Source organism: Methylobacterium sp. GXS13 (genome assembly GCF_001455965.1).
Lineage (GTDB): Bacteria > Pseudomonadota > Alphaproteobacteria > Rhizobiales > Beijerinckiaceae > Methylobacterium.
Genome location: NZ_LKKO01000044.1, coordinates 1 through 49,328 on the forward strand (window position 1 = coordinate 1; position 49,328 = coordinate 49,328).

Consider the following 49,328-nt stretch of genomic DNA (forward strand, 5'->3'; position numbering starts at 1 on the left):
AGGCAGAGCCTCACCCGGGTGCTGAAGGATCTGATCGGGCAGGGCTCCGCCCCCCAGAAGACCGGCCCGCGCGACCGGCGCCAGCGGCTGCTGTTCTGCCCCCCCGCCGGCGCGGAGCTGGCCGCCGACCTCACCCGGGTCCAGGCCCGCCGCCTGGCCCGGGCGCTCGCCGCGCCGGACGCGCTGGGCTCCCCGGAGGACTTTCTGATGGCGATGATCGAGCCGGAGGACCGGGCGGCGGTGCGGCGCCTGATGGCCCGGCGCGGCTCCGCCCGGGGTGGCGGCGCGTGACGCCCGCCCCCCGTGCCGAACTGCCCGACACGGCGCCGCACGTCCTCGTCGTCGACGACGACCGCCGCCTGCGCGAGCTGCTCGCCCGCTACCTGACCGACCAGGGATTTCGCGTCACCGTGGCGGCGAGCGCCGCCGAGGCCCGGGCCCGGGCCCAGAGCGTCGTGTTCGACGCGATGGTGCTCGACGTGATGATGCCCGGCGAGAACGGCTTCGACTATGCCCGCAGCGTCCGCGAGACCTCCCGGGTGCCGATCCTGATGCTCACCGCCCGGTCCAACCCCAACGACCGGGTGATGGGGCTTGAGATCGGGGCGGACGATTACCTGCCCAAGCCGTTCGAGCCCCGGGAGCTGACACTGCGGCTCAACAACATCATCAAGCGCGGCGTCCCTACGCGCGAGGCGGCGGCCGAGACGGTGACCTTCGGGCCGTTCGCGTTCCGCATCGATCGGGGCGAGCTGCGCCGGGACGACGTTCTGATCCGCATCACCGACCGCGAGCGCGAGATCCTGACGATCCTGGCCGCGGCCGGGGGCGCCAATGTCGAGCGCGAGCAACTCGCCGGCCCTGGGGGCGCCGCGGCGGAGCGCACGGTGGACGTGCAGATCAACCGCCTGCGCCGCAAGACCGAGGTCGATCCGGCCAACCCGGTGTTCCTGCAGACCGTGCGGGGCGTCGGCTACCGGCTCGCCGTGGATTGAGCCCGGACCGTCACACCGGGCGCGGCTCGCCCGGCTTCAGCTTGAGCCCCTTGGACACCCGGGTCGAGAGGCTGCCCACGACCGCGACCACCGCCGGCTCTTCGGCCAGCGCACGGATCGCCTCGATGGCCGCCTCGGCATTGGGCTTCATCACGGCATAGACCAGAGGCGCGGATTTGGCCGACCGACCGCGGCCGCCGGATCGCTCCGCGGTTACGGAAACCAGGAAGGTGGTGTAGCGGCTCCGCGTGCGTCCAGGCATGGCTCAGCATGTGGCATGTCGGCTAATTATCACCAATGCCGGCAGCCGCAGCCCAGCCCGGACACAGGTTCGTGAGACACGGCACAAGGCGAATTGCGTGCCGCGGGAGGCCGACCGCCCTGCCCTGCTTGCCGGCACCCGAAGCAGGTTTCGCAGAATTGCGCTGCGGCTTTGTGTCGGAATTCCCTGTCCTATCGAAGGCTCCCGCGCCGCCGGTGCGATCAGCCCAGGGTAAGGTCGAGGCCTGGCAGGGACAGGCCGGAGATCCGGGTGGTCCAGACCTGCCCGGCGGCGACCGGCAGGGCGTCGGTCAGCGTTCCGGTGGAGACGATCTCACCGGCGGCGAGCGGTGGGCTGCCGGGATCTTTAGCCAGCACATCGATCAGGTGCCGGAGGGCTGCAAGAGGGCCGCCGCCGAGCACGTTGCGGGCGCTGCCGCGATCGGCGACCGCGCCGTCCCGCAGGAGCGCGATGGAGAAGCCCGCCAGCCCGTCGATCCAGACTGGTGCTGCATCCCGGGTGATCGGTACCCGCGCGCCGTGCACCAGCAAGCCGTGCAGCCCGAAGGCCGCCACGGTGTCGGGGGCGGCGAAGCGCCAGCCGGGGAACAGCGACTGCACGATCTCGAACCCTTGCGCCACCCAGTCGAGGCAACCGAGTAGGGCCGCGTCGTCCATGCCGGGCTCGGGGGCCCGGGCCAGCCCGAACACGATCTCCGGCTCGATCCGCGGCTCGACCAAGGCGGCAAGCGGGATCGGGCCGGTGAGGGCGGCGCGCTCAAGCAGGGTGGTGTCGTAGACATGGCCCCAGATCGGCGCGTGGACGCCGTAGGTTTCCCAGAGCGTCGTGTTGGTGAAGCCGATCTTGCGGCCCACCGGCCGCTCGCCCCGCGCCAGACGCAGGTGCCGGACCTCGGCGGCCACCCGGTAGGCGGCGGGCAGATCCAGGCCGGCATCCCAGCCGGTCAGGGGCGCGATCTGGCGGCGATGCTCGTGTGCCGCCAGGATGGTGCGGGCATGGGTGGCGGCGGGGACGGGATCGCGCATCCCCGCTCTGTAGCATGGCGGTCGGGGCCGATGCTGTCGGGCTTTCGAATCCGGAGCGTCCGTATCCGAGAGCCGAGAACCAGTTTTCGGGACGAGGCCCTACCAAACCAGCCGCTCGATCACCGCATCCGGATGCACGGCCTGGCGTCCGAGCCATTCGGCGACGTCGCCGAGACGGTGGTGCTCGGCCGAGACGCCGAGCTCCTCCGCGTGGATGCCGCGGGCCACCAGCAGGCTGGCGATGCCGAAGCCGCGGGCACCGGCGATGTCCGTGCGGATCGCATCGCCGATCGCCATCACCCGGGCCGGATCCACCGGCGCGCCGGTGAGCTCGGCCCCCTTGGCGAGCGCAGCTTCGTAGACCGGGCGGTGCGGCTTGCCGGCATAGATCACGGTGCCGCCGAGCTCGGCATAGGCCGCCGCCAGCAGGCCGGCGCAGGGGATCAGCCGGTTGCCGCTCTCGACCACGAGGTCGGGATTGGCGCAGATCATGGTCAGGCCCCGGGCGGCGAGGCGCGTCAGTTCGTTCCGGTAATCGTCGGCGGTCTCGCTGCGGTCGTCGAACAGGCCGGTGCAGACCATGAGGTCGGCCTCCTCCTCCGCGACGAGGCTGAGGTCGAGATCCTTGAAGATGCCGAGGTCGCGCTCCGGCCCGAGATGCCGGATCCGGGCGCCCGGGCGCCCGGCGATCAGCTCCCGGGTGAGGTCCCCCGAGGTCAGGATCGCGTCGTAGGCTTCGCGCGGCACCCCGAACCGGTCGAGGATGCGGCCGACCCCGTCCCCGGGCCGCGGGGCGTTCGAGACCAGGACCACCCGGCGCGGCCGCGGCCCCGGCAGGCCGCGGAACCGGATCAGCGCCTCGCCGGCCGGGACATGGGCCTTCTGGCCGTCATGCAGCACGCCCCAGACGTCGCAGAGGAGGAGGTCGTAGCGCTCCGCCACCTGCGCGAGGCCGTCGAGGGTCGGGATCGGTGCGGTCATGGAGGGGTCCGGTCACGGTTTCAAAAGGTCCGGGACCTTTTGCGGGTGCAGGGCCGTGCCCTGCAAGCCTCGAGGCCGAGCCCGACCCCAATCGTGGTTTTACCGCGGCCCGAGCCGATGCTCGGCGAAGAAGTCGAGCATCGCGCGCGAGGCGTCGGGGCCGTCGGCATCGGTGTAGCTGCCCTCGGGGCGGCCGCCCGACCAGGCGTGGCCGGCGCCGCGCACCCGCCAATCCTCGACCACGACCCGGCCGGTCCCGTCCCGATAGCGGGTGCGGGTGAAGGGGTGGCCACGGTCTTCGAAGGTCTCGGATTGCGCCGTCAGGCCGGCGACGTTGGCCTGGGCCAGAACCTGATCGGCATTGCGCACACTGACGGTGCCGTCGTCATCGCCGTGGAACACGATGGTGGGGATGCGCCGCCCGGCCGGGGAGGCGCCGAACGGCGCCGCGGTACCGAGGCCCGGGGCGCCGACCTGCATGGCCATCAGCGCCGAGCCGAGATCGCGGGCGCAGCCGGCGGCAAGGCCCGAATGCACGCCCACGGCGGCGTAGAGGTCCGGATAGGCCCGGGCGATGTTCAGGGCCGCGGCGCCCCCCGCCGACATGCCGGCAATGTAGACCTGAGCCGGGTCGATCGGGTGGGCCGCCATCACGGCTCGGGTGAGGCCCGCGATGATCGCCGCTTCGCCGGATTCCCGGCGCTGGTCACGCGGCTCGTACCAGTTCCAGCAGCGCTGGACATGGGCCTGCCGGCTCTGGGCCGGGTAGACAACGAAGAACCCTTCGCGCTCGGCCAGCACGTTCATGCCGGTGCCGGCGGCGAAATCGTCCGGGTTCTGCATGCAGCCGTGCAGCATCACGATCAGCGGCGCCGGCTCGACCGAATCACCCGGGATAAACAGTTTGTAGTCGCGGCTGCCGGCCGGCTCGGCGTGGCTGAGGGCAACGAAGCGGCTCTCGGCCGGCGGCTTCCGGGCCACGGGCGACCGCGCGGGTCCGCGGCGCGGCTGGCCGAGCCCCTTCAGCACGGGCGCGAGCCCGCGCACGACCTTGACGACCGCTTTGCGCACCCGCACCGCGGGCTCGGCGCGCGTCTCGCCCCGGGTCTTATGGGGGGCTTCTCGCCGGGCATCCTGAGGAGCCTCTTCGCGGTGGGTCGAGGGCTGGGGCGCCGGCGTCTGAGGTTCCGAGGGCGGTGCGGGCGCGTAGCCGCCGAGGCTGCGCTGGATCAGGGCGGTCGCCTCGTCCAGGCGGCCGAGGCTGGTCAGACGGGTGATTTCGATCATATCGGCGAAGGGGGAGCCGGCGGCCCGGTCGCGCGCGCCGTCCTGCAGTGCCTTCAGCTTGCTGAAGGGGTCCATGTTGGGTGCGCGCTTGGTCACATCAGCGTCCGTGCCGCGGCCGGGATAGCGCGACGATCAGCATATGGTGCGATGCAATAGAGGCCGATGTGCGATGCGGCAAGACCGGTCAGGCCGGGTCGTCGGCACCGATATACTCGGCCCAGATCGGTGCCGCCCCGAGGCTCGCTCGGAAGCTGTCGTGACGGGTCCTCTCCTCATCCGTAAGGCGGCTTCGATACGGCCGGGGGGCCGCCGGAGCGGCCTGGACGACAGCCTGGACCGCCGGGCCGGCCTGTGCGTCCAAGAGTCCAAGACTGGTCTGCTTCCCGCCGAGCAGCTCGACATAGACCTCGGCCAGGATCTGCGCGTCGAGGAGCGCCCCGTGCTTGGTGCGCCGGCTGGTGTCGATCCCGTAGCGGTTGCACAGGGCATCGAGGTTGTTGGCCGCGCCCGGGTGCTTGCGCCGGGCCATCGGCAGGGTGTCGACCACGTCGTCCAGCTGGATCGGCGGCGGCGCGTTGGCCCCGAGCCGGGCGTATTCCATGTTGAGGAAGCCGACATCGAACGGCGCGTTGTGGATCACGAGGCGCCCGTCGGCCAGGAAGGCCAACAGCTCGCCCACGATCTCGGCAAAGAGCGGCTTGTCGGACAGGAAGGCGTCCGACAGCCCGTGGACGTTGAACGCACCCTCGGAGACCGCCCGCTGCGGGTTGCAGTAGCGGTGGAAGGTCCGGCCCGTGGGGATGTGGTTGAGGAGCTCGACCGCACCGATCTCGATCAGCCGGTCGCCGTTCCGCGCCTCCGTGCCGGTGGTCTCCGTGTCGAGGACGATCTCGCGCAGCATGTTTTGTGACTCAGAGGGTCAGGATGCCTCGCCCGATCGGACCGGGCTCCGGGGGCGGATGACCGCTTTCGGGAGACTCTGTCTCCCGAAAGATTGAGACTTCCTTGGCTGCCGGCTGATCGGCGCCGGTCTCTCACGCCGCCAGGGCCAGCCGCCCCTCGCTCTCGTCGGCCTCCGCCGCCATGAACTGGGCCCGGGCGAGCTCGGCGAAGCGGCCGTTCTCGGCGACCAGCGCGTCGAACGTACCGGCCTCGACGATCCGGCCCTCGTGGAAGACCAGGATCCGGTCGGCATTGCGGATCGTGGCGAGCCGGTGGGCGATCACGAAGGTGGTGCGCCCCTCCATCACGGCCTCCAGGGCGCCCTGGAGTCTGCGCTCGGTGGCCGCGTCCAGCGCCGAGGTCGCCTCGTCGAGGATCAGGATCGGCGGGTTCTTCAGCAGCGCCCGGGCGATCGAGAGCCGCTGACGCTCGCCGCCGGAGAGTGAGCGGCCACGCTCGCCGATCACCGTGTCGAGCCCCGCGGGCTGGCGCGCCATGAAGGCGCCGGCCTGGGCCCGCTCCAGGGCGTCGAGCATCTCGGCATCGGTGGCGTCGGGACGGCCGACCTGCAGGTTCTCGCGGATCGAGCGGGCGAACAGCATCGGCTCCTGGAAGACCACGCCGATATTGTGGCGCAGGGACGAGAGGCCGATGTCGCGCACGTCGATATCGTCGATCCGGATTGACCCGGAAGCCGGATCGAAGCTGCGGTGCAGGAGGCCGAGCGTCGTCGACTTGCCCGAGCCGGTGGTGCCGACCAGCGCCACGGTCTCGCCGGGCCGCGCCGAGAACGAGACGCCGTCGAGCGCCTTGCGCTGTCCGTCATACGAGAAGGCGACGTCGTGGAAGGTGACCTCGCCTTCGAAGCGGGCGACCTGCCGGGCATGCGGGCGGTCGGCCACCGCCGGCACGGTGTCGTAGATCTCGAAGAACTCGGCGATCTTGGGGGCCTGCTGGAACAGTCCGTTAACGAAACCGACCACATGATCGAGCCGCGCCACGAAGGCGGTGGCCAGGCTCATGAAGGCCACGACCTCGCCCACCGTGGTGGTGCCGGCCTGGTACAGCCAGATGCCGGTGACGAAGATCGCCGTCATGGTGATGGTGGCGGAGGCCCGGGTCGCCACGTTGGCGAGGGCCCACCAGGACAGGACCGGGATCTGCGCGGCGAGCAGGTTCGTGATGATGCCGCGCATTGCATCCTTCTCGGCCTTGGCGCGGGTGAAGGACTGGATCACCGCGACGTTGCCGAGCGCATCGGAGGCGTGGGCGGCAAGGCCGGAATTGAATTCCTCGACCTGGCCCTGGAGCGTCTCGGTCCGGCGCATCACGAAGGTGGTGAGCGCCGTGAAGGCCAGCATCAGGACGACCAGGATCGAGCCGAGCTGCCAGTTGATGAACAGGGTCATCGGCAGGAGCACAACCAGCGACACCAGGGCGACGAGGTGGTCCCGGAAGAAGCCGAGCCACAGCCAGGCCATGCCGTTCGTGCCCTCCAGCATCGCCTTCAGTACCCGGCCGGAATGGTTGGCCGAGTGGAAGGCGAGCGGCAGGTCGAGCACGTGCTCGAAGTAGCTCGCCATCGAGGACAGGCGGTTGCGGTGGGCCAGCCGGTCGGCGTGGAGCGCGATGAACACGCCCGCCGCGATGGTGAAGAACCCGAACGCGACCCAGGCTGCCAGCAGGGGCAGCATGCTGGCCATGGCGTTGCCGCCGCGCTGGAGGTGGGTCAGCTGATCGATGATTCGGCCCATGAGCAGCGGTTCGGCGAAGGCCGCGATCGCCAGCACGACGTTGGTGACTGCCAGACCGATGGCCAGCCGCCGTTCCGCCTTCAGGAAACCTAGGACCCGCCCGTACAGACGAACCATCGCCACAGCTCCGACACCCCCGGCGCGGCCCGTGTGTCCGGGTCTCGCGCCAACTCTTAAGGTCCGGGCGGCGGGCGGATATCGCTGATTCCGCCGCCAAACCCCTCACACGACACGGCTTATGCCCGGGCCCGCCTGAACGGGCGATGACGGCCCTATACAGGGTCGAAGTCATCACCTTTACGGCTCGTTCAGCAAGATTTCCTAGCGCTGTGAATGACCCGGCCGCAAGCGATCAGGGGAACCGATCGTTTACGTGTCTGGTCCGGGCGCCGCGGCAGGGATCTCGCAGCCGCACTCGGCCTCCTCGCGAGCCACGGCCGGTTCGTGACCTTCGCCGGCCGGATGGCGCTCCTGATGAACTTCTTCGTGATGGTCGCGGCCTATTCGACGCAGGGCCAGAAAACGATGCAGGTGGTCGCCGGCTCGATGCGCGACGCCTTCGGGGTGGACAAGGAATCGGAGTTCGCCGGCCTCCTCGAATCCGAAGGTTTGCCGGCCGCCGGCCACGTTATATCCCTGCGCACCCTCCCGCCCGAGAAGGCCGCCGACCGGACCACACCGCCTCGGCGCGACCAGAGCAGCGCGTTCGGCCTGACCGAGACCGGCGAGCCGGACCATGTCGGCCTCGCGGTGGCCTCCTTGCGGCAGGCGCTGCCGGACATCGCCGAACTGTCGAAGAGCGTGGTGATCGTCCGGTCCGACCAGGACCTCGACCTGTCGATCGTCGACCAGGACGGGCGCTCGCTGGTCCCGGACGGCTCGACCGGCCCGAACGAGCGCACCCGGCGCCTGCTGGAGACGCTCGCCCCGACCCTGCGCCAGATGCCGAACCGCATCGCCGTCACGGGTTTCGCCGCCACCGACGACCGGTTCGCCTCGGTGTCCGGCAGGGCCGACACCGAGGCGATGTTCCCCGACAACCCGTATCTGGCGGCCAACCGGCGGGTGACGGTGACGCTGCTGAAGGAGGCGTCTCCGGTGCCGAACGTGAAGGGGCTTCCGTAGAGGACGCGCCTACTTGGCGGTGAGCAGCGCCCAGTAAACCTTGTACTTCGAGCCCGGCGCATAGGCCGTGGCGATCCCCATCCGGGTCGCCTCGGGCGCGAGCATCGTGGCGTCGTGCGGGGCGCTCTCGCGCCAGCCGGAGAACGCCTCCGCCAGGGTGTGGTAGCCGGCTGACAGGTTGGCGTTCACGTCGGCGAACCCGAGCCGCCCCACTGCAGCCTTCACGGTCTGCGCCTTGCTCGGCCGGTCGGCGAGCGCCATGGCGGCGGCCTCGGCCTCCGCCAGCCGCTGCAACTCGGGATCGACCGTGAGGGGCCCGGCGCCGCGGTTGCGACGATAGGACGAGATCATGTCCCGGGCGGCGTCGGTGTCGACATGGGCGGCCTGGCTGGCCAGCGGCAGGTAGATGCTCGGCAGCGCCGTCGTGGTCGGCGCCTCGGCGCCGCAGGCACCCAGCAGGGCCAACGCCGGAACGCAGACCGCCGCCCCAAAGCCTCGTCTCAGGTTGCGTCCGCCCACGTTCGAAGATCCATGCTTGCGCATCCGGCTCGGACGCCCGGGCCATATAGGGAGCGCCGGGCGATCGTGCATCCGTTCCCGATGAAGCCGGGCGCCTGCCCTCAGCCCCCGGCGCTCCGGAGGCCGCGGTCACGCTGCGGCTGGGCCGGTGATGCCCCGGTCTCGTTGGAATCCTGGAGGGGCTTGGACTCCCGGGGTTCGGGCGCCTGTGCCGCCTGGCCGAACCGGCTCGCGATCTCGCCCATCGCGCTCTGCATCGCCTCGAAACCCTGCACCGTCACGATGCTGGCGCCGGGGCCGAGCGGCGGGATGAAGCCCGCCCCCGACAGGGTGGCGAACACCGCGTAGTTCAGGTCGGTCTGAACCTTCTGGCCCAGGCTGACGTCGACGATCCAGACCAGCAGCTCGAATTCCAGGAACGGGTCGCCGATCTTCTTGAACACCACCCGGGGGGCGGGGTCCTTCAGCACGTCGGCATGACCTTGCGCGCAGCCGACGATCATCTCGGCGGCCCGCACCGGGTCCTGGTTACGCAGCACGCTGACCGTGATGCTGACCCGGCCCGAGCGGTCGCCGCGCACCCGGTTCTTGACCACCCCGGAGATCAGGTTCGAGTTCGGCACGATCACGGACGACCGGTCGAAGGTCTGGATCTCGGTGGAGCGCACCGAGATGCGCTTCACGATGCCTTCCGAATCGCCGATCACCACCTGGTCGCCGACCCGGATCGGCCGCTCCCACAGGAGCAGCAGGCCGGAGACGAAGTTGTTGACGATCGACTGCAGACCGAACCCGATACCGACCGACAGGGCGCCGGCCACGATGGTCAGCTTCTCCAGGCTGAGGCCGAGATACGAGAAGGCGAGGGCCAGCGAGAGCAGGAAGCCGAAATAGCCCGCGATCGTGGTGATCGAGTTGCGCAGGCCGGCGTCCAAGTCGGTGGCTGGCAGGTAGGTCAGTTCCAGCCAGCGCTGCACCGCCCGGGTGACGAACACGCCGAGCACCAGGATCCCGATGCCGAACGCGATGCTCGACAGCGAGATCGTCACGTCCCCAACCTTGAAGCCGAAGAAGGCCTGCCGGATCGACGAGACGATATCGGTGGAATCGAGCCCCCAGGGCGCCAGCACGAGCAGCGCCGCCACCAGGATCAGGATCACCCGGGCGGCCCCGGTCGCCAGGACCGATATCTGGGTCAGCGAGCGCTTGCGCAGGCCGGTATTGGCCTGGAGCGCGGTGGCCAGCCGGGTCTCGTCGCAGAGCGCGCGGCCGATGAAGGTGTCGACGCTCTGGACCAGCAGGTAGAGCAGCACCAGGACGCTCGCGGTCCAGATCAGCTGATCGATCAGGAAGGCCGCGAACGCGACGTAACCGACGAGCGCCCCGACCCCGATCAGCGCCACCGCGGCCCAGCCGAGCAGCCGGGCCGGGCCGCCGATGCCCGTGGTGGTCTTGGTCGGCACATAGGGGCCGAAGCAGGCTTCCTCCTCCTGCTCGGTATCGGCGAACCGGTGGAGGCCGACCGCCAGGATCAGCGCCGTGGCGACAGCCCCGAGGCCGCGGGTCGCGATCGAGATCGGCAGGGCCGCCGAGATCCCGGAATTCAGCGCCTCCACGGATTTCACCACGGTCAGCACCGTGGCGATGCCGACCGCAAGCCGGGTCAGCCGGGTCGCGGCCGCATCGCCGACCGGGGCCGGGCGCCAGGCGGGCTTGTCGGGGCTGAGCAGCCCGTCGCACAGGGCCTCTACGAAGGCGATGAAGGCCAATCCGCCCAGGATCGCGGCGGCCACCGGCATCAGCCGGGAGGGCAGCAGGTTGGTGGCGTCGAGCGCGTAGTAGACCGCGTAGGAGCCGGCCACCGCCGGTACGGTGCCGAGCAGGATCACCCGCCAGGCGGCCAGCAGGGTGGCGCGCCGCGACGGTTCCGTGGCGGAGGCATCCCGCCGGGCGGCCCGGGGGGCGATGTTGCGCCGCCCGAAATACAGCGCGATCGAGATCCCGAAGGCGAGTCCGAGGAACAGCAGGTTGCCGATGCTGCCGTTGCGGGAGAACAGCAGCCCGATATCCGACAGGGCGCTCTGCAGCGAGCGCGTGTCCCGCGGCACATCGGCCATGACCTTGGCCCAGAGGCCGGGGCCGACCAGGGGCTGCGAGCGCTGGAACAGGTCGCGGGTGAACGATTCGCGCCGGCGGTTCGAGACGCGGTCGATGATCTGATCGCCCTGCACCAGCAGGGAGCGGGCGAGCCGCTGGGTCTCGTCGATGCGGGTCACCGCGGCCTCGCGCTCGACGCGCTGCTCGGCGACGTCCGCGCTCTCCTGGGTGTCCTTCGGCTTGGGGCCGAGCTGCGTCAGCCGCTCCCGCGCCGCCTCGAGCGGCGTGTCGAGCCGGGTGATCAGCGCGCGGATCTCCTCGGTGACGGTCCCGGCACTGTCGCGAATCGGCGACAGATCCGCGACGGTCAAATCGGGATGCCCCAGCTGCTTCTCACGCGCCTCAAGTTCGGCCTTGGCGGTGTCGAGCTGGGCTCGGACCGCCTTGAGCTGCTCGGACATCTCGGGCTTGGGCGCCGCGGGCTGGGGCGCCGCGGGCTGGGGCGCCGCGGGCTGGGGCGCCGCGGGCTTGGCCTCGACCGGCTTGGCGTCAGGCGCCTTCGCGTCGGCGGGCTTGGCGTCGGCCGGCTTGGTTCCCGGGTGCTGCCCGGCCGGGGTCTCGCCCTGAGCCCTGGCCGCAGGTGGCGCGACGGCCGGGATCGCCAGCATCAGCGCGGCCACGAGGGCCAGCACGGGCCGATGCGGCGCGGCGTTGAGCTTCCGGGAGCGCACCAGCGTGCGGATCATAAGCTACCTCTCGTCGGGCGCGCCGGGCGCGCAAGCGGTGCCCGGCATCGGCGGACCGGCGGCATCGGGAACCGCGCGGGCCTTCTCGAGCGCTCGCCGCCGAAGGCGACACCGGATCGGCGTCGGCGAGCGCGTCGAATCGAAGCCTGAGGGGCGAGCGGGATGGCAAGGCGATCGAGCTCGCCTCTCGAGGCCGGGCGCTGTGGGCTTCCAATAGGGCGAAACCGTGCCCCTGCCCACCCTCGGGCGGATCGCCGGGGCCAAGGCCCGCTGTGGGTGCGTCCCCGGGACCCGGCGGGAAAAGCTTCACAAGGGTGTCACGGTGGGATTAGATGAACATCAGATGGACAGGGCCTTTTCGTCGTCACGCGAAAGGGTTCGGCCGGCTCTGATGCCGGTCCGGCCCGGCCGCGTTCCGGTTGCTACCGCACCGACTGGCGTCACCGCGCGCCGGCCCGCCGCCCTGTTGCTCCTTCCGCCTCTCCCGCTGAGCCGACGCCCCGTCCGCCGGCCCGTCCTGCACCGGCTTCTGGCCGCGTCGGACGGGCCGGCGGGGCGCCGGCGCGTTCCCGCGCGTTACACGCGTCAGAGATAGTCTGAAGAGTCGCGCCGATGATGGATCTCCAAACCCTCGTCCTGAACGCGGATTATCGGCCGCTCTCCTACAATCCGCTCTCTCTCTGGTCGTGGAAGGACGCCTTCACGGCCCTGTTCCTCGACCGCGTCACCCTGGTGGCGAGCTACGATGTCGAGGCGCGCTCGCCGTCCCGGGCCCTGCGGGTGCCGAGCGTGGTGGCGCTGAAGAACTACGTCACGCTGGCCCGCAGCCCGGCCTTCACCCGCTACAACATCTACCTGCGCGACGGTTTCAGCTGCCAGTATTGCGGGCTGCGGCTACCCTCGGGCGGCCTGACCTTCGACCACGTGGTGCCGCGCTCCCGGGGCGGCCTGTCGAGTTGGGAGAACGTCGTGGCGGCCTGCTCGCCCTGCAACCTGCGCAAGGCCAACCGTACGCCGCAGGAGGCGGACATGCCGCTGGCGACCGAGCCGCGCCGGCCGACCCGCTACGAGCTGCACCATCGGCAACCCGAGTTCGACCACCGCCAGTATCACCACACCTGGCTCGACTACCTGTACTGGGACAGCGAACTGGAGAGCTGAGCGCGCGCCCGATCGCGCGATCTCTGCCGCTCGACGCTCGGTGCGCGGTGCCGAAACACCGCAGGCCTTCAGCCGGTCGCCCGACCCGGGAGGCCTATGTGGAGGCCGCGCCCCATCCCCGCCGGAAGAGGGGAGGATTGGCATATCGGCCGGGCTCGATCGGGCTTGGACGCTACGACCGCGTCAGGAACATCCCGGTGAGCAGCAGTGCGAAGGCTGCCAGGCCAAACTGCCCTTCCTTGCGGTGCGTGGGATCGAGGAAATGGGCCGCGGCGCCGGCCGCGCAGCAGGCGACGCCGAGGCCGATCGTCAGAGATGACATCGCAATCCCTCCTCATCGCGCGTCGCCCTCGACGCTGCGAAACAGTCCCGGTCCCGGGGCCTGCCGGACGCCGTTGTCCGCTCAGGATGTTTTGTATTTGAATGCTTGCACGCCTGACGAAAGCTGACAAGTCGCAGGCGACGTCTCATGAATCGCGGTTGTTTCGGTGAGATGTATCGGAACGGTCGACATATCGGTCGTGATGTCTGAAGAGATGAAGTAAATGCCGTATTCAGTGCGACGGCTCGCCATGCGCCGAATCCTCGGCGGTAGCGCACCCCAAAAAGAAAGCCGCCTCCCCGCATCGATGCCGTGATCCCGCACCCGGATGCGTTGACCGTCCCGGCCACGCCCGCGTAATCACCTGCATGCTTACCACCTCATCCGACAGGTTCGACGTCGTGGTCGGCGGCGGCGGCCATGCCGGCGTCGAGGCGGCCGCGGCGGCTGCGCGCTGCGGCGCCCGCACGGCCCTGGTCACCCACGACCCCGCCACGATCGGGGCGATGTCGTGCAATCCCGCCATCGGGGGGCTCGGCAAGGGCCATCTCGTGCGCGAGGTCGATGCCCTGGACGGGTTGATGGGCCGGGTCGCCGACGCGGCCGGCATCCAGTTCCGGCTGCTCAACCGCCGCAAAGGGCCGGCCGTGCGCGGTCCCCGCACCCAGGCCGACCGCAAGCTCTACGCCGCCGCCATGCAGACGGCCATCGCCGAGACCGCGGGCCTCACGGTGGTGGCGGGCGCCTGCGAGGATCTGGTCCTCGACTCGGAGGGCCGGCTCTCCGGCCTCGTGCTGGCGGATGGGCGGACGATCGCCTGCGCCGCCGTGGTGCTCACCACCGGCACCTTCCTGCGCGGTCTGATCCATATCGGCGAGCGCCAGATCCCGGCCGGCCGGGTCGACGAGGCGCCGGCGATCGGGCTGGCTCAGACCCTCGACCGGCTCGGCCTGCGGCTCGGCCGGCTCAAGACCGGCACCCCGCCCCGCCTCGACGGCCGGACCATCGACTGGTCGGGCCTGGAGATGCAGGAGGCTGATGCCGAGCCGGTGCCGTTCTCGACGCTGACCCAAAAGATCACCACGCCGCAGATCCGCTGCGGCATCACCCGGACCAATCAGGCGGTCCACGACCTGATCCGGGCCAACCTGCATCGCTCGCCGATGTATTCCGGTGGCATCGCCAGCCGGGGACCGCGCTACTGCCCGTCGATCGAGGACAAGGTGGTCCGCTTCGGCGACCGGGAAGGTCACCAGATCTTCCTCGAGCCGGAGGGGCTGGACGATCCGACGATCTATCCGAACGGCATTTCCACGGCCCTGCCGGAGGAGGTCCAGCGCGAGATCATCCGGTTGATCCCGGGGCTCGAACGCGCCACGATCCTGCGGCCGGGCTACGCCATCGAGTACGATTACGTCGACCCGCGCGAGCTCGATGCCGGGCTTCAGGTGAAGCGCCTGCCCGGCCTGTTCCTGGCCGGCCAGATCAACGGCACCACCGGTTACGAGGAGGCGGCGGGCCAGGGGCTGGTCGCCGGGCTCAACGCTGCCCGGTGCGCCGGCGGCGGCGACGTCGCGACCTTCGATCGGGCCGAATCCTATCTTGGGGTGATGATCGACGACCTCGTGACCCACGGGGTCAGCGAGCCGTACCGGATGTTCACCTCTCGGTCCGAGTACCGCCTGTCCCTGCGGGTTGACAATGCCGACGAGCGGCTGACGCCGCGGGGAATCGCACTGGGCTGCGTCGGCCGGCACCGGGCCGATCATTTTTCGGTCTCGCAGACGGAGCTTCGAGAAGCGCGCAGCCTGCTCGATTCTCTGAGCCTCACGCCGAATCAGGCGGCCCTGCAGGGCATCGGCTTGAACCGCGACGGCATCCGCCGCAGCGCGTTCCAGCTGCTGGCCTATCCCGAGATCAGCTGGGGACAGCTCGCGGCGATCTGGCCAGAGCTCGCCGAGACGTCGCCGCGCGTCGCCGACCGGTTGAAGACCGACGCGACCTATGCGGTCTATCTGGACCGGCAGAATGCCGACATCGCCGCCTTCCGCCGCGACGAAGCCGTGCGTCTGCCAGCTAGCCTCGACTATGCCGGGATCAGCGGCCTCTCGAACGAGATGCGGGTGAAGCTCGAGACCGTCCGGCCGGGCACCCTCGGCCAAGCGGCGCGGATCGAGGGCGTGACCCCGGCCGCCCTCACCCTCCTGGCCGCCCATGCGCGGCGGGCCGCACCTGCTGCCGACCGCCGCGCCCCATGAGCGATCCGGACCGCGCCCGCGTTCTCGCCGCCTCCGGTGTTTCACGTGAAACAGCTGCGCTGCTCGACCTTTACGTCGCCCAGCTCCGGCGCTGGCAGCCGATCAAGAACCTCGTCGGATCGGCGACCTTGGCCGAGGTCTGGAGCCGCCATATCGATGACGCGCTTCAACTCCTCGACCTCGTCCCCGAGGCCCGGACCTGGCTCGATCTCGGATCCGGTGCCGGCATCCCGGGCCTGATCCTCGCCATCGCGGGTCGCGACCGCGGCATCCAAGTCGATCTGGTCGAGAGCAACGCCCGCAAATGCGCCTTCCTCACCGAGACCGTCCGCCTCACCGGCGCGCCGGCCCGAGTGCGCAACGCCCGGATCGAGGCGGTGATCGGTGATTATCAGGGCGTCGACATCGTCTGCGCCCGCGCGCTCGCGCCCATGACGCAGCTCCTAGCCTGGACGGAGCCGCTGTTGAAAACGGGCACCACCGGACTGTTTCCGAAGGGCCGGGACGTGCAAGCTGAATTGACCCAGGCGGCTGCGCAGTGGAGAGTCGTTAACGACCTCGTGCCGAGCCGGACTGATTCCGAAGCCCGGATCGTGCGCGTCACTGCCCTCGCCGCCCCGAGCCATCGATGACCGAAGCGATCCTCGGCGATTCCGCCGACCGGTCCGTGGATCCGTCCAGCGATCCCGTCTTGCCCCCCGCCGAAAGACCGTCCGTGAGACATCCCCTGCGGATCCTGGCGCTCGCCAACCAGAAGGGCGGCGTCGGCAAGACCACTACGGCGATCAACCTCGGCACGGCCCTGGCGGCGATCGGCGAGGACGTGCTGGTCCTGGACCTCGATCCACAGGGCAACGCCTCCACGGGGCTGGGCATCGACCGGGCCCGGCGCCAGGTCTCGACCTACGACGTCATGACAGGCGAGGCGACGCTGGCCGAGGCGGTGATCCCCACGGCGGTGCCGCGGCTGTCGATCGCACCCTCCACCATGGACCTCCTCGGCCTGGAGATGGAGCTGGCGACCCTGCCCGACCGGGCCCACCGGCTGCGCGGCGTGCTCAAGGATATCGGCCAGGCTCAGGGCCTGAACCGTATCAGCTACGTGCTGATCGATTGCCCGCCCTCGCTCAACCTGCTGACCATCAACGCGCTGGCCGCCGCCGACGCGGTGCTGGTGCCGCTACAATGCGAGTTCTTCGCCCTGGAGGGTTTGAGCCAGCTGCTGCGCACGGTCGAGCAGGTTCGGGGCGCCCTGAACCCGAAGCTCACCATCCAGGGCATCGTCCTGACGATGTTCGACCCGCGCAACAACCTCTCCGCCCAGGTGGTGGCGGATGTACGCGGTTTCATGGGCGACAAGGTCTACGAGACCGTGATCCCCCGCAACGTCCGCATCTCCGAGGCGCCGTCCCACGGCAAGCCGGCTTTGCTCTACGATTTGAAATGTGCCGGCAGCCAGGCGTATCTGCGCCTCGCCTCCGAGGTGATCCAGCGCGAAGGCCGGGTGCCGGCGGCGGCCTGATTGTGTGATCCCGAAAGATCGGGGATCGAGTGCGGAGCGTGACACGGGTGACAAGGATGGCGGAGGAGGGGGCACGACCCCGTCTCGGGCGCGGGCTCGCGGCGCTGATCGGTGATTTCGGCGATGTCGGGCAGGCGGCCAAGGCCGAGGGCAAGATCGAGCCGCAGCGCAAGGTCCCGGTGGAGTTCCTGCGCCCGAACCCGCGCAACCCCCGCCGCAGCTTCGGCGAGGCGGAACTCGCGGAGCTGGCGACCTCGATCACCCAGCGCGGCATCATCCAGCCGATCGTGGTGCGGCCGCTGGCCGACGTGCCGGGCGCGTTCGATGTCGAGGCCGGCGAGCGGCGCTGGCGGGCCTCCCAGAAGGCCGGGCTCGACGAAGTGCCGGTGGTGATCGTCGAGATCGACGATCGGGCCTCGCTGGAATTCGCCATCCTGGAGAACGTCCAGCGGGCTGATCTCAATCCGATCGAGGAGGCATCCGGCTACGAGCGCCTGATGCAGGACTTCGCCTACACTCAGAAGGAACTGGCCGAGATCCTGGGCAAGAGCCGCAGCCATCTCGCCAACACGCTGCGGCTGCTCAATCTGCCACCCTCCGTGCAGGACCGGGTCACCGCCGGGGAGCTCACCGCCGGCCATGCCCGCGCGCTCCTGGCGGTTCGCGACCCGGAGGCCCTGGCCCGCCGGGTCGTGGCCGAGGGCCTGTCGGTGCGCGAGGTCGAGGCCGTGGCGGCTGCCGAGGCGGCGGAGGCTGCTGCCCCCGACACACCCCGCCCCGGTCGCCCGCGCCTCTCCGCCGAGCGCCCTGCCCCGGTGCGTGAGCTGGAATTGCGGATCCGCCGGGCCCTGGGGGTCGCTGTGGTCTACAAGCCCAAGGACGAGACCTCGGGCGAGATCCGCATCCGCTACGAGACGCAGGACGAGCTCGAGGGGCTACTCAACCGGTTCAAGGTCTCGGAGCCGGATCAGGGCTGAGGAAGCTTTTCATGGGCTCCCAGCGCTTCAGCGGCCTCTGAGATCCCTCCTTCGATCAGGGTTGTCGCAACCATAGAATGAACCCCCTTGTCATTCCGGGGCCGCGCAGCGGAACCCGGAATCCAGATCCGCCGACGCTGCCAGACCTTGATCTTTCGGCGGCTATGGATCCCGGGTTCCGCTGCGCAGCCCCGGGATGACAAGGGGGGTGATCGAGCGCTGACGACAATTCCCAACCGTGAGGCCAATCAAATCCCCTCTGTGAGGAGGGGAACGCACGCCAGTGCGGGCCTACGCATCCTATCGAGCCAGCATCACCCCTAACGCCGCCGCCGGGCGCCCGCCTCGGCCACCCGCAGCAGTGCCGCGGAGGCCAGGGCGTGCGCCAACTCGGGCTCGGCCCGTCGGCAGGCCAGGATCGCGTCCTGAAGGGCTTTTGCGGCCTGCCGCAAGGTTCCGGCAGGCCACGTGCCAAGCTGCCCCTCGATGCTGGCCTTGCGCTTGAAGTGCAGCCCCCGCCACGAGGCCCCCCTCAGGGCCGGGGTCTTGTCCGGATTGTCCAGGCGGGTCGCCAGCAGGGTCAGGGCGTGACGCAGGGCCGAGCCGAGCACCACGCCGGGATCGAGGCCCTCGTGCCGGAAGCGCCGATAATCGCGTTCAACCGCCTCTCGGCGGCCGTCGAAGGCGGCGTCGATCAGCGTGTTGAGGACGCTGGCGGCCACGTCGCTGGTGATGGCCTCGACATGGTCGAGGGTGACGACCTTGTCCCCTTGCCCCTCCCCGCCCGCGTAGAGGGCCAGCTTCTCGATCTCCATCAGGCTGGCCCGGCGGTCGCCGCCGAGGCTACGGGCCAGGACCTCCCGGGCGGCCCGGTCGATGCGCAGGCCGCGCTCCTGCAAAGTGCGCTCGATCAGGTCCGACAGCGTGCGCTCGTCGTCGGCGTAGCAGGGGATCGCCAGAGCCTTGGGCGAGCGCTCGCAGAGAACGCGCATCGGGTTGTTCTTGGCGAGGTCGCCGCCCTCCACCACGATTCGCGCATCGGCCACCGCGGCGCCGAGCACCGCCTCGACCGCCGGCGCGTAGTTGCGGCTGCCCGGCCGCACCCAGATCGACCGGCGGCCGCCGAATAGGCCCATCGTGCCAGCCTCGTCGCAGAGGCGGCCGGGATCGGAGGCGAGGCTGTCGCCGTCGATCCGCACCAGCGCGAATGGGTCGGACGGGTCGGTGACGAAATCCTCGGCGAGTTTTCGCGCACGTTCGGTGACCAGGCCGGTATCCGGCCCGTAGACCAGGATCACCGGGATACGCGGATCGGGCCCGCGCCGGATCAGGCCCTCGATCTCGCCCGCTTTGACCGCCGTCAAAGCCGGCTCACGGCTTGGTCGACAGCACGGCGGCCAAGCGCGTCTTGATCTGGTCGGCCAGGACACTGGCGAGACGGATCTCGGCGTCGCGCGCCGCCCGCTGGCTGGCGAAGCGCTGGACCGAGCGGTCGTAGGTCGCGGTCGAGGTCGCTACGCCCTCGGAATAGACCTTGGTGCCGGCCATGTCCTCCAGGCTGTACTTGATGTTGGCGACCAGCGTGCCGGCCTCGGCGCGGCCGGTGGTGGAGGAGACGATCGGGGTCTGCACGATCTCGGAGCCCGAGAGCTTCAGCCGATAGCGCTTGCTCGCGGGCTGGCCCGATCCGTCGAGCTCGAAGATCAGTTCGCTGCGCAGGTAATGCCCGAGCCGCTCCTGGCCCTGGGCCATCCCGACATCGTCGACCTGCACGGAGGCGAGCAGCGCCTGCACGGTCTCGCCGGAGGCGGTCGGCCCGTAGAGCGGGCGGAAACAGGCCGACAGGTTCAGTGCCAGGCCGGCCACACAGGCGAGGCGGCCGATCCGGACCACCACCGATACTCCCGAACGCACCATCACGTCGCCGTTCCGCCCCGCTTCGTTGCAGCCACTCTTAGCGCGGACCCGGAGGGCCGCGCCATGAGCCTATGGGGCAACCGTTACGATTCCTCTGCGGCGAGAGCGTGGTCGCTCGGTTTCAGACCGTTGCCAGGTAACCCGAGACGGTGACGATCGACAGGATCGTCGAGACCAGCACCACCGTGGAGGTCAAGTCGGCCTCGCGGCGGTAGAACTCCGCCAGCATGAACGGCCCGGTCCCGGTGGGCAGGGCGGCCATCAGCACTGCGACGTGCAGCAGCAGCGGCGGCAGGTCGAACAGGTAGCGGCCGAGCCCGTAGGCGAGGGCCGGCTGCCCGACGAGCTTCAGGCCGACCAGCAGGGAAGCCGCCCGGGGCTGGGCGCTGCCGGGCCGGCGCTTCTGGGCCAGGAACAGGCCGAGCGCCACCAGGGCGCAGGGGGAGGCGGCCCCGCCGAGGAGCTTGAGAAATGTCTCGGCCGCTGCCGGTAGCGTGAGGCCGGCGCTCGGGACCAGGGCGCCGAGCGCCGGTGCCACCAGCAATGGGTTGCGGATTAGCGAGCGGCCGACCGCGCGCCAGACCGGGATGTTTGAACCGGCCTGCCCGGACCCGTGCGCTTCCCGCCGGAGCCCGGTCTCGATCAAGACGATCGCCACCGCGAACACCCCGCAGACCGTGAGGATCGCCGCCACGGTGGTGGGCGCCAGCGCCTCCGGGCCGAAGGCGACCAGCGCCAGGGGGAAGCCCATGAAGCCGGCATTGGGATAGCCGGCATTGAGCCCGTCCACGGCGGCGTCGGAGAGCGGGTGCCCCTCCCCCCGCCGGATCAGCACCGTGAGCGCGAACACCGCCAGGCTGCTCAACCCGAAGGCGCCGATGAAGCCCGGCTTCCAGATCGCGCTCCAATGGGCGTGCGCGGTCACGTCGAACAGCAGCGCCGGCAGCGCCAGGAACACCACGAAGCGGTTGAGTTCGGTGGTCGCCGCAGCGCCGAGCACGCCGATCCGCCGGGCCAGCCAGCCGGAAAAAATCAGCGCGAAGATCGGCAGCACGACCAGCAGGGTCGAGAGCATGGGCGGCCCGGGTCGGAGGATTAAGCTCCGGCCTTAAGCGGATCCCGCCCCGCCCTCCAGTGCCGGGGGCGGGGACCTGCCATGCTCCCCTGCCCCCGCGAAGCCGTTACCAGCGGTAGATCAGGCTGCCGATCACCGTGGCGGGGGCGCCGCGATAGCAGAAGCCGGCCTGGCAGTTGTAGTAATCCCGGTCGAAAATGTTGAACGCGTTGATCTGCGCCCGGAAGCCTTTGTACTTCGGATCGAGCGCCGCGAAATCGTAGGCGACCAGCGCGTCGAACAGCGTCACGGTCGGGTTGCGGACCGTGTTCTCGTCATCGGCGAAGCTGTTGGCGTTGAACCGGATGCCGCCGCCGATCGTCAATCCGCGTAGCGCGGAGGAGGGCGGGAACAGATAGGTCAGGAACGACGCGAAGGTGTCGCCTGGGATGCCCGAGAGGCGGTTCCCGTCGATCGCCGCACCGGTGACGGCCGACGTCTGCTTGACGAACCGAAAGTCGAGATGGGTGTAGGCGACGGTCAGGTTGGTCCCCGGCGCGAAATTCGCCGTCGCCTCCATCTCGAAGCCGCGCGAGTTGACCTCACCGGTCGCTACTTGATTGGCAAAATTCGTGGGATCCTGACGCAGAATGCTGGTCTGGTTGATATCAAAGCCCGCGATGGCGGCGCTGATGTTGGTACCTGGGATGAGGTACTTCACGCCTGCCTCGATTTGATCGCCGGTCGCCGGCTTATAGGGGCGGCCGGTGATGACGTTGACGCCGACCTGCGGGGTGAAAGTCGTGGCGTAGCTGGCATAGGGTACGATGCCGGGCGCGAGCTCGTAGTTCAGACCGGCGCGGTACGTGAAAGCGCTGTCGTTCTGGCTCTGCGGCCCCGCGACGACGCCCCGGGTTACGCTCGCCGTGTCGGAGGCGACCCAATCCTGCCGTCCGGTCAGCGTCAGAACGAATCTCCCCCACTTCGCCTGTTCCTGGACGTAGACGCCGACCTGATCTTGCGCCTGGCGGGACGAGCGGTCGATGGTCGGCCGGGTGATCGGCTGTCGGCCGTAGTTCAGGGTGAGCAGGTTGAGGTCGGGCGCCACGCCGAAACCGGCGACGCTCGAGAAGTCGTAGTGGTAATAGTCGATGCCGGTCAGCAGCGTATGGGCGATCGGCCCGGTCCGGAGGTGGCCCTCGAGCTGTGTGTCGACCGCGAATGAAGCCAGCGACTGCTTGAACAGGCCGGTGGACCGCTGCGCGCTGAGGCCCGTCACCGCGTCGACCTGCGTGTACGAGAAGTTGGCGTCGACGCCGGAATAGCGAAAGTTCTGCCGCAGGATCAGGTCCGGCGAGAACACGTGCTCGAAGGCATAGCCGATCCGGTGCTGATCGGTCCGGTAAGTGTTGAGGGCGCCGTCACCCGAATAGATCCGCGACACACGGAAACCCGGGAAGTTGTAGAAGCTGGCATTGCCCGGGACGTTCGATTCCTGGAATTCCGTGAGCAGCGTGAAGGTTGTGTCGGCCGAGGGCCGCCATGTGAAGGCGGGGGCGATGGTGAACCGGTCATCCCGAACGCCGGGGCCGGGCAGGAATGTGTCGGACTGGCGGGCGACACCGGTAAGCCGATAGGCCATCGTTCCGTCCGATCCCTCGACCGGGCCGCCGATGTCGAAGTTGCCCTGGTAGCGGTCGAAGCTACCACCCTGGAACCACGCCTCACCGAACTGGGCGAAGACCGGGCGCTTGCTGGTCACGTCGACGATGCCGCCGGGAGAGCCGAGGCCGTAGAGCCCGGAGGCCGGCCCCCGCAGGATGGTCAGCGCCTCGGCGCCGTAGGGCTCGATGCGGGGGACAGCGAAGCCGACGCCCGTCTGGCGCAGGCCGTCGCGGAAGATACCATCGTAGGTCTCGGCGAAGCCGCGGATGTAGAACGAGTCCGCGCGGGGGTCGAAGCCGAAGACGTTGCTCGACACGCCCGGCGTGTAGGCCAGCGCCTCGTTCAGGCTCTGCACGTTGCGGTCGTTGAGCTGCTCACGGGTGACAACGGAGACCGATTGCGGAGTCTCGATCAGTGGTGTGTTGGTCTTGGTCGCGGTGGGGCTCACGCGCGCGACGTAGCCGGTGATCCCGGAGGGGCCGCCGCCGCCGCTGGTGGCCGCGCTGTTGCCGTCGCCGCCGCTGACATTGGCGCCCCCGAAGCCAGCTCCGGCCGGGACCGTGGAGGCGGGTCGGGTGGCCTCCACGGAGATCTCGTTGAGCTGCACGGCACCCTGCGCAGCGGCCTGGGACGTGACGGCGGCGGTGGCCAGAGCCGTGGCGGTGGCAAGCAACCCGAGGCGGGTGGAACGCATGGACGTGGAACCCTGAGATGCGCCGTTCCTTGGCGCTTCAATCACAGGATCAACCGTTCACGGGCTCTCGATCAAGCGGAAAACGTGTTTTAAATCACACACTTAGAAGTCTTCAAATCTGACATTATTCGTATTCAAAACTCTAGCGGAGGCTCGCGCAGGGCCTCCGCTTCGCGGGTGCAAACAGCCTGGTCGGGGGCCGCACCGCCTGCGGAGAGGGCGCCTCGCAGCTCGGTCCGGGCCTTGTCCAGATCGGCCCGGAAGCCTGGATCGCCCATCAGCGTGGCGAGGACCGAGGAGCCGGTGATCCGCCCGGCCGCGACCGCGCAGAGCGAGTGCACGCCGCAGACGACACGGCTCTCGCCGTAGGCCCGGCCCCGGGCCAGGATCGCGGTGGCTTTCTCGGGTACCAGGGAGGCCAGGATCAGCGCGTAGGCCCAGCCCTGGGTGGCGTGCCCGGACGGGTAGCTGAAGCTGTCGGTGAGCGCCTGGGTCCGCTGCACGCAGATCGGCGCCTCGTTGCCCACGAACGGGCGAAGCCGGCGGTAATGCACCTTCGGCCCCCGCGTCGCCCGGGCGATGGCGAGCTGGGTGCGTTCCAGGAGGTTGAGCACCGCCGGCACCCGGGTCTGGTCGATCCGGGTGCCGAGCACGCAGGCGAAATTGTCGAGCACCGCGGACGCACCCTCCGACACGTCGTTGGCGGCGATCTCCCAGCGGGCGCTGCCCTTCAGGGCGCGGGTGCCGACGAAGGCCGCCCGGTCGGCCTTGTCGAGGGGCGCATCGTGGGCCGGTGGTGGTGGCAGGATCTGGATCGCATCGGGGCCCGCCGTCTCGGCCAGATAGGGTTTCACCGCCGGCTTGCCGGGCTTGAGCGTGTCGGCCCCCAACGATGGCGCCGCTTGCGGGTTCGCCGGTGCGGGGTGGGGCGTGTCCTCGGCGCGAACCGGAGTCGCGGCGATCAGGACGGCGAGGGCCGGCAGGGAGAGGGTGCGCAGCATCGGATCCGTAGCGGTTCGGGCGAAGGGGCGAGGACGAGGCGGGCCGCACCCGCAGACAAACGAACGGCTTGGCCGGACGGTTCAGTCCGCGCACAGGCCTCCGATCCTGTCCAGGGGCTCCCGTGACGGATGACAGACGGTTGACCCGGGCTGCCCGCCGCGCGAACGCTATGGCGTTTCCTTCCGGCTTCCCGACCGCATGGCCCAGCCCCTCGATCGCGCCCGCCTCCTAGAGGCCTTCGAAGCGCTCGGTGCCGACCTCGCTGAGCATGGGCGCTTCGTCGAACTCGCCGTCTATGGCGGCGGCGCGCTGATGCTGCAATTCGCATGGCGACGCGCCACTGAGGATGTCGATGCGGTTGTGCGGGCCGGCTACGACGAGGCGGTGCTCGCGCCTTCGGTGATCCGGGTCGCCGCGCGGATGGGGCTTGAGGCGGACTGGCTCAACGATGCCGTCGGCATGTTCACCCCGCTTGAGGAGGACGAAACCCTGTTCGCCGTGTCCGGCACGTATCCCACCGGTGGGACACCAGGACTTCGGACCGTCCTGGCTAGCCCTCCCTACCTCCTGGCGATGAAGTTGCACGCCTTGCAGAGCCTCGACCGCGGAGACCGGGACCTGAACGACGCGCGCGCCCTCGCGGCTCACCTGGGCTTAAGCGATGTGCAGGCGCTCGAGCGCCTCTATCGCTCGATCTACGGCGAGGACCCGTCGCCGGAGGTGCGAGCTCGGTTTCCTGCGGTCATCAAGTCGGTGCCATGAGACCGCATTCCCTGGCGGAAGTCGTGGCGCGGGCGCGGGAGGACGGGGATTGGGAGCACCATCTGCGCGACTTCCTCGACGCCTTCTACGCCGCCGACGGCGACGTCACGCGGCAGGCGGGGTTCATCGCCGATGAGCCGGGTTTGCTCGGGCTTCCGGGGGCCGATGCGTTCCTGGGCGGGGCCGGGGAGCATCTGGCGCGGCGCTGGGGTTTGCGAATGCCCGCTTGGGTCCGGGCGAAGAGCCGGTATCTGACGACCGCCCTGTTCGTGCCCGACGACAAGGTCCTGCGGGGCTATCTCTTGTGCGTCAGCCCGGTGTCGTTCCGGACGCGGCTGATCTTCACCGGGCCGGACCCGCTCCAGCGCGCCCGCTTCCCCTACCATCGGGGCGTGATCACGATGCCGCCGGAACATGGGTTCCCAAAGGCGGAGCCCTGATGAGGCCAGGGCTCCACCCTGGACCCGCAAAAGGTCCCGGACCTTTTGCGGGTCCAGAAATTTGCCGGCTAAACCGCCCGGATCGCGGCCGCCACCGCGGCGGGGAACTCCTCGTGCGGGCTGAGCGCCCCAGGGATCGCGACGCTCGTGACCTGACCTTGGGCAATCAGCGCGTCCATCTCGGCGCCGGAGCGGCGAGGGGCCTTCTCGGGGCGCAGCACCAGGGTCGGCGGCAGGCCGTCCCCGAACAGGTCCAGGAAGGCGGTGCGGTCGGCCACGGGGTCGAGGCCACCGGTGACGAAGGCGGCGGTGCCGAACCGGCCGTTGCGCTGGCGGGTAACTGCGTGCTTGGCGCGGATCACGTCCGGTGTGACGTGGGCCGGGTCCGCGTAGACATGAGCGCGCATCATCCGACCGATGATCGGCGGACTGATGTTGAGCCGGTAGAGGGCATCGCCGAGGATCGGCGCCTCCACGGCCCGGCGGATGCGGGGGAACCAGTGCGCGCGGCTCGGCATCGCGGTGGGCAGCGGCCCGCGCCAAGTCGGCGCGACCAGAACCAACCGCTCGAATGCCCGCGGGTGCCTGCGCGCTGCGGCGACCAAGTAGCCGGCTCCGTGGCCGGCCGCGACGGCGAGCGCGTAGGGGCCGGGGGCGGCGGCGAGCAGCCCATCGAGGAAAGCGTGCAGGGTGTTCGGACCGAGGGGGAGGCGGGTCCGCGGCCGGGCGCCGAAGCCCGGCCAGTCCGGCACCAGGCAGCGGTACTCCGAACCGAGGGCGCGGGCGAGATCGCGCATCTCGCCCCGGTCCGAGATCGTCGACAGGGCCGGCAGCAGGAGCGCGTCGCGCCCCGTACCGATCACGTCGCAGAGGGTCGGCACCGGCCGGCCCGCTACGGTCAGGTCTAGATGCCGCGTCGTCTCCACCGGGCCACCCTCGCGTTCCACGCTTACGTGCGCAGCAGCTCGTTGATGGCGGTCTTCGAGCGGGTGCCGGCATCGACGCGCTTGACGATCACCGCGCAGTACAGGCCGGGGCCCGGGGTGCCGTCCGGCAGCGCCTTGCCGGGCATCGTGCCCGAAACCACCACGGAGTAGGGCGGCACGCGGCCGTACATCACCTCGCCGGTGGTGCGGTCGACGATCTTGGTCGAGGCGCCGATATAGACGCCCATGGACAGCACGCTGCCCTGGCCGACGATGACGCCCTCGGCCACCTCGGCGCGGGCGCCGATGAAGCAATCGTCCTCGATGATCACCGGGTTGGCCTGGAGCGGCTCGAGCACGCCGGCGATGCCGGCGCCTCCCGAGATGTGACAGTTCTTGCCCACCTGGGCGCAGGAGCCGATCGTCACCCAGGTGTCGACCATCGTGCCTTCGCCGACATGGGCACCGAGATTGACGAAGCTCGGCATCAGCACGGCGCCCGGCGCGATGTAGGAGCCGCGGCGCACGAAGCAGCCCGGCACGGCGCGCAGGCCGGCGGCGCGGAATTCGGCCTCGCCCCAGCCGGCGAACTTGGAGGCGACCTTGTCCCACCAGGGCGCGCCGCCGGGGCCGCCGTCGATCACAGCCATGTCGTTGAGGCGGAAGGAGAGCAGCACCGCCTTCTTGAGCCATTGGTTGACGACCCAATCCTGGTTGCCGCTCTTCTCGGCAACCCGGGCCTTGCCGGAATCGAGCAGGTTCAGCGCCTCCTCGACCGCCTCGCGGACGGCGCCCTGGGTGGACGTCGAGATGCCGGCGCGCTCCTCCCAGGCCGTCTCGATGGTCTTGGCGAGGTCGGAGGTGGACATGGGCGCACGATGCTCTCGATGGCGGGAGCCCGTGCTTACAAGCGGGCACCGGGGCTGTCACCCGGGGCGGCTTCAATCCTCCAGCAGAACCCGCACCCGGTCGAGATCGGTCACGAGGTCGACGAGGTCGATCGCCAGGGTGTCGTAGACGGATTGGGCGGCCGCAGGGAACTCCTCCAGCACGCGGCGCATCAGCGTCGGGGTGATCCGCATGACTTCGGCGGCGCCCTCGGCCCTGGCCTCGGTCGGCCGGGTGCCGCGCACGAACAAAGCGAGCTGCCCGATCAGCGCGGAGCGCCCGGCCCGCACCGGCTCGGCCTCAGTGACCCGGGGCGCAAGCCGGATCGTGCCGGACATCACCACGAAGCCGCCATCGGCCGGGTCGCCGCGGGCGAAGAGCAGGTCGCCATCGGCCAGCTCGCGCCGCTCGGCCGCGAAGGTCAGCAGGCGCAGGGCGTCCCGGTCGAGGAAGCCGAACAGCGGCGCGTCTGCGAGGATCGCGATGTCGTCGTCGAGCCCCAAAGAACCGCCCCACCACCTGCGTGCAAACGAGCCTGAGCCTCGCTTACACGCAAATCCCTAAAGCCCTTCCCGATCGCGTTGCAATCGCGCTTGGCTCTCGGTTCCCGCCGTGAGGCGCAGGGGGCGATCAGGGGAGCAGCTTGTAGCCGCCGCCTTCGGTGACGAGGATCGCCGCGGTGGCGGGGTTCGGCTCGATCTTCTGGCGCAGCCGGTAGATGTGCGTCTCCAGCGTGTGCGTGGTGACGTGGGCGTTGTAGCCCCAGACTTCGGCAAGCAGGGTGTCGCGGTTCACCACGGCCCGGCCCGCCCGGTACAGGAAGCGCAGGATCGCGGTCTCTTTCTCGGTGAGCTTGAGCTTCGAGCCGCGCTCGCCGACCAGCAGCTTGGCGCCGGGCCGGAACGTGTACGGGCCGATCTGGAACACCGCATCCTCGGACGCCTCGTGGCTGCGCAGATGCGCGCGGATCCGGGCGAGCAGGATGCCGAACTTGAACGGCTTGGTGACGTAGTCGTTGGCGCCCGCCTCCAGACCCTCGACGTGGTCGGCCTCGGAATCCTGCGCGGTGAGCATGATCACCGGGCCGCGGAATCCGCCGGTGCGCATCCGGCGCACGGCCTCGCGCCCATCGAGGTCGGGCAGGCCGACATCCATCACCGCCAGGTCGATACGCTCGGCCCCGACCCGCCGGACGGCGTCCGCGGCGTTCGCCTCGGTGACCACGGTGAATTCCTCGCAGAGGTCGAGCTGCTCGGTAAGCGTGTCGCGCAGAATCGCGTCATCGTCACAGATCAGGAGGCGGTAAGCATTCGACATCGTCCGGGGCCCTGGAGCTCGCTGTGGGACCGGGAGACCCGATGGCCGGAACAGCGCGCGGTGACAAGAATCTGGAGCACGCCGTCCGTCGCGTGACAACACCGCCGGCTCCAGGAAAGCGGGGCCGGCGCACCGGAATCCAAGGGCGTTCGGTCCCCCCGTCGCAGGGCGATGGGCTGTTCGCTCCCGAATCCCGGCTCCGACGGCCTGGGTTCCGAGGCAAGGATAGGGCTTCGTTTGTGGCTGGAAATTGCCTTGCGCGCAATTTTTCTCGGTTTCGGTATTGGATACCGGGTAGAACGCCGGCCGATCCGCCGAGGGATCGCGTGTCGGCGGCTCGGATCGGGGCCTGTGAGGCGGGCAGGGGAGGGGCGTTGGTGCGGAGAGATCGGCGTGAGCGGCCCGGACCCGTCCGCGTGACCCTGGGCGAGATCCGGGTCCGCGCCATGGTCGACGACCGCCGCCGGGGCCAGCTCTTGATCGGCCCGGCCGTGATTCCCTGCGCCCTCGGGGCGGTCGGAATCGTGAGCGACAAACGCGAGGGCGACGGCGGCTCGCCGCGCGGGCGCTTCCGCCTGCGAGGGGGCGCCTACCGGCCGGATCATCTCGGTCTACGCCCGCGCACAGCTTTGCCCTTGCGGGCGACCCGACCGGACGACGGCTGGTGCGATGACCGCCGGGACCGCCGCTACAACCGGCCGATCCGCCTGCCAGCCCCCGGCATCAGTGCCGAGTCGATGTGGCGGCCGGACGGGCTCTACGACGTGGTGATCGACCTCGATTACAACCGCGCGCCCATCCGGAGAGGGCGAGGCTCGGCGATCTTCCTGCACATCGCCCGGGACGGCTACCGTCCTACCGAGGGCTGCGTCGCGCTGGCCAGGGCAGACCTGTTGCGGCTGCTCAGGCGGCTCGGCCCGCGCACGCGTCTGCGGATCGGGTAACCCTCACGCCTTCCGGGTCCGCGCGCCGAAAATCGCCGTCCCGACCCGGACATGGGTGGCGCCCTGCTGGATCGCCGCCGGAAAATCCGCGCTCATGCCCATCGAGAGGATCGACAGGTCGTGCTCCTCCGCCAGCCGGGCGAGCAGGGCGAAATGGGCCGAGGGCGGGTCCTCCGCCGGCGGGATGCACATCAGGCCCTGGATCGCGAGGCCGTGCGTGTCGCGACACGCGGCCAGTAGGGCGGCGAGTTGATCCGGCAGGACGCCCCCCTTCTGCGGCTCCGCCCCGGTATTGACCTGGATCAGCAGCTTCGGGGCGCGACCCGCGCGCTGGATCTCCTTGGCGAGCGCTGCCGCCAGCGACAGCCGGTCGAGGGAATGGATCACGTCGAACAGGGCCACCGCCTCGCGGGCCTTGTTGGATTGCAGCGGCCCGACCAGATGCAACTCGACATCCGGGTAGCGGCTGCGCAGGTCCGGCCATTTCGCTGAGGATTCCTGGACGTAGTTCTCCCCGAACACCCGCTGGCCCGCCTCCAGGGCCGGGACGATGCCCTCCGCCGGCACGGTCTTGGAGACCGCCACGAGCTGGACCTCCGCCGGGTCGCGGTCCGAATCCTCCGCCGCCTGTGCGACGGCGGCGCGGACCTCGGCGAGCCCGGCGGCGACATCGGCCTCGCCGACAGGAGGCTTGGCGGTCGGCTGCCCCATCCCGTCCGTCGGGGGAGCGTTCGAGTCGGTGATCGCGTCGTCCATCGCGTGTCTGTCCTGTCGCTGCCGGGCCCGTCCCGGGAGGCGGGTGCTCCAACCCACCCCCGCATCCTGAGGTGCCCGGCGACCGAAGAGCGCTGGGCCTCGACGGAGCCCTCCAGGGATCGCACGGCTGGCTGGAGGCCTCCTTGGCGGTCTCCGCTTCGCTGCGCCGTCTCAGGATGAGGGGGATGGGTGGGACCGCCCTGGTGCGGGCCCCTCTCATGAACCGTGTGCTGCCTGCCGACCTATGCCGTTGCGTGGCGGGCGCAAGCCCGGATCGGTGCATCCGTTGACCGGCTCCGGCGCAGATATGCTACTGGGCCACAACGTGCCGCGGCTCTCACCGATCAGCCGCCGAGCCCCTGACCCAGCCGGATCCATGACCAGCACTGCCCCCTCTGCCGTCGAGCGCTACAACGCCAAGGATGCCGAGCCCCGCTGGCAGGCCGCCTGGGCGGAGCAGCGGCTTTTCGAGACCGACAACGCCGATGGGCGCCCGAAATACTACGTGCTGGAGATGTTCCCGTACCCGTCGGGGCGCATCCACATGGGCCACGTGCGCAATTACGCGATGGGCGACGTGGTCGCCCGGTACAAGCGCGCCCGGGGCTTCAACGTGCTCCACCCCATGGGCTGGGACGCGTTCGGGCTGCCGGCCGAGAACGCCGCCATGGAGCGCAAGGTCAACCCGCGGGACTGGACCTACGCCAACATCGCGTCGATGCGCGACCAGCTGAAGGCCATGGGCCTGTCGCTGGACTGGAGCCGGGAGATCGCGACCTGCGACCCCGATTATTACAAGCACCAGCAGCGCATGTTTCTCGACTTCCTGGACAAGGGTCTGGTCACGCGGCGCACCGCCAAGGTGAACTGGGACCCGGTCGATCACACCGTGCTGGCCAACGAGCAGGTGATCGACGGGCGCGGCTGGCGCTCCGGCGCCCTGGTCGAGCAGCGCGAGCTGACCCAGTGGTTCTTCAAGATCACCGATTTCGCCGAGGACCTGCTCACCGCGCTGGACGGGCTGGACCGCTGGCCGGAAAAAGTCAGGCTGATGCAGAAGAACTGGATTGGCCGCTCCGAGGGGCTGGAGGTCCGGTTTGCCCTCGCCCGGCCGCCGGCCGGCGCGACCGAGTCCGTGACGGTCTACACCACCCGGCCCGACACCCTGTTCGGTGCCCGGTTCCTGGCGATCGCCGCCGACCATCCCCTGGCCGCGACCCTGGCCGCGAACAACCCTGACCTCCAAACCTTCATCGAGGAGTGCCGGCGCACCGGCACCGCCCAGGCGGCGATCGACACCGCGGAAAAGCTTGGTTTCGACACCGGCCTGACCGTGCGCCATCCCCTCGACCCGGCCTGGGAGCTGCCGGTCTACGTCGCGAATTTCGTCCTGATGGACTACGGCACCGGCGCCGTGTTCGGCTGCCCGGCGCACGATCAGCGCGACCTCGATTTCGCGAACAAGTACGGGCTCGGCAACGTGCCGGTGGTCTGCCCCGAGGGCCAGGATCCGGAGGCGTTCCTGATCACCACCACGGCCTATGTCGAGGACGGGCGGATGATCAATTCGCGCTTCCTCAACGGCATGACCACCGGGGAGGCCTTCGAGACCGTAGCGCGCCGCCTCGAGCAGGAGGGGGTGGCCAAGCGCAAGGTCCAGTTCCGCCTGCGCGACTGGGGCGTCTCGCGCCAGCGGTACTGGGGCTGCCCGATCCCGATCGTCCATTGCGAGACCTGCGGCCCGCAGCCGGTGCCGGTCGCTGACCTGCCGGTGAAGCTGCCGGACGAGGTGTCCTTCGACCAGCCCGGCAATCCGCTGGAGCGGGACCAGGCTTGGCGCAACGTGCCGTGCCCCAAATGCGGCGCGCCGGCCCGGCGCGAGACCGACACGATGGACACGTTCGTCGATTCGTCCTGGTACTATGCCCGCTTCACGGCGCCCTGGCTCACCGACGCCCCCACCGACCGGGCCACGGTCGATCATTGGCTGGCCGTGGATCAGTATATCGGTGGCATCGAGCACGCGATCCTGCACCTGCTCTACGCCCGGTTCTTCATGCGGGCGATGCGCGAGACCGGCTGGGCCGGCGTCTCGGAGCCGTTCGCCGGCCTGTTCACCCAGGGCATGGTGGTCCACGAGACCTACAAGGACGCGGCGGGCGCCTGGGTGCCGCCGGCCGAGATCCGCTTCTCCACGGAGGAGGGCGAGCGCCGCGCGTTTCACGTGAAAACTCAGGCGCCGGTTGCGATCGGCCCGATCGAGAAGATGTCGAAGTCCAAGAAGAACGTGGTCGACCCGGACGACATCATCGCGAGCTACGGGGCCGACACGGCGCGCTGGTTCGTGCTGTCCGATTCCCCGCCCGAGCGCGACGTGATCTGGAGTGAGGAGGGCGTGCAGGGCGCTGCCCGCTTCGTTCAGAAGGTCTGGCGGCTGACCCATGCCGCGCTGTCCGCGAGCGGGGACGGCGCCGCCGACCTCACCCTGCGCAAGGCCGCCCACCGGGCGCTGGCCGCGGTGCAGGACGATATCGAGCGCCTGCGCTTCAACCGCTGCGTCGCCCACATCTACACCCTGGCCAACGCCCTTGAGGACGGGCTCCGCGGGCCGGTCTCGCGCGCGGCGGCCACGGAAGCGGCCGGCATCCTGGTGCAACTCATCGCCCCGATGATGCCGCACCTGGCCGAGGAATGCTGGACGGCGCTCGGCCGCCCTGGGCTGGCCGCCCAGGCCCCCTGGCCGGAGGCCGAGGCCGGGCTGCTGGTCGAGGACGAGATCACGCTGCCGGTGCAGATCAACGGCAAGAAGCGCGCGGACGTGACGGTGCCGCGCGACGCCGACGCCAAGGCGGTTGAAGCCGCCACCCTGGCCCTGGAGACGGTCCAGAAGATCCTGGAGGGCAAGCCGCCCCGCAAGGTGATCGTGGTGCCGGGGCGGATCGTGAATCTGGTGGTGTGAGAATGCCGAGTGCTGCAGGTGGGCAGGTTTTATCGCCCACCCGCGCCCTCATCCTGAGGTGCCCGCTTCAGTGGGCCTCGAAGGGGGGCTTCAGAAATCGCGCGACTGGCTGGAGGGCTGCTTCGAGGCCTCCGCTCCGCTGCGGCACCTCAGGATGAGGTGACGGGTTGGACTTGCCGGAGACCCAGCTCTACGGCGCCGCCAGCCCCGGATCCTGCCCGTTCGTCTCCAGGCTCCGCGCGATAAACCCATCCGCCTTCGCCTGCGCGAGGAAGCCCGCAAGAAAGGCCGCCCCCGCATCCCGCCCCACCGGCAGGCCCATCGCCTGCGGGATCTCCATGAAATGCCCCGGCAACAGGCGCACCTCCGGGTGGGCGGCCGCGTAGGCGGCGAGCGGCTGATGCACTCCGGCGGCGACATCGAGGCCGTCCCGGGCGAAGGCCGTGACCGCCTCCGCCGAGGTCGGCGCCCGCACCAGGCTGGCGTGGCGCAGCGCGCGGGTCAGGAACAGGTCGTAGGCGCTGCCGCGTCCCACTGAGATCCGGATCCCGGTGCGGTCGACGTCCGGCAAACTCCGGATCGGCGAGGCGGCCGGCACGAGGTAGCTGCCGGCGATCAGCACGTAGGGCGCCGTGAAGGCGATGCCTTCGGCGCGCTTCGGGTCGATCGCCAGGAAGCAGATGTCCCAAGTCCCGGACCCGGCCGACCCCGAGACGGTACCCGCCCCGGGAAACGTCACAAACGCCACCGGCACGCCGAGTTTCTGCGCCAGCGCCCGGGCGAGATCGACCGACACGCCCGCCGGGCCATCCGCCCCGGACCGGGCCAGAACCGGGTTGCCGAGGTTGATCGCCGCCCGGAGCGTGCCGGTGGGGGCGAGGTCGTGCAGGATCGCGGGGGAGGGCGTCATCGGGATCGTCTCCGCGTGGGCCCGGGTGACGATGAGCAGGGCGCACAGGGAAGCGGCGATCCGGATGGTCATCAACGGCCTCCGCCCGCCGCCCGTCGGCGCCCCCGGGCCAGCATGTTGAGGCCCTCGACGCCGGCCGAGAACGCCATGGCTGTGTAGATGTAGCCCTTCGGCACGTGGGCGCCGAACCCTTCGGCGATCAGCGTCATGCCGATCATGATCAGGAAGCCCAGCGCCAGCATCACCACGGTTGGATTGCGGGCGATGAAGGCGGAGAGCGGCTCCGCTGCGACCAGCATGACGATCACCGCCACGACAACGGCCACCATCATCACCGGCACATGCTCGGTCATGCCGACCGCGGTGATGATCGAGTCGATCGAGAACACGAGATCGAGGAGCAGAATCTGGCCGATCGCGGCACCGAACCCGATCGTGCCGCCGATCTTCTTCTCATCGGTCTCGTCAGGATCGACGCTGTGATGGATTTCCTTCGTGGCCTTCCAGAGCAGGAACAGGCCGCCGCCGATCAGGATCAGGTCGCGCCAGGAGAAATCCTGGTTCAGGACCGAGAAGACCGGTTCGGTCAGGTGCACGATGAACGCGACCGTGCCCAGAAGCCCAAGTCGCAGGATCAGGGCCAGCCCGATCCCGATCCGCCGCGCCCGCGTCTGCTGGTCAGGCGGCAGCTTGTTGGTCAGGATCGAGATGAAGATCAGGTTGTCGACGCCGAGCACGACCTCCATCACGATGAGGGTCGCGAGCGCGACCCAGACGGCCGGCTGCGTGGCAAGCTGGATCAGGTCAGTCACGGGTCGGGCGTTTCGTGGTCCGGGAACAGGCGGCTGCCTAGGGTGGAAAGGTCGAACGGACCGGGGCGGCTCGCCGGATCGGGGGCGTAGACCCGAAGGATCTTCGGGCAGACCTTGAAATGAGCGGGCGTGTGGGTGGTCAGCTCGCCGTCGGTGTTCACCGGCCGGGGCTTACGTGTCGCGATCTTGATCTCCCGCGTCTGGAAGGCGCGCACGTCGGCGGCGCGTCCCTGGGTGCCCCGGCGCAGGGCCGGCAAGAGCGCGATCAGCCGCCACCAATGCGCGACTTCCAGGCTGTAGAAATCGAGCTTGCCGTCGTCGACCGTGGCGGTCTCCTCCACGGTCATGCCGCCGCCGTAGTGCCGGCCGTTGCCGACCGAGACCTGGATCGTCGTCACCCTCTCGACCGTGCCGTCATGCTCGATGGTTACGGTGAACGGCCGCACTCGGCGCAGCACCCGGATGGCCGCGACCGCGTAGCCGAGCACCCCCCAGGTCTTCTTCGACTCCGCGGTGAGTTCGCCAGCGAGTTCGGCGGAGAAGCCGATGCTGGCGACATTGAAATAATAGTGGCCGTTGACCCAGCCGAGATCGACCGGCCGTGCTTCCGCCGTCGGGATGAACCGGGCTGCGGCCAGGGGATCCAGCGGCAGGCCGAGCGAGCGGGCGAGGTCGTTGGCCGTGCCCAGCGGCAGGATGGCGAGGGGCAGGCCGCTCTCCACCAGAGCGGGCGCGGCCATGTTCATGGTGCCGTCGCCGCCGCCGAGGATCACGAACTCGACATCCTTGGCGCGCGCGCGGATCACCTCGCGGCAATCGGCATCCGGCGGCGGCTCCACCGGCTCGATGCCCCCGGCGCGCAGGATCCCCCGCACCTCGTCGAGGTCGAGGCCGCCATTGCGGGCCTTCGCGTTGCAGATCAGCAGCGCCCGACGCCGGTCCCCGCTCATCGCGGACTCCGATGCGGGTTCGGGGTTGCCTCGGTCTCAGGTCGGGCCACGGGAACCTCGATGCGTGGGGCGAAAGATCGCCTGAAACCGGCGACGGCCAAGATTGTCCCCCACTTGGTAGTGGAACGGTCGAGCGCAACCCCGTCATCCACGCAATCCCCGGCTGGTGTCGGCCCGACACATCGGCAGAGTCGTGGGCGCGCCTGCACCAAACCGTGGAACCTCCTCGGCATGCGGGCGCGTTCTCATCACGTCTGCCCCGGCCGCCAGGAAGGCACCGATGCCCGCCACCATGCCCACCCGACCACGTGCCCTCGCGCTCGGCGTGATCCTGCCTTTGGCCTTCGTCGGCGGCGCCTCGGCCCAGCAGGGGGCATCGTCGCAGAGTTCCTGGGTCGATCCGCCGGCCCGTGCCTCTACCGCCGCGCCGGCCAAGGAGCCTATGAAGGCTGTGAGCCAGGAGCAGGCCAAGCCATCGACGGACGCGAGGGCCACGGTCCGGCAGGCGGCCAAGCCCGAGCCTGCGGACGATGCCCTGCCCAAGTCCACCTCGACCAAGGCCGCGGCTCCCCGGCGTGCGGCTGCCCTGGAGCGACCGCCCGTCCGCGAGACCCTACGGCGGCAGGCACTCCATCCTCGGCGCCTCGCCGACACGCCGGCCGCCATGGTCCCCATGCCGGCCGCTGCCTCCTCCGAGCGCGCCGCCATTGCCCGGGCGCTCGCGGCGAATTACCTCGCCACCGTCTCCAGTTCGGGGGACACGATGGTGGGCGCCGCGCCACATTTCTATGGGACGCGGGTGCGCTTCTACGGCCACCCCATCACCCTCGCCGGTCTGGTTGCCGAGAAGCGTAGCTTCGTCCAACGCTGGCCCGAGCGTCGCTACGAGCCTCGGGCGATCCGCACCGCCTGCGATGCCGAGACCTGCACGATCCGCACGATCGTCGATTTCCGCACGGCGAATCCCGGTCGCGGTGCGATCTCCACCGGGGCGGCCGAGCTGGTCCTCGAGGTAAGCTTCACGGGCTCGCGCCCGGTGATCGTCGCCGAGACCGGACGGGTCCTGCGCCGCAGCGTCCAGGCCGGCACCCTGGCTCCCTCGCCCGGCAAAGCGTAAAGCGGCATCCGTGCGGCGCACGGCGATGCCGGGATCGGGTTTATGACGTCTTCAACGATGGCGGCGGAACAGGAGGCGGGGCCGGCGCGTCCGGCTCTCGACGATCCGGAGCGTGCCGCCCTCCGCGAAGCGATCCGGACAGCGATCGCCCGGGCGCTCGCCAGCCCGGTCGCCGTGCGGACGCTCGAACTTATGGCCGAGGCTGCGATCGTGCCCGGGGCCTACGGCTACCGGGTGCTCGACCGCCACGGCGTTCCGCGCCTGCGCCTGGGCACGTCCGACCCGATGACGATCGCGGATTTCGTAGCGGAACTGAAGGCGCGGCACCCGGCCCTGTTTCTGCCGGCGGAGCCAGAGCCTGCGCCCGCCCCGGCCCTGGAGGAGGCCAAGGATTCGCCGATCCTGACCAGCGCCTACGAGATGAAGGTCGCCACTGCCCGCTTCGTCGAGACACAATCCGAGCGGGCGCGTTCGCTCGCCGAGCGGTCCACCGAGCAGGGGCGGGCGCTGGCGCAGAACGCGGCTGGGCGCTTCGCCACCCTGCGGACGGGCTTGCAGACCCGGTTCGGCGGACCGACCGATGGAACTGCAGTGTCGGTGCGTAGCTCGGATCCGGCCGCTGCCTGGAACAAGGGACCAGGCCGGATCGGTGAATCGATCCGCGGCACCCTGTCCAGCTTGCGCGCGCGACTCGGCTTCGGCGTCGGAACTGGTGATGAGGGCGGCCGTCATCGGCGCTGGCTCGTCGGTGCAAGCACAGCCGCCCTGGTGGCGGTCGTTGCTGCTGGTCTGGTCCTAGCCGGGCGCGAGCCGGAATCCACGCGCCCTGCGGCTTCGCAGGCGACGTCGCCTCAGGCCGCCAATTCTCCGGCCAGCTCCCCGACGAACCCAGCGGTGGCTCCGCCAACTGCTTCACAGGCCGCGCCCCCCGACACGGTCACGCCCCCGCCTGAGACCGGCGGCGATCCGGAGCCCGACACGCCGCCGCCTGCGGCCAATGCCATCACCGGGCCGGCCCAAGTGATCGATACCGCGACCCTGAAGCTCGGCGGCAAGGTCGTGCATCTGTTCGGCGTCGAGTGGGTGCGGGGCGGCCAGGCCGACGAACTCGCCCGCTACCTCGCAGGCCGCCCTGTGACCTGTCAGCCGGCACCGGGCAGCGAGAACATGAACTGTCAGGTGAACGGCCGCGACCTCTCCGAGGTCGTGCTGTTCAACGGCGGCGGCCGGGCCTCCCCGGAGGCAAGCCCTGAACTCGTCGCGGCCGAGGATCATGCCCGCAGCGAGCGACTCGGCGTCTGGAAGCGCTGAGCGAAGTGCTTTCACGGGGTTCTGCCCCACTCCGAACGATCACCCAGCTTTTGAAACCGGTATGTCTTCGAGAGCGGGGAAGGCCATGCGAGGCGAGATCTTCGGGCGAACCGCGGACGGGCAGATCGTCACGCGGCACATCCTGAGCCGGGGCAGTCTGCGCGTCCATGTCCTTGATTTCGGCGCGGTGATCGCGGCGATCGAGGTGCCCGATCGGGCCGGCTGCAGCGCCAACGTCGTCCTCGGACTCGATACCCTGAAGGGCTACGAGACCGTGAGCCCGAGCTTCGGCGCCCTGGTCGGCCGCTATGCCAATCGCATCGCGGGCGGGTGCTTCAGCCTCGACGGCCAGACCTACCGGCTGCCGGTGAACGAGGCCCCCAACACCCTGCATGGCGGCGACCGCAACTTCGGCAAGCGTCTGTGGCACGTGGAAGACGTTGACGGCTCGAGCCTCGCCCTGGCCCGCCGCTCGCCGGACGGGGAGGAGGGATTTCCCGGCAACCTCGACGTCCGCGTGCGCTACAGCCTGCCCGAGGACGGGCTGCTGCGCCTCGATTACGAGGCGGTGACCGAGCGGCCGACGATCCTGAACCTCACCAACCACAGTTACTTCAATCTGGCCGGGGAGGGGACCGGCAGCGTGCTCGACCACATGGTTCAGCTCAAGGCCGACGCGTTCACCCCCACAGACGCGACGCAGGTCCCCACCGGCGAGATCCGACCGGTGGCCGGCACCCCGTTCGATTTCCGCGCCCCGCACGCGCTGGGCGAGCGCATCCGGGTCGGCGATCCGCAACTCGCCTTCGCAAAGGGCTACGACCACACCTTCGTGCTGCGCGGCCCCGCCGGGACCCTGCGCCCGGCCGCGACCTGCATCGATCCGGGCAGCGGACGTCGGCTCGACGTGGCGACCACGCAGCCGGCATTGCAGCTCTACACCGGCAACAACCTGGACGGCACGCTGATCGGCCCCTCCGGCAGGATCTACCGCTCCGGCGACGGCGTCTGCTTCGAGACGCAAGGCTTTCCGGACGCTCCGAACCAGCCGGGCTTCCCCTCCGCGGTCCTGCGGCCGGGGGAGGTGTTCCGGGCGGTCACGACGTTCCGGTTCTCGGTGGCGTGAGGTGCGCGGATCGCGAAGGATTGGCACCCTCGGGCGGTGGGCGCCCTACGGACCGCCACCAGGTCAGCGCCGCGGCCAGGGACACGGCCACGATGAGCCAGAGTGCGACCGGTAGGGCACGGTCGAACCGGGCGGTCGCCGCCAGTACCGCGCCGAAGATGGCGACCCCCAGCGCCGCACCCGTCTGACGGGCCGCATGGAGGGCCGCGGACGCGATGCCGGTATGGTGCGACGCGACGGCACCCAGGGCCGGCGCCGTCGCGGCCGGCGAGATGAAGCCGGAGGCGAGCCCGATCGCCAGCAGCGGAGGAACCGTCAGCCAGGACGACGGGCCCCCAGTCGGCAGGAGGCCGAGGGCACCGATCGCGTACAGGCCGAAGGCGACGGAGAGGGGCCGCTGGGTTCCATAGATCCGCGCGACACGGTCGGCGACGAAGCTCCCGCAGGCGACCATGGCGGTGACGGGCAGGAGCGCCAAGCCGGTCTGAATCGCTGAAAGGCCCTGATGCCGTTGATGATACAGGCTGATGAGGAACAGGAATCCGTAGAAGACGAAGGCCGATGCCAGAGACACCGAGACCGATCCGGCGAAGACCCGGTCTTTGAACAGCGACAGCGGTAGCATGGGATGCGCGGCGCGCGCCTCGATCCGGAGAAACAGCGCCCCGGCGGCGAGCGCGAGGGCGAGTCCCGCCAGCATCGGAACCGAGAACCATCCGAGGCCGTCACCCTCGATGAGAACGCCGATGAGCGTGCCGATGGCCACGAACGCCGTCATCTGGCCGGCGAGGTCGAACGGCCGGGTCGGCCGCGGTCCGGGCTCGGACGCCAGGCGTCCCGTCATGGCGAGGCCGAGCAGCCCGATGGGCAGGTTGACGAAGAAGATGCTTCGCCAGTTGAAGGCATGGATCAGGATCCCGCCGATCAGGGGACCGGTCGCCATGGCGAGCCCGCCGCAGCCGATCCACAGCCCGATGGCGCGCGCACGCCGTTCGGGATCGGGGAAGGCTTGGTTGATCAGCTTCAGCGAGCACGGGACCAGCAAGGCGGCTCCGATTCCTTGCAGCGCACGGGCCGCCATCAGGCCCGGGAGGCCGGGGGCGGCTCCGCACAGGGTCGAGGCGAGGGTGAAGACCGCCAGGCCGGCACAGTAAACGTTGCGCGCGCCCCAGCGATCACCCAGTGCACCGCCGGTGAGGAGCAGACTCGCGAAGGCGAGGGTGTAGGCGTTCACCACCCATTGCAGGCCGGCCACGTCCGTCGCCATCGACGCGGTGATGCCGCCCAGGGCGACGTTGACGATCGAGGTATCGAGCAGGACGACGACATAACTCACGCTGGTCGCCGCCATGACGAGCGTCGCATCGTGGGAGGCGCCGTTTCGCCGATCTGCCCGGCGCGGCCGGGCCGCGCGTCCTCTCGGGGCCGTCACGGTCACGACCGTGACGCGTCGAGGATCGGGGCCAGCGCCCGGAAGCCGACCCAGCCCCAGTAGACCCGGTGGTGGGCGATCCGCCCGGCCGCTAGGTCCATCACCTCGACCAGATCGACCTGGTCGCCCTCGGGCGTGGCGCGCGGATACTCCCAGGTGAGCCGGCGGCCGTCGGAGAAGAAAGTGCCGGTGCGGTACCAGCGGCCGAGCGCGCTGCCGGGCTTGCGTAGCGACGCGTCGAAGAAACGCCGTATCGCGGGTCTGCCGGTCAGGATTCCGGACGCGTCGATCCCCTCTTCGGCCAAGACCAGCGGGCTCTCCAGGATGGCGTCCTCGGCATAGAGCGCCATCAGGCCGTCGATGTCGCGGGCGAGCACCGTCTCGTGCCAGCGCTCGTAGATGCGGCGGATGTCGGCCTTCGGCGTTTCGGTCATGGCAAGCTCTCGGAAGCGATGACCGGAACCCTAAAGGCGGCTTGAGGCCGGATGCTTCGATGCGTGTCGAGGCATCCGCACCGCGTCGGTGGCATGATGGGCCGGCTGGCCTGGAGACCGACCATGAATCCGCAACCGAGCCTCGCCACGGCGGCATTCCTGATCGCGGACCCGGCGCGGTCCCTGATGCTGATGCATCTGCTCGACGGAAAGGCGCGGCCCGCCGGCGAATTAGCCTTTGCGGCCGGCGTCACCGCGCAGACGGCGAGTTCGCATCTCGGCAAGCTGCTCGCGGGCGGCCTCCTGGCGGTCGAGACCGAGGGGCGCCACCGCTATTATCGCCTAGCCGGCCCCCAGGTCGCCCTGGCGCTGGAGACGCTCGCGGCGATCGGGCCGGCAGCGCCCGTCCGGTCGAAGCCCCTGGGCCGGGAGGCGCGGGAGCTGCGGTTCGCGCGCTGCTGCTACGATCACCTGGCCGGCCGCCTGGGCGTCGCCGTCACCGGTGCCCTGCAGGCGCGCGGCTACCTCCTGCCGGTGGAGGGTAAGCGCTTCGCGGTGCCGCCGGCCGGCGTGGCGTGGTTCGCCGGCCTCGGCCTGGAGGTCGATCGGCTGAAGCCGGGCCGGCACGGCCTGGCCCGGCAATGCCTCGACTGGACCGAGCGGGAGCACCATCTCGCCGGCCCGCTGGGCGTCCAGCTGATGAGCCTGTTCTGCGCGAAAGGCTGGCTGCGCCGCTCCGAGACGACCCGCGCCGTGCAGGTCACGCCGCCGGGCTGGATCGGCCTGAAACAGGAACTCGGCTTCGATCCGGTCTGAGGCGCGCCCGGCTCAGGCCGCGAGAACCAGATCCTCCCCGTCCGCCTGCGGCACCGGCACGGCGACCATGGGGGCGGAGGGTTTGGGGCGCCAGGTCTCGCCGAGGGCCAGGAGTGCGGCCTTCACCGCGTCGAGCTGCGAGGGCTCGCCCTCGGCCATGCCCTCGGCGGCGGCCACCTCCTTCAGGTACTCGTCCCAGGCCCACCGGCGAAGGAGTTCGCGCTTCCCTTCGCGCCGCAGCCGGGGGTGGTCCAGCACGGCGGACGGCGTGACGAAGACCGCCGCCGGATTGACCAGCGCCCGCTCCAGCTCCGGCCCGTCCGGGAAACGCGGCGGCGCGGCCGGCGCCCGTTTCCGGCCGAGCACGACACGGAGCGGCGCCCGTTCGAGTCGGCGCCGGTCTCCCGGCCGGGTCGTGCAGGGCGCGTTCCCGCGGTCCGCTTCGGCGGGGGACTTTTTGTGTCCGGGTCCGATCGCATGATGCTGCATGGTTGCCTCCTTGTAGCCCGGCGCGACGGCGTGGTCGTCGCGCCGGGCGGCACGATGGCGGGGATGCGCCGCGCTCAGGCCGACAGCAGCCCGAGGCGCGCGGCGGATTGGACGCCGAAGCTCGCCGCGAAGGCGAGGAGGGCGGCGTCCCAGGCGGTGAGGTGCGTGGCGCTGGCCGGCGGCCCGGCCAGGGTGATCGCGGCGCCGAGCCAGACGAAGCCCGACAGGCTCAGCAATCCCGCCAGCACCCAGGGCATGGCCGGTGCCGGGCTGAAGGCCGCCAGGGCGAGGCAGAGGGTGGTCGTCGCGATCCAGCCGGTGAGGGGGGACCACGTCGCCCGCTCCGCCGCCCCGGCCGGCGTCCCGGTTCGGCTGCGCCGGAGCCGGCTCGTCCAGCGAGAGCGGTCCTGCAGGTCGAAGGTCGTCATCGATCGCCTCCGGGCCTCAGTTCTGGACGGCGTCCCGCGCGACCGCGCCGCGCCGCAAGCGGCGGCCGAGCACCACCGGGCTCCGCGGCTTGCGCGGCGCCGCGGTCCCGCCGGGGACGGGCGTGCCGTCCAGGGCCTGGAGCGCTTCCAGGATCGCGTCGAGCGGCACCGGCTCGGCCCGGCAGCCCGGCAGGCAGCGCAAAGTCGGGCAGGACTCCACGGCGCGGGCATCGGAGGCCCAGGAGGCCAGGATCGCCCGCTTCTCGGCCCGCGACAGGCCGGGATAGGACAGGACCTCCCGGGGATGCCGGAACACGTCGCCCGGCGCCACGAAGGCCTCGAACGGGTCGACCGCCGCCGCCCTTAAGGTGGCCGCGGCCATCGGGCCGAGGCGCTCGATAGGGGTGTCGATCGGGGTGGTTTCGATGGGATGCATGCGACCCTCCTGTGCGTCAGCAGAGGCTGGGGCGGCCGGCAGGTCCGCGCTCGGTCGTCCTGCCGGTCCAGGCCGGCCGCCGCCTCAGATGTTCGGGCGAACCCGCCTCAATGGGCCGTCGTCTGGGTGCCGCCGCCGTTGATGGCGATGCGGCGCCCACGGTCCGGCGCCTTGGCCGAGCGCGGCAGCGTCACGGTGAGCACGCCGTTCCGGAACGTGGCCTCGGCCTTGTCCTCCTCGACCGGGACGGGCAGGGCGATGACCCGCTCGAAGCGGCCGTAGCTCCGCTCCGAGTAGCCGCGCGCCCTGTCGGCGGTCTCGGCACGCTTCTCGCCCCGCAGGGTCAGCACGCCGCCCTCGATCAGGAGCTCGACGTCGGTCTCGTCGAGACCGGGCAGCTCGGCCGAGAGCCGCAGCCCGCCATCCGCCTCGACCAGCTCGACGGTGGGCCAGGTGAGGCCCCGGCCGGCCAGGCTCGGAACCGCGCCGAACCCGGTGAACACGTCGTCGAACAGGCGGTTCACCTCGCGGTGGAGCGTCAGGAAGGGATGGGCCGCCTGGGACGACAGGGCGGTCGGCGCCGGGGTGCCGGCGTTGCGGGTCCACGGAATCAGATCTCTCACGCTCATGGGGACCTCCGTCAGGTTGGCGTCATGGGCATCTCACGCGATCGGCCGTCGGCGGCCCGCGGGCCTGCGGGCCCCCGAGGGATGTCGTTTCGTCCAACGGGGAGCCCGGGCGGTCCGCGGATCGGGCGGCCCGGGCTCGGACCGGCCGCGATCAGGCGGCCTTGGCCTCGGACACCTTGGCGTCGGAGACCTTGGCGTCGGAGACCTTGGCCTGGGCGACCTTGGCCTCGGGGATCTGCCCGGGCGCATTGTCCTGCCCGGACGTGGACGTGACGCCGCCGATGGCGATGCGACGGGGCTTCAGGGCCTCCGGCACCTCGCGCTTGAGCGCGACGGTCAGGAGCCCGTTCTCCAGGCTCGCACCCACGACCTTCACATGGTCGGCCAGGTTGAAGGTCTGGCGGAACGTGCGGCCCGCGATGCCGCGGTGCAGGTAGTGCCGCTCGGTCTCGGGCGTCGCCTTCTGGCCCGACACGAGGAGCACCGTGTCCTGCTGGGTCAACGCGATCTCGTCGGGGGTGAAGCCCGCCACCGCCATGGTGATGCGGTACTGATCGTCCGCGACCTTCTCGATGTTGTAGGGCGGCCAGGCGGCCGTGGTCTCGACGCGTTCGGCCTGGTTCAAGAGCTCGAACAGACGGTCGAACCCGATGGACGACCGGAACAGAGGCGCAACGTCGTAAGTCCTCATAACCACATCCTCCAGTGAGCAACGTGACTACAAGAGTCGCCGGACACCAGGACCGGCGCCCAACTGGCGAGCCTGTTTCCAGGCCTCGCACGCGCGTAACGTTTGCTTTGCGGTGCGGTTCCGCAAGAGGTATGGTTTTTGTCGGGGCGCGTTGGACGGTGGCATGCCGGCAGCACGCCATCCCCCCTGGAGGCCGAAGCTGCAGCAGCGGGACGGGGAGGCGGGGGGGCTCGTCCCGGCCGCCCATGTCCGGCGAGGACGTTTGTGAGAGCCGTCGCCTGCTCGAGAGCCGGCGCGATGTCCAGCCCGCCCAGGAGCCCCCGGTGGAATCCATCCCGTTCCTGTCGGAGCCCATGACGATCCGGCCGGCGGGCCTGGACGATGCCCCGGCCCTCGCGGCGCTCCATGTCGCCACGTGGCGGGAAACCTATGCCGGGCTCCTGCCCGATGCGATGATCGCCGCCCACACGATCGAGACGCGGATGGCGATCTGGACGCGGATCCTCGGGGATCGGGCGTCCGGCACCGGGGTCGCGGTGGCAGCCGGACCGGTGGGGCTGGTGGGGTTCGGATCCTGCGGCGCCCAGCGTTCGGCCGAACTGGCGGCGGACCGGTTCGACGGTGAGGTCAGTGCGATCTACGTCCGCAGAGCCGCCCAGCGGCGCGGGACCGGCACCGCCCTGATGGCCGCGCTGGCGGCCCATTTGCTGGAGAGGGGTCATCGTGCCGCCAGCCTGTGGGTGCTGCGCGACAATGCGATGGCCCGGCGATTCTACGAGCGCCTCGGCGGTGTCGTGGTCGGCGAGCGGGCGGAGCACCGGGAGCAGGGCACGCTCGTAGAGGTCGCCTATGGCTGGCGCGATCTGGCGGTGCTTCGGCGGGGTCCGATGTCCGGCTGACGCGGACCCTCCGTCCGTGCGCGCGCAGCGAAGCAACCTGGGGAAACGCTCCCTTCGGGGGGGGGGGCGCACGCTACCCTGGGATGCTTTACGCCCCTCGCAGGGACGGTTGTGGCCCATCGGGCCGAAGCGCTCTCAACCGCAGGCGTGATCAGCCCCAAGTAACGAAAATCAGCGCAGGCCGTTGCGCACCACGCCGGCTTCCACCGCCACCGAGAGGCGGTCCGTGACCGCCCACTCGACCCCGACGCGGGCGTTCGGCAGGATCGCGATGTCCGCCCGGGTCAGGGGCGGGCTGAACGGGGTCGGGCCGACAGCCAGGGTGTCGTGGACCGCGCCGGCCCCGGCCTTGGCGTAGAGCAGCACATCCGGCGCCAGCAGGGTCCCGACCTCGACCTCCAGCGCGCCCGCGAAGTCGCGGCTGTAGGCGAGGCGTCCGAAGCCCGGGGTGAGGGCGCCGTCGAGGCCGGCGAGGTAATCCAGGCCGCCGCTGATCCCGTAGAGGATTGGCCCCTCCTGCCACATCCGGCCGCCCTCGAACCCGATCGTCGGGCCGGAAAAGCTGCCTAGATGCCGGGAGGAACTGACCGCGTAGCCGGTGGACAGGCTCGCGTAGGAGCCGGTCCACCGACCCGCATCCGCGACCGGCTCCCAGGCGAAGGACGGCAGCGGCGCGAAGCCCGTGACCGGCAGGAGCGCCTGCGCGGCGGCGGACCCGGCCGGGAGCAGGGCGGCGCCGAGCACGAGGGCGGCATCGAATCGGCGGGGGCGAGAACCGGCGGATCGGATCATGCCGGCAGGATAGCGAAATGCGCCGGCGCGAAACAGGTCAGGCCGCCAGGGACCGGTCTTCGACCGGCTGCCCGAAGGGCTGCACCAGAACGCGCCGACCGCTGAGGTCGTGGACGCTCACCCGCCATTCGGACCAATCGGTCCGGTCGGACAGGGTCTGCATCACGTCGGCGGCGACCCGGCGCGCCCGTACGCTCAGGCGCCCGGCCGCGCGGATGTCGGCGCCCCGGGCGTCGAAGACGCATTCCAGGCCGTTGGTGCAGTGGAACCGGTAGCGGGCCATCGGAACTCCCGTCGCGTCCTGCATGAAACCTTAATGTTCCATATATGTTCCTTAACGAAGGGAACATCCTGCGGATACGATCGGCCGCAGCTGCGCCGCGGGTGATCCACACGATATCGGTTCGCGCAGTTCCGCCGCCCGTCCCGCACGGTCGCCGCATGCGCGGCCCGGGGCAGGGCGGGATGCCCCGGCACCGGAGGACCGATCCTCAGGCCCGATCCCGGTGCGGTTTGCCGAGCCGCTGATTCCGCGGGACCGTGGATGCGGGGCGGTCCGTCCGCGAGGTCCTGGGCTTCTCAGGCGGCCGCGGATCCGCTCCCGGCATCCCGAGCGGGTGCGCGCCGGGCCTGGCCCGGGCATCTCGTCAGCCTCAGGCGATCATTCGTTTCCCGCCGGCGAGCCCGGGAGCGCGGCCCGAAGACCCGGCTCCCGGCCCCCTCCGTCGGGCGGGGCGCTCAGTCGCGCACCACCACCTTGGTGCCGACTCGGACCCGGTCGTAGAGATCGACCACGTCCTTGTTGGTCATGCGGATGCAGCCCGAGGACACCGCGGCGCCCATCGTCTCGGGCTCGTTGGAGCCGTGGATCCGGTAGAGCGACGAGCCGAGATAGAGGGCGCGGGCGCCGAGCGGGTTGTCCTGGCCGCCGGCCATGAAGCGCGGCAGGTCCGGACGGCGGGCCAGCATCTGCTGCGGCGGGCGCCAGGCCGGCCATTCCTTCTTCATCGTCACCGTCTTGGTGCCGGACCAGGAGAAGCCCTGCCGTCCGACGCCGACGCCGTAGCGGATCGCCTCGCTGTTCCCGAGGATGTAGTAGAGCCGGCGCTGGCGGGTGGAGATCACGATGGTGCCGGGCTTCTCGGTGCTGTTCCAGCCGATCGTCTCGCGCGGGATCGCCTGGCTGCGGAAGACGTTCAGGAAATCCGCGAGCGGCCCGCTATCGATCGGGCCGGCGGAGGCGGGTGCACTCCCCAGCAGGGCGGCTGCGAGCCCCAGCATCGCGATCCGTCTCGCCATGGTCTTGTATCCTCTCACGTGCCAGTCCTTGCCGACGGCGTCGGTCGTCGCGGGTGGACCGCGATCCTTGGGGGAGCCGGCCCTGACTTCGCGGCAAGGTTGAGGCCGGCCGAGGGAAGAGGGCGAATCCCGGCCTGCCTGTGTGCTCCGGGCAACACTGAAAAAACCCGCGACGCCGTGGGTGATTGCGCCGGGGGACGGCCGTGCTTATCTCAGGATCGTGATCCGATCCGCCGCCTTTCTGGCCCGCCGCCTCGCGGGCTCGCCGGACCGCCTCGTCCGGAGCCTCGCCATGCTGGCGGTGCTCGTAGTCGCGGCGGCTGCACTGATGGCTGCGCCCCGGCCGGCCCGGGCCGCCCCGGTGGCGGGTCCGGCCTGCTGGGTGGTGAGCCAGACCGTCGCCGTCCTGTCGGACGCGCGCAGGGTGGAGACCCGCAAGACCGTCCCCGAGGCCCGTCGAGCGCTGTTCGACGGCACCGACCTGTGCCCGGCCGATCTCGAGATCGTCAGCGAGCTCGGGCTTCCGCGCCGCCAGGTGGAAGCGGTGCAGCCGCGTCACGCCTCCGCCGCATCCTATGGTTATCCGCGGGCCGTCGTTCCGGCTTCCGGACCGGACGAGTCCCTGCACCGGCCGCCCCGGGCGGCCTGATCCGCGCCGCCGGTTCCGCCGGCCGGGCGCTCCGATCTCCGCCGTATCGGCGCAGGTCCATCGTGCCGGATTCCGGATCCGGCACGGCGGTCCAAAGTCCTGATCGTGCAGCATCGCCCTTCCGAGAGCCGGAAAATCCCCTCGGGAGGATGCGCGATCCGCCTCGACGACGCGCGGCCCTTGCTCCGCGCCGGCCCCAATTGACGCATGTTTTTCCAGGAGCGTCGGAACCCGTGACCCGCACTTCGACCGCCATCACCCCGTCCCCCGTCCGCCGCCGCGCGCGCCTCCTGGGGTCGGCTGCCCTGCTGGCCCTGGCGCTGGGGGCCTGCAACCCGAAGCAGGTGGCCGCGCCGACGCCGCCGGTGCCGGAGGTGGGCTTCGTCACGGTAACGCCACAGGCGATCCCCTATCTGCGCGACCTGCCCGGCCGGGTGGCGCCGATGCGCATCGCCGAGGTCCGCTCGCGGGTCTCGGGCCTCGTGATCAAGCGCCTGTTCGAGCAGGGCAGCCAGGTCAAGGAAGGCGACATCCTCTACAAGATCGACCCGGCCCCCTACCAGGTTGAGCTGGCGAGCGCCGAGGCCGCGCTCGCCCGCCAGGAGGCCGCCCTGGTGCTGGCCCGTCAGCAGGCCGACCGGCTCGAGCAGCTGCTGACTCGGGCCACCGCCAGCCAGGCCCAGGACGACGCCGCCCTCCCGGGGCAGAAGCAGGCGGGGGCCGAGGGCGCCCGCGCCCAGGGCGGCCGGGGCCCGGCCCAGGCCCACCCCCGGTGGGCCGCCCGGCGCCC

At 70.4% G+C, this 49,328-nt stretch carries 50 protein-coding genes and 1 pseudogene; 19 read left to right on the forward strand and 32 right to left on the reverse strand.

Annotated elements, in window-relative coordinates; genetic code table 11:
* Positions 1-291 (forward strand): annotated as a pseudogene (locus AO398_RS16315) (MarR family transcriptional regulator); the annotation flags it as partial.
* The gene (locus AO398_RS16320) at positions 288-995 is read left to right on the forward strand and encodes a response regulator (protein ID WP_058193178.1); all 708 of its coding nucleotides are present in this window, start codon (positions 288-290) and stop codon (positions 993-995) included. The pseudogene AO398_RS16315 and the gene AO398_RS16320, both read left to right, overlap by 4 nt.
* Before the next feature lie 10 nt (positions 996-1,005).
* Here the strand turns inward: AO398_RS16320 and AO398_RS16325 are convergent, their stop codons facing one another.
* The 6 genes from AO398_RS16325 to AO398_RS16350 all read right to left on the reverse strand — a co-directional run bounded on the left by AO398_RS16325 (position 1,006) and on the right by AO398_RS16350 (position 7,390).
* Positions 1,006-1,257 (reverse strand): hypothetical protein, encoded by a 252-nt coding sequence (locus AO398_RS16325; protein WP_058193179.1) that lies wholly within the window; start codon positions 1,255-1,257, stop codon positions 1,006-1,008.
* A gap of 221 nt (positions 1,258-1,478) precedes the next feature.
* On the reverse strand, positions 1,479-2,303 hold the full coding sequence (locus AO398_RS16330; RefSeq protein ID WP_058193180.1) for a hydratase: 825 nt from the start codon (positions 2,301-2,303) through the stop codon (positions 1,479-1,481).
* Positions 2,304-2,402: 99 nt separating this feature from the next.
* A complete protein-coding gene (locus AO398_RS16335; protein ID WP_058193181.1) occupies positions 2,403-3,284 on the reverse strand; it encodes a TIGR01459 family HAD-type hydrolase in 882 nt (293 codons plus the stop codon).
* Positions 3,285-3,383: 99 nt separating this feature from the next.
* Entirely contained in the window at positions 3,384-4,646 is a 1,263-nt protein-coding gene (locus AO398_RS16340) for a PHB depolymerase family esterase (RefSeq protein WP_058193182.1), read from the reverse strand.
* Between the two features lie 109 nt (positions 4,647-4,755).
* The gene (gene dnaQ / locus AO398_RS16345) at positions 4,756-5,472 is read right to left on the reverse strand and encodes a DNA polymerase III subunit epsilon (RefSeq protein WP_058193183.1); all 717 of its coding nucleotides are present in this window, start codon (positions 5,470-5,472) and stop codon (positions 4,756-4,758) included.
* A gap of 133 nt (positions 5,473-5,605) precedes the next feature.
* Entirely contained in the window at positions 5,606-7,390 is a 1,785-nt protein-coding gene (locus AO398_RS16350; protein WP_058193184.1) for a glucan ABC transporter ATP-binding protein/ permease, read from the reverse strand.
* A gap of 210 nt (positions 7,391-7,600) precedes the next feature.
* On the opposite strand from AO398_RS16350, the gene AO398_RS16355 reads away from it, so the two are divergent.
* Entirely contained in the window at positions 7,601-8,392 is a 792-nt protein-coding gene (locus tag AO398_RS16355) for a flagellar motor protein MotB (RefSeq protein ID WP_082643310.1), read from the forward strand.
* 9 nt (positions 8,393-8,401) lie between these two features.
* Here AO398_RS16355 and AO398_RS16360 read toward each other — a convergent pair whose 3' ends face one another.
* On the reverse strand, positions 8,402-8,857 hold the full coding sequence (locus tag AO398_RS16360) for a CAP domain-containing protein (protein WP_244498804.1): 456 nt from the start codon (positions 8,855-8,857) through the stop codon (positions 8,402-8,404).
* 155 nt (positions 8,858-9,012) lie between these two features.
* A complete protein-coding gene (locus tag AO398_RS16365; RefSeq protein ID WP_058193186.1) occupies positions 9,013-11,754 on the reverse strand; it encodes a DUF3772 domain-containing protein in 2,742 nt (913 codons plus the stop codon).
* Positions 11,755-12,366: 612 nt separating this feature from the next.
* On the opposite strand from AO398_RS16365, the gene AO398_RS16370 reads away from it, so the two are divergent.
* Positions 12,367-12,915 carry an HNH endonuclease gene (locus AO398_RS16370; protein WP_007563401.1) on the forward strand — a complete coding sequence of 183 codons (549 nt, stop codon included), beginning with the start codon at positions 12,367-12,369 and terminating at the stop codon, positions 12,913-12,915.
* Positions 12,916-13,087: 172 nt separating this feature from the next.
* Here the strand turns inward: AO398_RS16370 and AO398_RS29070 are convergent, their stop codons facing one another.
* Entirely contained in the window at positions 13,088-13,237 is a 150-nt protein-coding gene (locus tag AO398_RS29070) for a hypothetical protein (RefSeq protein WP_201025783.1), read from the reverse strand.
* A gap of 368 nt (positions 13,238-13,605) precedes the next feature.
* Between AO398_RS29070 and mnmG the strand changes: the two genes are divergently transcribed.
* Genes mnmG through AO398_RS16390 form a run of 4 tightly spaced genes read left to right on the forward strand, consistent with a single transcriptional unit; the run spans position 13,606 to position 17,994 of the window.
* On the forward strand, positions 13,606-15,495 hold the full coding sequence (mnmG, locus tag AO398_RS16375) for a tRNA uridine-5-carboxymethylaminomethyl(34) synthesis enzyme MnmG (RefSeq protein WP_058193187.1): 1,890 nt from the start codon (positions 13,606-13,608) through the stop codon (positions 15,493-15,495).
* Entirely contained in the window at positions 15,492-16,127 is a 636-nt protein-coding gene (gene rsmG / locus AO398_RS16380; protein WP_058193188.1) for a 16S rRNA (guanine(527)-N(7))-methyltransferase RsmG, read from the forward strand. The genes mnmG and rsmG overlap by 4 nt, the downstream gene beginning before the upstream one ends.
* On the forward strand, positions 16,124-17,017 hold the full coding sequence (locus AO398_RS16385; RefSeq protein ID WP_058193189.1) for a ParA family protein: 894 nt from the start codon (positions 16,124-16,126) through the stop codon (positions 17,015-17,017). The genes rsmG and AO398_RS16385 overlap by 4 nt, the downstream gene beginning before the upstream one ends.
* Before the next feature lie 56 nt (positions 17,018-17,073).
* Positions 17,074-17,994, forward strand: coding sequence for a ParB/RepB/Spo0J family partition protein (locus tag AO398_RS16390; RefSeq protein WP_058193190.1), 921 nt, complete (start codon positions 17,074-17,076; stop codon positions 17,992-17,994).
* A 320-nt stretch (positions 17,995-18,314) separates the two neighbouring features.
* On the opposite strand, the gene holA is transcribed toward AO398_RS16390, so the two are convergent.
* From holA to AO398_RS16415, 5 genes are all read right to left on the reverse strand, one after another.
* Entirely contained in the window at positions 18,315-19,358 is a 1,044-nt protein-coding gene (gene holA, locus AO398_RS16395; protein ID WP_058193191.1) for a DNA polymerase III subunit delta, read from the reverse strand.
* Positions 19,359-19,365: 7 nt separating this feature from the next.
* Positions 19,366-19,911 carry an LPS assembly lipoprotein LptE gene (lptE, locus tag AO398_RS16400; RefSeq protein ID WP_058193192.1) on the reverse strand — a complete coding sequence of 182 codons (546 nt, stop codon included), beginning with the start codon at positions 19,909-19,911 and terminating at the stop codon, positions 19,366-19,368.
* A gap of 121 nt (positions 19,912-20,032) precedes the next feature.
* A complete protein-coding gene (locus AO398_RS16405; protein ID WP_058193193.1) occupies positions 20,033-20,986 on the reverse strand; it encodes an AEC family transporter in 954 nt (317 codons plus the stop codon).
* 106 nt (positions 20,987-21,092) lie between these two features.
* Complete coding sequence (locus AO398_RS16410) at positions 21,093-23,324, reverse strand: TonB-dependent siderophore receptor (protein ID WP_058193194.1); 2,232 nt, start codon at positions 23,322-23,324, stop codon at positions 21,093-21,095.
* Positions 23,325-23,458: 134 nt separating this feature from the next.
* Positions 23,459-24,325, reverse strand: coding sequence for a phosphatase PAP2 family protein (locus AO398_RS16415; RefSeq protein ID WP_058193195.1), 867 nt, complete (start codon positions 24,323-24,325; stop codon positions 23,459-23,461).
* Positions 24,326-24,524: 199 nt separating this feature from the next.
* Here AO398_RS16415 and AO398_RS16420 point away from each other — a divergent pair, with 199 nt between their 5' ends.
* On the forward strand, positions 24,525-25,088 hold the full coding sequence (locus AO398_RS16420) for a hypothetical protein (protein WP_058193196.1): 564 nt from the start codon (positions 24,525-24,527) through the stop codon (positions 25,086-25,088).
* Entirely contained in the window at positions 25,085-25,528 is a 444-nt protein-coding gene (locus AO398_RS16425; protein ID WP_058193197.1) for a hypothetical protein, read from the forward strand. Before AO398_RS16420 ends, AO398_RS16425 begins: the two co-directional genes overlap by 4 nt.
* Before the next feature lie 68 nt (positions 25,529-25,596).
* Here AO398_RS16425 and AO398_RS16430 read toward each other — a convergent pair whose 3' ends face one another.
* The 4 genes from AO398_RS16430 to AO398_RS16445 form a co-directional block, all read right to left on the reverse strand.
* The gene (locus tag AO398_RS16430) at positions 25,597-26,454 is read right to left on the reverse strand and encodes an alpha/beta hydrolase (protein WP_201025785.1); all 858 of its coding nucleotides are present in this window, start codon (positions 26,452-26,454) and stop codon (positions 25,597-25,599) included.
* Between the two features lie 23 nt (positions 26,455-26,477).
* Positions 26,478-27,323 (reverse strand): 2,3,4,5-tetrahydropyridine-2,6-dicarboxylate N-succinyltransferase, encoded by an 846-nt coding sequence (gene dapD / locus AO398_RS16435; protein ID WP_058193199.1) that lies wholly within the window; start codon positions 27,321-27,323, stop codon positions 26,478-26,480.
* 72 nt (positions 27,324-27,395) lie between these two features.
* Positions 27,396-27,845 (reverse strand): cyclic nucleotide-binding domain-containing protein, encoded by a 450-nt coding sequence (locus AO398_RS16440; RefSeq protein WP_058193200.1) that lies wholly within the window; start codon positions 27,843-27,845, stop codon positions 27,396-27,398.
* A 127-nt stretch (positions 27,846-27,972) separates the two neighbouring features.
* Positions 27,973-28,659: a response regulator transcription factor gene (locus AO398_RS16445; RefSeq protein WP_058193201.1), complete on the reverse strand. Its 687-nt coding sequence runs from the start codon at positions 28,657-28,659 to the stop codon at positions 27,973-27,975.
* Positions 28,660-29,105: 446 nt separating this feature from the next.
* Between AO398_RS16445 and AO398_RS16450 the strand changes: the two genes are divergently transcribed.
* Positions 29,106-29,603, forward strand: coding sequence for a L,D-transpeptidase family protein (locus AO398_RS16450; protein WP_082643314.1), 498 nt, complete (start codon positions 29,106-29,108; stop codon positions 29,601-29,603).
* Between the two features lie 3 nt (positions 29,604-29,606).
* Here AO398_RS16450 and AO398_RS16455 read toward each other — a convergent pair whose 3' ends face one another.
* Positions 29,607-30,359 (reverse strand): YggS family pyridoxal phosphate-dependent enzyme, encoded by a 753-nt coding sequence (locus AO398_RS16455; RefSeq protein WP_058193202.1) that lies wholly within the window; start codon positions 30,357-30,359, stop codon positions 29,607-29,609.
* Between the two features lie 376 nt (positions 30,360-30,735).
* Here AO398_RS16455 and leuS point away from each other — a divergent pair, with 376 nt between their 5' ends.
* Complete coding sequence (leuS, locus tag AO398_RS16460) at positions 30,736-33,318, forward strand: leucine--tRNA ligase (RefSeq protein ID WP_058193203.1); 2,583 nt, start codon at positions 30,736-30,738, stop codon at positions 33,316-33,318.
* Between the two features lie 190 nt (positions 33,319-33,508).
* Here leuS and AO398_RS16465 read toward each other — a convergent pair whose 3' ends face one another.
* From AO398_RS16465 to AO398_RS16475, 3 genes are read right to left on the reverse strand one after another with little or no spacing between them, the layout of a single operon-like run.
* Positions 33,509-34,300, reverse strand: a complete 792-nt coding sequence (locus AO398_RS16465) for an ABC transporter substrate-binding protein (RefSeq protein WP_082643311.1) — start codon at positions 34,298-34,300, stop codon at positions 33,509-33,511.
* On the reverse strand, positions 34,300-35,040 hold the full coding sequence (locus AO398_RS16470) for a TerC family protein (protein ID WP_058193204.1): 741 nt from the start codon (positions 35,038-35,040) through the stop codon (positions 34,300-34,302). The genes AO398_RS16465 and AO398_RS16470 overlap by 1 nt, the downstream gene beginning before the upstream one ends.
* Positions 35,037-35,990, reverse strand: coding sequence for a lipid kinase (locus tag AO398_RS16475; protein ID WP_058193205.1), 954 nt, complete (start codon positions 35,988-35,990; stop codon positions 35,037-35,039). Before AO398_RS16475 ends, AO398_RS16470 begins: the two co-directional genes overlap by 4 nt.
* A gap of 280 nt (positions 35,991-36,270) precedes the next feature.
* On the opposite strand from AO398_RS16475, the gene AO398_RS16480 reads away from it, so the two are divergent.
* The 3 genes from AO398_RS16480 (at position 36,271) to AO398_RS16490 (ending at position 39,544) form a co-directional block, all read left to right on the forward strand.
* Positions 36,271-37,107 carry a hypothetical protein gene (locus AO398_RS16480; protein WP_058193206.1) on the forward strand — a complete coding sequence of 279 codons (837 nt, stop codon included), beginning with the start codon at positions 36,271-36,273 and terminating at the stop codon, positions 37,105-37,107.
* Positions 37,108-37,149: 42 nt separating this feature from the next.
* A complete protein-coding gene (locus AO398_RS16485) occupies positions 37,150-38,418 on the forward strand; it encodes a hypothetical protein (protein WP_058193207.1) in 1,269 nt (422 codons plus the stop codon).
* An 85-nt stretch (positions 38,419-38,503) separates the two neighbouring features.
* On the forward strand, positions 38,504-39,544 hold the full coding sequence (locus AO398_RS16490) for an aldose epimerase family protein (protein ID WP_058193208.1): 1,041 nt from the start codon (positions 38,504-38,506) through the stop codon (positions 39,542-39,544).
* Here AO398_RS16490 and AO398_RS16495 read toward each other — a convergent pair.
* Positions 39,516-40,895, reverse strand: a complete 1,380-nt coding sequence (locus tag AO398_RS16495) for an MFS transporter (protein ID WP_082643312.1) — start codon at positions 40,893-40,895, stop codon at positions 39,516-39,518. The genes AO398_RS16490 and AO398_RS16495 overlap by 29 nt on opposite strands.
* 83 nt (positions 40,896-40,978) lie before the next feature.
* Complete coding sequence (locus AO398_RS16500) at positions 40,979-41,410, reverse strand: nuclear transport factor 2 family protein (RefSeq protein WP_058193209.1); 432 nt, start codon at positions 41,408-41,410, stop codon at positions 40,979-40,981.
* Between the two features lie 123 nt (positions 41,411-41,533).
* Between AO398_RS16500 and AO398_RS16505 the strand changes: the two genes are divergently transcribed.
* Positions 41,534-42,226 carry a helix-turn-helix transcriptional regulator gene (locus tag AO398_RS16505; RefSeq protein WP_058193220.1) on the forward strand — a complete coding sequence of 231 codons (693 nt, stop codon included), beginning with the start codon at positions 41,534-41,536 and terminating at the stop codon, positions 42,224-42,226.
* A gap of 12 nt (positions 42,227-42,238) precedes the next feature.
* On the opposite strand, the gene AO398_RS16510 is transcribed toward AO398_RS16505, so the two are convergent.
* From AO398_RS16510 to AO398_RS16530, 5 genes are all read right to left on the reverse strand, one after another.
* A complete protein-coding gene (locus tag AO398_RS16510) occupies positions 42,239-42,592 on the reverse strand; it encodes a hypothetical protein (protein ID WP_244498801.1) in 354 nt (117 codons plus the stop codon).
* A gap of 197 nt (positions 42,593-42,789) precedes the next feature.
* Positions 42,790-43,143, reverse strand: coding sequence for a hypothetical protein (locus AO398_RS16515; RefSeq protein WP_058193210.1), 354 nt, complete (start codon positions 43,141-43,143; stop codon positions 42,790-42,792).
* Between the two features lie 16 nt (positions 43,144-43,159).
* Entirely contained in the window at positions 43,160-43,579 is a 420-nt protein-coding gene (locus AO398_RS16520; protein ID WP_058193211.1) for a hypothetical protein, read from the reverse strand.
* A gap of 107 nt (positions 43,580-43,686) precedes the next feature.
* Complete coding sequence (locus AO398_RS16525) at positions 43,687-44,208, reverse strand: Hsp20/alpha crystallin family protein (RefSeq protein WP_058193212.1); 522 nt, start codon at positions 44,206-44,208, stop codon at positions 43,687-43,689.
* A gap of 151 nt (positions 44,209-44,359) precedes the next feature.
* Complete coding sequence (locus AO398_RS16530) at positions 44,360-44,899, reverse strand: Hsp20 family protein (RefSeq protein ID WP_058193213.1); 540 nt, start codon at positions 44,897-44,899, stop codon at positions 44,360-44,362.
* Positions 44,900-45,222: 323 nt separating this feature from the next.
* Between AO398_RS16530 and AO398_RS16535 the strand changes: the two genes are divergently transcribed.
* Positions 45,223-45,798, forward strand: a complete 576-nt coding sequence (locus AO398_RS16535) for a GNAT family N-acetyltransferase (protein ID WP_058193221.1) — start codon at positions 45,223-45,225, stop codon at positions 45,796-45,798.
* A 171-nt stretch (positions 45,799-45,969) separates the two neighbouring features.
* Here the strand turns inward: AO398_RS16535 and AO398_RS16540 are convergent, their stop codons facing one another.
* The 3 genes from AO398_RS16540 to AO398_RS16550 form a co-directional block, all read right to left on the reverse strand.
* The gene (locus tag AO398_RS16540) at positions 45,970-46,590 is read right to left on the reverse strand and encodes a hypothetical protein (RefSeq protein WP_058193214.1); all 621 of its coding nucleotides are present in this window, start codon (positions 46,588-46,590) and stop codon (positions 45,970-45,972) included.
* A 37-nt stretch (positions 46,591-46,627) separates the two neighbouring features.
* The gene (locus AO398_RS16545) at positions 46,628-46,873 is read right to left on the reverse strand and encodes a hypothetical protein (RefSeq protein ID WP_058193222.1); all 246 of its coding nucleotides are present in this window, start codon (positions 46,871-46,873) and stop codon (positions 46,628-46,630) included.
* Positions 46,874-47,328: 455 nt separating this feature from the next.
* Positions 47,329-47,889, reverse strand: coding sequence for a L,D-transpeptidase (locus tag AO398_RS16550; RefSeq protein WP_058193215.1), 561 nt, complete (start codon positions 47,887-47,889; stop codon positions 47,329-47,331).
* Positions 47,890-48,109: 220 nt separating this feature from the next.
* Here AO398_RS16550 and AO398_RS16555 point away from each other — a divergent pair, with 220 nt between their 5' ends.
* The gene (locus tag AO398_RS16555; RefSeq protein WP_244498802.1) at positions 48,110-48,538 is read left to right on the forward strand and encodes a hypothetical protein; all 429 of its coding nucleotides are present in this window, start codon (positions 48,110-48,112) and stop codon (positions 48,536-48,538) included.
* Between the two features lie 233 nt (positions 48,539-48,771).
* The coding region (locus tag AO398_RS16560; protein WP_244498803.1) for a biotin/lipoyl-binding protein at positions 48,772-49,328 on the forward strand (557 nt) is incomplete at its 3' end.

Coding starts and splice junctions, on each gene's coding strand:
- AO398_RS16325 (WP_058193179.1), bottom strand. CDS start 1,257: ATGCCTGGACGCACGCGGAGCCGCTACACCACCTTCCTGGTTTCCGTA.
- AO398_RS16330 (WP_058193180.1), bottom strand. CDS start 2,303: ATGCGCGATCCCGTCCCCGCCGCCACCCATGCCCGCACCATCCTGGCG.
- AO398_RS16335 (WP_058193181.1), bottom strand. CDS start 3,284: ATGACCGCACCGATCCCGACCCTCGACGGCCTCGCGCAGGTGGCGGAG.
- AO398_RS16340 (WP_058193182.1), bottom strand. CDS start 4,646: ATGGACCCCTTCAGCAAGCTGAAGGCACTGCAGGACGGCGCGCGCGAC.
- dnaQ (WP_058193183.1), bottom strand. CDS start 5,472: ATGCTGCGCGAGATCGTCCTCGACACGGAGACCACCGGCACGGAGGCG.
- AO398_RS16355 (WP_082643310.1), top strand. CDS start 7,601: ATGACCCGGCCGCAAGCGATCAGGGGAACCGATCGTTTACGTGTCTGG.
- AO398_RS16365 (WP_058193186.1), bottom strand. CDS start 11,754: ATGATCCGCACGCTGGTGCGCTCCCGGAAGCTCAACGCCGCGCCGCAT.
- AO398_RS16370 (WP_007563401.1), top strand. CDS start 12,367: ATGATGGATCTCCAAACCCTCGTCCTGAACGCGGATTATCGGCCGCTC.
- AO398_RS29070 (WP_201025783.1), bottom strand. CDS start 13,237: ATGTCATCTCTGACGATCGGCCTCGGCGTCGCCTGCTGCGCGGCCGGC.
- mnmG (WP_058193187.1), top strand. CDS start 13,606: ATGCTTACCACCTCATCCGACAGGTTCGACGTCGTGGTCGGCGGCGGC.
- rsmG (WP_058193188.1), top strand. CDS start 15,492: ATGAGCGATCCGGACCGCGCCCGCGTTCTCGCCGCCTCCGGTGTTTCA.
- AO398_RS16385 (WP_058193189.1), top strand. CDS start 16,124: ATGACCGAAGCGATCCTCGGCGATTCCGCCGACCGGTCCGTGGATCCG.
- AO398_RS16390 (WP_058193190.1), top strand. CDS start 17,074: ATGGCGGAGGAGGGGGCACGACCCCGTCTCGGGCGCGGGCTCGCGGCG.
- lptE (WP_058193192.1), bottom strand. CDS start 19,911: ATGGTGCGTTCGGGAGTATCGGTGGTGGTCCGGATCGGCCGCCTCGCC.
- AO398_RS16405 (WP_058193193.1), bottom strand. CDS start 20,986: ATGCTCTCGACCCTGCTGGTCGTGCTGCCGATCTTCGCGCTGATTTTT.
- AO398_RS16410 (WP_058193194.1), bottom strand. CDS start 23,324: ATGCGTTCCACCCGCCTCGGGTTGCTTGCCACCGCCACGGCTCTGGCC.
- AO398_RS16415 (WP_058193195.1), bottom strand. CDS start 24,325: ATGCTGCGCACCCTCTCCCTGCCGGCCCTCGCCGTCCTGATCGCCGCG.
- AO398_RS16420 (WP_058193196.1), top strand. CDS start 24,525: ATGGCCCAGCCCCTCGATCGCGCCCGCCTCCTAGAGGCCTTCGAAGCG.
- AO398_RS16425 (WP_058193197.1), top strand. CDS start 25,085: ATGAGACCGCATTCCCTGGCGGAAGTCGTGGCGCGGGCGCGGGAGGAC.
- dapD (WP_058193199.1), bottom strand. CDS start 27,323: ATGTCCACCTCCGACCTCGCCAAGACCATCGAGACGGCCTGGGAGGAG.
- AO398_RS16445 (WP_058193201.1), bottom strand. CDS start 28,659: ATGTCGAATGCTTACCGCCTCCTGATCTGTGACGATGACGCGATTCTG.
- AO398_RS16450 (WP_082643314.1), top strand. CDS start 29,106: ATGGTCGACGACCGCCGCCGGGGCCAGCTCTTGATCGGCCCGGCCGTG.
- AO398_RS16455 (WP_058193202.1), bottom strand. CDS start 30,359: ATGGACGACGCGATCACCGACTCGAACGCTCCCCCGACGGACGGGATG.
- leuS (WP_058193203.1), top strand. CDS start 30,736: ATGACCAGCACTGCCCCCTCTGCCGTCGAGCGCTACAACGCCAAGGAT.
- AO398_RS16465 (WP_082643311.1), bottom strand. CDS start 34,300: ATGACCATCCGGATCGCCGCTTCCCTGTGCGCCCTGCTCATCGTCACC.
- AO398_RS16475 (WP_058193205.1), bottom strand. CDS start 35,990: ATGAGCGGGGACCGGCGTCGGGCGCTGCTGATCTGCAACGCGAAGGCC.
- AO398_RS16480 (WP_058193206.1), top strand. CDS start 36,271: ATGCCCGCCACCATGCCCACCCGACCACGTGCCCTCGCGCTCGGCGTG.
- AO398_RS16485 (WP_058193207.1), top strand. CDS start 37,150: ATGACGTCTTCAACGATGGCGGCGGAACAGGAGGCGGGGCCGGCGCGT.
- AO398_RS16490 (WP_058193208.1), top strand. CDS start 38,504: ATGCGAGGCGAGATCTTCGGGCGAACCGCGGACGGGCAGATCGTCACG.
- AO398_RS16495 (WP_082643312.1), bottom strand. CDS start 40,895: ATGGCGGCGACCAGCGTGAGTTATGTCGTCGTCCTGCTCGATACCTCG.
- AO398_RS16500 (WP_058193209.1), bottom strand. CDS start 41,410: ATGACCGAAACGCCGAAGGCCGACATCCGCCGCATCTACGAGCGCTGG.
- AO398_RS16505 (WP_058193220.1), top strand. CDS start 41,534: ATGAATCCGCAACCGAGCCTCGCCACGGCGGCATTCCTGATCGCGGAC.
- AO398_RS16515 (WP_058193210.1), bottom strand. CDS start 43,143: ATGACGACCTTCGACCTGCAGGACCGCTCTCGCTGGACGAGCCGGCTC.
- AO398_RS16520 (WP_058193211.1), bottom strand. CDS start 43,579: ATGCATCCCATCGAAACCACCCCGATCGACACCCCTATCGAGCGCCTC.
- AO398_RS16525 (WP_058193212.1), bottom strand. CDS start 44,208: ATGAGCGTGAGAGATCTGATTCCGTGGACCCGCAACGCCGGCACCCCG.
- AO398_RS16530 (WP_058193213.1), bottom strand. CDS start 44,899: ATGAGGACTTACGACGTTGCGCCTCTGTTCCGGTCGTCCATCGGGTTC.
- AO398_RS16540 (WP_058193214.1), bottom strand. CDS start 46,590: ATGATCCGATCCGCCGGTTCTCGCCCCCGCCGATTCGATGCCGCCCTC.
- AO398_RS16545 (WP_058193222.1), bottom strand. CDS start 46,873: ATGGCCCGCTACCGGTTCCACTGCACCAACGGCCTGGAATGCGTCTTC.
- AO398_RS16550 (WP_058193215.1), bottom strand. CDS start 47,889: ATGGCGAGACGGATCGCGATGCTGGGGCTCGCAGCCGCCCTGCTGGGG.